Source organism: Streptomyces sp. NPDC048211 (assembly GCF_043202315.1).
Classification (GTDB): domain Bacteria; phylum Actinomycetota; class Actinomycetes; order Streptomycetales; family Streptomycetaceae; genus Streptomyces.
Window position 1 is genome coordinate 55586 of the sequence record NZ_JBIDAD010000013.1, and the last position, 55304, is coordinate 110889.

Below are 55304 nucleotides of genomic sequence, written 5' to 3' on the forward strand. Positions count from 1 at the left end.
TACGAGCCGACGTCGTCGGTGTAGCCGCCGCCACCGCTGAGCAGCCACATCATGGTCTCGGCCTGGGACTCCTCCTGGCCCAGCGGCAGCGCGAACGGGTACGTCACCCCGCGCTGCTTCAGCGCCGCCGCATCGGCGGCTATGTCGTCCCAGGTGCGCGGGGCCTTGAGGCCCGCCTGGCGGAAGAGGCCCTTGTTGTAGAAGAGCAGCCGGGTGCTGGCCACGAACGGCAGCCCGTACTGGACGCGGCTGTACCGGCCGGCCTCCGCGAGCTTCGGCAGGAAGTTGGCCTGGGTGGGGATGCTGAGCATCTGGTCGGCGGAGTAGAGCTTGCCGGCCTTGGCGTAGTCCGCGTACGCGCCGATCTGCGCGATGTCGGGGGCCTTCCCCTCCTTGACCATCTCGGCGACCTTGCGGTCGACGTCCGTCCACGGAAGGACGGTCACGTCGACCTTGATGCCGGGGTGCGACGCCTCGAAGCTCCGGGCGATCCCGTCCCAGTACGTGGCGGACTTGTTGGCCTCACCCGTGCCGTAGTCGGCCGCGACCAGTTTCAGCGTGACATCGTCCGAGCCGTTGCCGCCGCAGCCCGAGAGCGTGGCCGTCATCCCCAGTGCGGCGACAGCCGCCGTCAGTCCCCAAAAACGCCGCTGCACAGCCCAGTCCGTCCTCGTAGATTGCACACCCGCGGATCCCACGTCGGCGTGGGCCCCTCCGGATGAGCTGCGATTTTGCACCACGCCGGGCAGGAGGTCTACACCACCGACGTACCGCTTCCGCAGCACAGCAGCATTGCACGGGGCGCGGAGCGACTGCTAAGGAGGTCTCGGCCCGGCACGTCAGGACCCTTCCTGATGGGTCCGGACCGCCATGTTCACGGCGTCCGCCCCGTCGGACACCCTCCGCCCGCATACGGTGCCACCGAGCCGCACCGGCCACCGCCCAGCCGCAAGGAGCCGTTCCGCATGTCCCGTACCGCATCAGAAATCGCCACTCAGCCCAGTTGCTGGCGTCGTGCCGCAGAGGCGGGCGCGGCCTTCGACGGGCTGCCGCGCCCGGGCGAGCGGGTCGCCGTGACCGGGTGCGGGACCTCCTGGTTCATGGCCATCGCCTACGCGGCGCTGCGGGAGGCGGCCGGACAGGGCGAGACGGACGCGTACGCCTCCTCGGAGTTCCCGGCCGGGCGGGCGTACGACCGGGTCGTGGCGATCACCCGCTCGGGTACGACGAGCGAGGTGCTGGCCCTGCTGGGCGAGCTGCGCGGCAAGGTCGCCACGGTCGCACTGACCGCCGACCCGAAGACGCCGGTCATGGAGGCTGCCGACACGGTGGCCGTGCTGGACTGGGCGGACGAGGAGTCGGTCGTCCAGACGCGCTTCGCCACCACCGCGCTCGCCTTCCTGCGGGCCGGGCTGGAGGCGGCGGGACCGCTCCCGGCCGGGGTGAAGACGGTCGCCGAGGCCGCCGTCGACGCGGAACTGGCGGTGACCGAGCCGCTGGACGAGGCGGTGGTCGCGGCCGAGCAGTGGACGTTCCTGGGGCGCGGCTGGACCTACGGGCTCGCGCAGGAGGCCGGGCTGAAGATGCGCGAGGCGGCGGGCGCCTGGACCGAGTCGTACCCCGCGATGGAGTACCGGCACGGTCCGATCGCGATCACCGGCCCGAACCGGGTGGCGTGGGTCTTCGGCGCGCTGCCCGAAGGGCTCGCCGGCGAGGTCGCGGCGGTCGGCGGGACGCTGGTCGCCCACCGGTCCGCCGACCCGATGGCCGACCTGATCCGGGCGCAGCGGCTCGCCGTGGTCCTCGCGGAGTCGAAGGGCTACGACCCGGACCACCCGCGCAACCTGTCGCGCAGCGTGATCCTGCCCGCGTAGCCGGCACGGGACACGACGGGGCGCGACGGGGCGCCGGGGCGTCGCGCCCCATGTCGGCGGGTTGCCGCCGGGTTGTGACCCCGATTTTGTATGGATGCGCAACAAACAGCGATAGTGGACTAGACCTTTTGGGGTCCGTCGGGCGAAACTGTTTCCCGTGAAACACGTCATCGCCCTCGATGTGGGCGGCACCGGAATGAAGGCCGCACTGGTCGGGGCCGATGGCGCCCTGCTCTACGAGGCGCGACGCGCGACCGGCAGAGAGCGCGGCGCCGACGCCGTCGTGGAGTCGGTCCTCGCCTTCGCGGCGGATCTGCGCGCGTACGGCGAGGAGCACTTCGGCGAGAGCGCCCTCGCGGCCGGCGTCGCGGTGCCCGGCATCGTCGACGCCGACAAGGGGGTCGCCGTCTACGCGGCGAACCTGGGCTGGCGCGACGTACCCATGCGCCGGCTGCTCGGCGAACGGCTCGGCGGCGTACCCGTGGCCCTCGGCCACGACGTCAGGACCGGCGGCCTCGCCGAGGGCCGGATCGGTGCGGGCAAGGGCGCCGACCGCTTCTTCTTCGTGCCGCTGGGCACCGGGATCGCCGGCGCCATCGGCATCGCGGGCACCATCGAGGCGGGCGCCCACGGCTACGCGGGCGAGATCGGCCACATCGTGGTCCGGCCGGACGGCCCGGACTGCCCCTGCGGCCAGCGCGGCTGCCTGGAGACGCTGGCCTCCGCGGCCGCCGTCAGCCGGGCCTGGGCCGCCGCCTCGGGCGACCCGGAGGCCGACGCAGCCGACTGCGCCAAGGCCGTCGAATCGGGCGACCCGAAGGCCGTCGAGGTATGGCTCGACGCCGTCGACGCGCTCTCCGCCGGACTGGTCACCGCGCTCACCCTGCTGGACCCCCGCACGATCATCATCGGTGGCGGTCTCGCCGAGGCGGGGGAAACCTTGTTCACACCACTCCGTGCGGCCGTCGAGGAACGCGTCACGTTCCAGAAGCTGCCCCACATCGTCCCGGCGGCCCTCGGGGACACCGCCGGATGCCTGGGCGCAGGGCTGCTCGCCTGGGATCTTCTCTCCACGGAGGTATCCGCCTGATGGCCGGACGCGCAGACAGCACTGTTCTCGCAGGTGCCCGGGTGGTGCTCCCCACCGGAACCGTCGAGAACGGCCGGGTGATCGTCGAGGGCACCCGCATCGCCGGCAGTTCGGCGGAGGACGCCCGGACCGTCGACCTGTCCGGCCACTGGATCGTTCCCGGCTTCGTGGACATGCACAACCACGGCGGCGGCGGCGGTTCCTTCACCTCCGGCACCGTGGAGGACGTCCTCACCGGCGTCCGCACCCACCGCGAGCACGGCACCACCACCCTGGTCGCCTCCACCGTCACCGGGGAGATGGACTTCCTCGCCGAGCGGGCCGGCATCCTCTCCGAACTGGTCGAACAGGGCGACCTGGCCGGCATCCACTTCGAGGGCCCCTTCATCTCCCCGTGCCGCAAGGGCGCGCACAGCGAGGCGCTGCTGCGCGACCCCGACCCGGCCGAGGTCCGCAAGCTGATGGACGCGGCACGCGGCACCGCGAAGATGTTCACGCTCGCCACGGAGCTGCCCGGCGGCATCGACTCCGTACGGCTGCTCGCCGAACACGGCGTCATCGCCGCGATCGGCCACACCGACGCCACGTACGAGCAGACCGTCGAGGCGATCGACGCCGGCGCCACCGTCGCGACGCACCTCTACAACGCGATGCCGGGCATCGGCCACCGCGCTCCCGGCCCCATCGCCGCCCTCCTGGAGGACGAGCGGATCACCGTCGAGCTCATCAACGACGGTACGCATCTGCACCCGGCCGCCCTGGAGCTCGCCTACCACCACGCGGGCGCCCACCGCGTCGCGCTGATCACCGACGCCATGGACGCGGCCGGCTTCGGCGACGGCCAGTACCAGCTCGGCCCGCTCGCCGTCGAGGTCAAGGACGGCGTCGCCCGGCTCGTCGAGGGCGGCTCCATCGCGGGCTCCACCCTCACCCTGGACACCGCTTTCCACCGGGCCGTCACCATCGACCGGATCCCGGTCGGCGACGTGGTGCAGTCCATCTCCGCCAACCCGGCCCGGCTCCTCGGGGTCTACGACCGGGTCGGCTCGCTGGAGCCCGGAAAGGACGCCGACCTCGTCGTGCTGGACGAGGACTTCCGGCTCAAGGGCGTCATGCGCAAGGGCGAGTGGATCATCCGGCCGCAGGCCGGCTGATCACCGCGCGGGCCGCGCCCGCCTACGTAACGAAGAGACAGCGGTTGGCCCGGGGATCTGGGCCGACCGCCCTCCTCTTTGACATGATCGCGTAGGAACCAGACAGGAAAGCGCGTTCCGGCAAGGGATCCGCGCTCCGCACCGATCGAGGGGGCGGCCGAAGTGATCCTCACGGTCACGCTGAACACGGCACTCGACCTGACCTACGGCGTACCGGCACTCGTACCGCACTCCAGCCACCGCGTCACCGACCTCTCCGAGCGCCCCGGCGGCAAGGGCATCAACGTCGCCCGCGTCCTCGCCGCCCTCGGCCATGAGAGCGTCGTCACAGGCTTCGCCGGAGGCACCACCGGAGCCGTGCTCCGCGAGCTGCTCGCCGCGCTTCCCGCCGGCCCCGCCGCCGTCACCGACGCGCTCGTGCCCGTGGCCGGCAACACCCGCCGCACGCTGGCCGTCGCCGACCGGACCACCGGGGACACCACCCAGTTCAACGAGGCCGGACCGCACGTCACCGCCGACGAGTGGACCGCCTTCCTCGGCGCGTACGGGGAACTGCTCGGCGCGGCCGACGCCGTCGCGCTGTGCGGCAGCCTGCCCCCCGGCATCCACGTCGGCGCCTACGCCGAACTGGTCCGCCTCGCCCGCAGCGCCGGCGTCCCCGTCCTCCTGGACACCAGTGGCGAACCGCTGCGCCGCGGCATCGCCGCCCGCCCCGACCTGATCAAGCCGAACGCCGACGAGCTCGCCCAGCTCACCGGCTCCCGCGAACCCCTGCGCGGCGCCCGCGACGCCCGCCGCCGGGGCGCGCACGGGGTGATCGCCTCACTGGGGCCCGACGGCATGCTCGCGGTCACCCCCGACGGCAACTGGCAGGCATCCCCGCCCGCCCCCGTGAAGGGCAATCCCACCGGCGCCGGCGACTCCGCGGTGGCCGGACTGCTGTCCGGACTCGTGGAGGGCCTGAAGTGGCCGGACCGGCTGCGCCGGGCGGTGGCACTGTCGACGGCGACCGTGCTCTCCCCCACGGCCGGTGACTTCGACCGCGCGGCGTACGAGGAGCTGCTGCCGCGCGTCGGCATCGAGGAACACGCACCGGCGGCCTGAACGCCCCACCGGTACCGAGGAACACGCACCGGCGGCCTCAGCGCCGCACCGGTGTCGAGGAACAACGCACCGGCGGCCTCAGCGCCGCGTCCCCACCGGGCCCCTCCCGCGGGCCCGGGGAAACAACAGAGGTCAGCATGCCGCTCGTCAGCACCGGTGAACTCGTCTCCGCCGCCCAGGCCCAGGGACGTGGAATCGCCGCCTTCAACGTCATCACGCTGGAGCACGCCGAGGCGATCGCCGCCGGTGCCGAGCGCGCCGGCGCCCCCGCCATCCTCCAGATCTCCGAGAACGCCGTGAAGTTCCACGGCGGCCGGCTCGCCCCCGTCGCCGCGGCCGCCGCGGCCGTCGCCCGCACCTCCGGCGCCCCGCTCGCCCTCCACCTCGACCACGTCGAGTCCGTGGAGCTGCTGCACCAGGCACACGACGAGGGCTTCGGCTCGGTGATGTTCGACGCCTCCAAGCTGGGATACGAGGAGAACGTACGGGCCACCGCCGCAGCGGTCGCCTGGGGCCACGCGCGCGGCATCTGGATCGAGGCCGAACTCGGCAAGGTCGGCGGCAAGGAGGGCGAGGCACCGCTCGACGCCCACGCCCCCGGGGTGCGCACCGACCCGGCCGAGGCGGCCGCGTACGTGAGCGCCACCGGCGTCGACGCCCTGGCCGTCGCCGTCGGCTCCTCGCACGCCATGACCGAGCGCACCGCCGCCCTGGACCACGAGCTGATCGGCCGGCTCCGCGACGCCGTCCCCGTCCCGCTGGTCCTGCACGGCTCCAGCGGCGTCCCCGACGAGGAGATCCGCCAGGCCGTCGCGGCCTCCGGCATGGTCAAGATCAACGTGGGCACGGCGCTGAACACCGCGTTCACCGGAGCCGTACGCGCCCACCTGGCCGAGCACACCACGGGCGTGGACCCGCGCAAGTACATCGCCCCTGGCCGCGAGGCGATGGCCGCGACGGTGGCCGGCTTCCTGGCGCTGATGGGCTGAGGGCCTTCGTCCCGCCGCGGGTCCGCGGCAGGAAACGGGCCGGCCCCCTCGCCGCGGGGCGAGGGGGCCGGAACACGTTCGGGCGGGACGGGGCTCAGCGCTTCTGGTGACCGGCCTTCAGCGAGAGCTGGTCCAGGTTGGCATCGCACTGGTCGCCCTCGTTGCACGAGATCATCAGGGTGTTCGGCCCCTTGGTGAGGTTGACGTAGGCGTACGTCGTCGTCCACCCCTTCTCCAGATCGCCCTCGGGGGCGTTGGCGAAGTTCGTCATGTTGATGGAGCGCGGGGCCTCGGCGTTCACCGTGAGGGACGTCTTGGCGTCCTTGCCCGGCACGCCGTACGTCACGAACAGCGTGTACTCGCCGGCCTCCGGCACCTCGACGGACCAGGTCGCGGACCGGCCGACCGCGTTGAGGTTGATGTACTGCCCGTTGCTGCTCTTGGCGCCCTTGACGGAGTTGTCGAGCCCCGCGTCGCCGCCGAGCTTCAACGACGCCGCGTCCTGCTTCGGGAGCTCGACGGGGGCCTCGGACGTCTGGGACTGCTGCGGGGTCGGCGACTGCTCGACCTCGCCGGCCGGACCGGCGGAGGACGTGGCCTCGTCCTTCTTCTTGTCCTTGCCGTCGTCGTCCGTCATGAGCGCGACACCGATGCCGATCAGCACGACGGCGACCACCGCGAGCGCCCCGATCAGCAGACCCTTGGTGTTCGGACCACCCCTGCCGGAACCGGAGCCACCGCCACTGCCGCGGCCGCCCTGGTGCGGCACCTGAGCGGTGGCGGTGCCACCGGGGTACGTCTCCGGGGCCGCGTACTGCGCGTTCGGCTGGCCGTACTGGGCGTTCTGCTGGCCGTACTGCCCGTTCTGCTGGCCGTAGGGCGCCTGGGTCTGCCCGTAGGCCTGCTGGGGCGGCACCTGCCCGTACTGGCGCTCGCCGACGGTCCGCACCTGGTTGTACGAGGTCCGCGGCACGCCCGGCTGCGCGGCGGGACCCGGGTAGCCGTAGCCGCCCTGTCCCGGCGGCTGCGCGCCGGCTGCCTGACCGTCCTCGTAGAGGTAGCCGAACGGATCGTCGTCCTCGGGTGTGCTCGCGCCGTTGTTCCCGGCCATCCCTGGGTCACTCCTCACCATGTCGCCAGCCGTCGCCGAATATCGCCAGCCGTCGCCGACCGGCCGAGCCTACCCCGAACGGCCCCCACCAAGAATTGCCGGAGGTGGGGCGGGAACCGGGGTGGGGTACACGGCGCACCCGCCGGACCACGGGCCCGCGAACGTCAGCCGGCGCGGCGGTGAACCTTCGAACGCGACCGCTTCTCGACGTACATCCGCTGGTCGGCGGAGCGCAGCACCTCTTCGGCCGTCATGCCGCACGCCGCCCATCCGATGCCGAAACTCGCCCCGACCCGCACCGCCCGGCCGTCGACCCGAATGGGCGGAATGATGGCGTTACGCAGGCGTACGGCCAGGTCCGCGGCGTCCGCGGCCCCCAGCCCGTCCGCGAGAACGACGAATTCGTCACCCCCGAGCCGGGCGACGGTGTCCCCGTCGCGGACGCACGTGGTGAGCCGGCGGGCGACCTCGATGAGAACCGCGTCACCCGTGTGATGACCGAAACGGTCGTTGATCGACTTGAAGCCGTCCAGGTCGCAGAAGAGGACCGCGAGCCCCTTCGCCCCGTCGTCCTTCGCCGTGTCCGGTGCGACGGAATGCACATGGTGGTCGTACGGGCCCACCCCGCGCCCGGCGTCGAACCCGTCGGCGGGGAAGCCGGGCGCCCGCGTCTCGTCGACGTCGCCGTACGCCGCGTCCAGCGCCTCCACGTCGGTGGACACCATCGCGTGCGGACGCTCGCACAGCCGGGCACTGAGCCGGGCCCGCAGCTCCGCGCTGTTGGGCAGCCCGGTCAGGGCGTCGTGCGAGGCGCGGTGCGCGAGGTTCAGCTCGTGGCGCTTGCGCTCCTCTATGTCCTCGACGTGCGTGAGGAGGAAGCGCGGCCCGTCCGCGGTGTCCGCGACGACGGAGTTGCGCAGCGAGACCCAGAGGTAGGTGCCGTCCCGGCGGCCCAGCCGCAGCTCGGCGCGGCCGCCCTCGGCGGAGGTGCGGAGCAGGGTGCCGATGTCCTCGGGGTGGACCAGGTCGGCGAAGGAGTAGCGGCGCAGTACCGAGGCGGGCCTGCCCAGGAGCCGGCACAGGGCGTCGTTGGTGCGCAGCAGCCTGCCGTGCTGGTCGCCACCCATCTCCGCGATGGCCATGCCGCTGGGGGCGTACTCGAAGGCCTGGCGGAAGGACTCCTCGCTGGCCCGCAGCGCCTGCTGCTCCCGCTCCAGGCGGACCAGGGCGCGCTGCATGTTTGCTCGGAGCCTGGCGTTACTGATCGCAATGGCCGACTGGGACGCGTACATCTGGAGCGCCTCGCGCCCCCAGGCGCCGGGCCGGCGGCCGTTGCGGGGGCGGTCGACGGATATGACGCCGAGGAGGTCCAGACCTCCACCGGAGGCGTACATCGGGGCGTAGAGCCGGTCCTGCGGGTGCCACTCGTCCTCGAAGCGCGGCTCGGGGCCCTCGGTGTGCCACTGGGGAACGTCGTCGTCGAGGAGCACCCAGCCGTCGGTATGGGGTATGAAGCGGAGTTCATCCCATATTTCACCCATGGCCAGCCGGCGTTCCCAGGAGGTACGGGAGCCGACGCGGCCGGTGATCAGAGCCTCGGCGGCGTTGTTGCCGGCGAAGGCGGCGACGACGAGGTCACCGTCGGGACGCACGAGGTTGACGCAGGCAAGCTCGTAACCGAGACCGGCGACGATTCCGTCGGCGACGGTCTGCAGAGTGTCGGCCAGGCTCCGCGCCGTATTGAGATCGGCCACGGCCTGGTGCAGCTGCCGCATCGTCGCAAGACGGACGTACGGCTCCGACTCGGCCTCCATCGCTCGCTCTCCCCGAGACCTCGACAGCACTCCAGATTTCATATCGACGCACTAGACGTACTTACTGCAGTGTCACGGCCACTGAATCACAGTGAGCTGTGCACCCGGTACACAGGGTCAACAAATATTGCGCTCTGTGACTCAAGTCACAACAGATGGTGAAGGGTCCCACGTGTCACCGTTCAGTGGTCCGTCCTCTTCTTGAACGCAAAACGCAAACCCCTCCGCCACGGACCCGCGACGGGCTGGTCCTAGGACCTGGCTGGTCCCCTGGCCCGATGCGGGGGCCCACCGTACGCGGCTAGCGTTCCCGGTGTGTTGCAGACGAAGCCTCCCGCCCCGCGTACCGAAGCCGTCCCCCATGCTGAGGGGGTGAGCAACGACGAGTTCCGCGGCGCCCTCGCCCGGCTGGCAGCCGGAGTGGTCCTGATCACCGCACAGGAGCCCCCGCTCGACGAGCACGGGCGCGGCGAGGACGTGGGCATGACCGCGACCGCCTTCATGTCCGTCTCACTCGATCCGCCGCTGGTCATGGTGAGCCTGCGCAACGACTCCCGGATGGACGACCTGCTGGCGGAACAGCCGCTGTGGGCCGTCTCCGTACTGTCGGAGAGCCAGCGGCACATCGCGGGGCGGTTCGCCATGAAGGGCCGGATCAGCGACCGGCTGCTCTTCGAGGACATCCCCTATGTACGGGGAGAGGTCACGAGCGCACCCCTGGTCGGGGGCGCACTCGCGACCCTGGAGTGCCGCACCGAGCAGCGGATCACCGCGGGGGACCACACGCTGGTGATCGGCCGGGTGCTCGGGGCGCAGCTGCCGAGCGGGGACGGCAGCCCGCTGACGTACTTCCGCGGGCGTTACCGGCAGCTGGGCTGACGGCAGTTCCGCAGGCGCTACCCGCAGCCGGGCCGACGCGGTTCCGCAGGCGCTACCCGCAGCCGGGCCGACGCGGTTCCGCAGGCGCTACCCGCAGCCGGGCCGACGCCGCCGTCCGGGAGTGGCCGGCGGCGGACGGGGGCCGCAGCCCGTCGGGCGTGGCTACCAGTCGCGGCCGGAGCGGCCGCGCTTGGTGTCGCCGCGCTGCTTCTTCTCGCGCAGCCTGCGTTCGTTGATCCCGCGCGGGATCTTGCGCTTCACGCGCGGCTTGGGCGGTGGCGCCGTGGCCTCGGCCAGCAGGGCGGTGAGCCGCACGGCGGCGGTCTCGCGGTTGCGCCACTGCGAACGGTGCTCCGAGGAGCGGACCGACACGACGCCGTTGACCAGCCTGCTCGCCAGCCGTTCCAGCGCGCGCTCCTTCCACACCTCGGGCAGCGACTCGGTGGCCGCGAGGTCGAAGCGCAGCTCCACCTGGGAGTCGCTGGTGTTGACGTGCTGCCCGCCGGGCCCGGAGGACCGCGAGAAACGCCACATGAGCTCGGCCTCCGGCAGGGAGACCGCACCGCGGATGACATAGGGCCCGGACATGACACCCATGTTCCCCGCCCCACAGGGGGTTCGTCACCTTCTTTTGCCGCCCGCCTTCCCCCGTCTGCCCGCACCCCGTCATCAGTTCGGTAAAGAAAGTAAAGGCGGAAGGAACCTCCCGGTCCCCTGCCTGCGTTATGACCTGTGACGGTAGCTTCGTGATGGCACGAAGCCCGCACACGACAGATGAAAGGGACTCCCCATGGCAGTAAGCCTGTCCAAGGGCGGCAACGTCTCCCTCACCAAGGAGGCCCCCGGCCTCACCGCCGTCACGGTCGGCCTCGGCTGGGACGTCCGTACCACCACCGGCACCGACTTCGACCTCGACGCCTCCGCGATCGCGGTCAACGCCGCGGGGAAGGTCTTCTCCGACGGGCACTTCGTCTTCTTCAACAACAAGGCGACGCCGGACCAGACCATCGTGCACACCGGTGACAACGTCACGGGTGAGGGCGAGGGCGACGACGAGCAGATCAACGTCAACCTGGCGGGCCTGCCGGCCGACATCGACAAGATCGTCTTCCCGGTGTCGATCTACGACGCCGAGACCCGCAGCCAGAACTTCGGCCAGGTGCGGAACGCCTACATCCGCATCCTCAACCAGGCCGGCGGCGCCGAGATCGCGCGCTACGACCTGAGCGAGGACGCCGCCACCGAGACCGCCATGGTCTTCGGCGAGCTGTACCGCAACGGCGCCGAGTGGAAGTTCCGCGCCGTCGGCCAGGGCTACGCCTCGGGCCTGCGCGGCATCGCGCAGGACTTCGGCGTCAACCTCTGACGCTCCGTACCTCCGCTTCACCGAAGCCCCCGGCCGAACGTCCTGCGGTCGGGGGCTTCGGCGTGCGCCCGTACCACTGACCGAACCCAACGGCGGGACCAACACGCGGTGTTGTCCAATCGAAGGAAGTCCGCCGGATAGCGGACACAGCCGCATCCCAGTCGGACAAGAACTGGTCAAAGAATTGTGAGGTAATTGTTGGTACACCGTCAAAGGTGGTCATTCGGTGGCACGCTCTCCGCTCGTAACCCCCCACGGAACGAGCAACGGAGAGCACATGACCCCCCACATGAACACCCGTCGCGCCGCAGCCCTGGCCGCCGTGGCCGCGATGGTCGTCGTCGGAGTGCAGACCGGTGCGGCGAGCGCCAACCCGAACACCCCCGGTGACGGTCCCTCCGCTTCTCCCCGCACCACCTCGCCCGCCTTCAGCAGCGCCTCCGCACGGACGTCCGCCATCAAGTCGGCCCAGACCGAAGCCTCTTCGGCCGCCGACACCCTGGGCCTCGGCAGCCAGGAGAAACTGATCGTCCGTGACGTGATCAAGGACGCCAACGGCACGGTCCACACCCGCTACGAGCGCACCTACGCCGGGCTGCCCGTCCTCGGCGGCGACCTCGTCACCCACACCGCGAGCAACGGCAAGCTCAAGAGCGTCACCAAGGCGACGAAGGCGAAGATATCCGTGCCGTCGACGACGGCGAAGATCAAGACCGTGGCGAGCGCCCGCAAGGTGATCTGGGCGGGCGGCTCCAAGCCCGTCCTCGCCCTCGAATCCGTGAGGACCGGCGTGCAGAAGGACGGCACCCCGAGCCGCAAGCGCGTCATCACCGACGCCACCACCGGCAAGGTGCTCCGGAGCTACGAGGAGATCGAGACCGCCGGCATCGGCAACAGCCAGTACAGCGGCAAGGTCGACCTGACCACCACCGCGTCCGGCTCCGGCTTCGAGCTGACCGACGGCGACCGCGGCGGCCACAAGACGTACGACCTGAACCAGGGCGAGAGCGGCACCGGTGACCTGGTCACCGACGACGACGACACGTGGGGCGACGGCACCGGCAACGACCGCCAGACCGCCGCGGTCGACGCCCACTACGGCGCCGCGCAGACCTGGGACTTCTACAAGTCGGCGCTCGGCCGCGACGGCATCGCCGGTGACGGCAAGGCCGCCTACTCCCGCGTCCACTACGGCGACGCGTACGTCAACGCGTTCTGGGACGACAGCTGCTTCTGCATGACGTACGGCGACGGCGCCGACAACAAGAGCGCCCTCACCGGCCTCGACGTCGCCGGCCACGAGATGAGCCACGGCCTGACCGCCTCCACGGCCAACCTCGACTACGCCGGCGAGTCCGGCGGTCTCAACGAGGCCACCAGCGACATCTTCGGCACCTCGGTGGAGTTCTTCGCCGACAACGCCACGGACGTCGGCGACTACCTCATCGGCGAGAAGATCGACATCAACGGCGACGGCACCCCGCTGCGCTACATGGACAAGCCCAGCAAGGACGGCGGCTCGGCCGACGCCTGGTCCAGCGGCGTCGGCGACCTCGACGTCCACTACTCCTCCGGTGTCGCCAACCACTTCTTCTACCTGCTGGCCGAGGGCAGCGGCGCGAAGACCATCAACGGCGTCGACTACGACTCCCCCACCTCCGACGGCTCCACCGTCACCGGCATCGGCCGGGACAAGGCCGTCCAGATCTGGTACAAGGCCCTCTCCGAGTACATGACCTCGACCACCGACTACGCGGCCGCCCGTGAGGCGACCGAGAAGGCGGCGACCGACCTGTACGGAGCGGACAGCGCCGAGCTCGCCTCGGTCAGCGCCGCCTGGGCCGGCGTCAACGTGGGCTAGTCCCCACCTCGTTGCCCCGGGAGCCGGTCAGCCGTCCGCGGCGGACCGGCTCCTGCCGTACGCCCCGTCGGCCGCCCGCGTCGACGTGACACCGTCCCCGGCGACTGACACGCCCCGTCAGCCGTCCGCGTCCGGGCGGTCCTTCCCGTACAGCCAGTCCTTCCACAGGTCCGACAGGTCCTTCCCCGTCTTCTTCTCCACGTACGCGGTGAAGTCCGCCGTCGAGGCGTTGCCGTGCCGGTGCGCCTTCGTCCAGCCGGCGAGCAGCGCGAAGAACTCCTCGTCGTCGGCGACCGCCTCGCGGATCTTGTGGATCACCATGGCCCCGCGCCCGTACACCGGCTGCGCCGAGATGTCCGCCGCGCTCGGCGGATCGGCCGGCGGGAACGCCCAGTTGTCCTCGTTCTCGTACGCCTCGTCGAACGACTCCTGGGCCGGGGTGTCCGCCTTCTCCTCCTCCCACAGCCACTCCGCGTACGTCGCCAGGCCCTCGTTCAGCCACATGTCGCGCCAGGTGGCGGGGGTGACCGAGTCGCCGAACCACTGGTGCGCCATCTCGTGGACGAGCAGCCCGATGCTCGGCGGGCCGGGGAAGAACGGCCGGTTCTGCGTCTCCAGCGCGTAACCCGCGTCCCCCTTGCGGTCCACGATCGCGCCGGTGGCGGAGAACGGGTACGGGCCGAAGTGCTCGGCCTCCCACTTCACGACCTCGGGCACCCGGGCCACCGTCGCCGCGCTCGCCTTCGCCGACTCCGGGTCCACGGCCGTGAACACCGTGATGCCGCCCGCCATCGTCGACGTCTTCGTCTCGAAGCGGCCGACGGCCAGGGTCGCCAGGTAACTCGCCATCGGTTCGGCGGTGTGCCAGCGGTACGTGGTGCGGTCACCGGCCGTCACCGGCCGGCCGGCCGGCACTCCGTTGGAGACCGCCGTCAGCCCCTTGGGGACGGTGACCTCCAGGTCGTACGAGGCCTTGTCGCCCGGGTGGTGGTTGCCCGGGTACCAGGCCATCGACCCGGTCGGCTCACCGAGGGCGAGCGAGCCGTCGTCGGTCGGCAGCCAGCCCTCCTCGGACTCGTCCGGATCGGTGATGGTCTTCGGGGAGCCCGAGTAGTGGACGACGGTACGGAACGTCTCGCCCTTGTGGAGCCGGTCCTCGACCTTCGCGTCCGTACGCAGCGTCAGCTCGTTGCCCGCCCGGTTGACGGCGGCCGGACGTCCCTCCACGGTCGCCGAGTCCACGGTCAGACCGGCGAGGTCGAGGTTGAACGAACTCAGGTCCTGGGTGGCCCGCGCGGTGATCACCGCGGTCCCGCGCAGCGTCTGCGCGTCCGGGTCGACGTCGAGCGTGAGGCCGTAGTGCGTCACGTCGTAGCCGCCGTTGCCGAGCTTCGGGAAGTACGGGTCGCGCACGCCGGACGCGCCCGGCTCGCCCTCCACCGTGCCCGTTCCGGCGGTGCAGGCGGGGGCGAGAACGGCGAGGGCGAGCAGCAGGGCGGCGGCGGGCCCGGCCGCCCTGCGGGGTGTGCGTGCCGTGCCGCTCGCCGCGCTGTCTGCTGTGCGTGCCGGGCCGCTTGCCGCGCTGTGTGCTGTGCCGCTTGCCGCGCGACGTGCCCGGGGTCGGTGATCCACACCGGTGATCCTATGCGTGGAATGTCGGGGTACGGGGGTCGACCGGACCGCCCCGGCCCGCCCCCGTAACTCTCCGCGGCCGTCAGAGCACCGCGATGCCCAGGGGCCGCTCACCCGCCGGCAGCCGGACCGGGGCAGCCCTCCCGGCGAGGTCCACGACCGTGATGCCGTTCCAGTAGCCGTCCCGCGTGAAGCCGCCGGTGACGTACGCCGTGCGGCCGTCCTGAGACACCGCCACATCCTCGTGCGGGCCGTCCAGTTCCACCACGCGCTCGCTGCCGTCCGGCTTGCGGACGGTCAGGGACGCGTCCTCGTCGTCCGCTGCGATCGGGCCGGTGCCGACGACGAGCAGCGTGCCGTCGGGCGTCATCGTCGCGCCGTGCTGGTGGGTGTCGGCCGTCATCCGCTCGACGGCCACCTTGCCGGTACGCGGATCGAGCACCGCCAGCCGCTCGCCCTCGAAGGGCAGCAGCAGCTTCCCGTCCCCGGGCCGGACGACCGCGTAGTGCGGCTTCAGCCAGGAGCCGAGACCGCCCTCCGTGCCGTACGGAGCCACCTCCATGCGCCGGGTGCGCAAGGTGTCCGTCCGGACGGACGTCACGTCGAAGGAGTCGTGGCCGGTGGCGTACACCTCGTCGCCGGCGGGCGAGACGTCCACGTCGAAGGGGCGGCGGCCGACCGGGGCGGTGCCCGTGACCTCGCGGGTCTCGGTGTCGATCACCTCAAGGGCCCCTTCGGCATCCGGGACGTTGACGCCGACGTAGACGTGCCGGCCGTCGGGGGCCAGCGCGATCCCCATGCCGCCGCCGCGGTACTCGCCGGTGGTGACGGGTCCGGTCTCCGTCTCGTACGGGATACGGGTCTGCCGGGTGCGGGACTTCGTGTCGACGACGGCGACGCCCTCGGCGGTCGCCACCCAGGCCCGGCCGTCCGCCCCGACCACCAGCCCGTACGGGGCGGTGCCGACCTCGACCCGGTCGAACGCCCCGCGTTCCGGGTCGACGAACGTCACGGTGTCGCCGCCGAAGTCGGCGACGAGGAGCGTGCCGTCGGGGGTCCTCCCGGCCGGGGCCCGCGCGGTCGGCGTGGATTGTGCGGTCGGCGTGCCCTGCGCGGCCGGTGCGTCCGGCGGGCTCGTGGCCTCCGTGGCGCAGCCCGCGAGCACGATCGCGGCCGCCGGCACAAGCACCGCGCGGCGGGCCCTCACCGGGCCTTCCCGTCACCGGCGTCCCGCAGGAGCGCCGCGATCTCCGCGAAGCCGCGGCGTTCCGCGTGCGCCAGGGCCGTGACGCCGTCACCGTCCGGCAGACCGGGCGTCGCACCGGCCGCCAGCAGCAGTTCGACGATCTCCTGGTGCGCCCGGCCGCCGTCGCCGAGGATCACGGCCTCCAGCAGGGCCGTCCAGCCCAGCCGGTTGACGTGGTCGACGTCGATGTCGGTGACCCGGAGCAGCTCCCGGACGTACGCGACGTGGCCCCGCTCGCTCGCCGGGATCAGCGCGATGCCGCCGAAGCGGTTGCGGAGCTTCAGGTCCGGCCCGGCCGGCAGCAGGACGTGCAGCATCGCGACGCTGCCCGTGACCCCGGTGGCCAGCCAGGGGCTCTCCTCCCGGCTGTCCTGCGCGTCGGGGTCCGCGCCGGCGTCGACGAGCAGCCGGGCGGCCTCCACATGGCCGCCGTGGACGGCCAGGAGCAGCGGGGTGCGCAGCTCCCCGTCGCGGACGTCCACCCGGGCTCCGCCCTCGACCGCGGTCCGCACGGAATCGGTGTCGCCGGTGCGTGCGGCGTCGAGCAGTTGCTGATCGAGGGCGTTCATATCCGTCTCCCGTGGGTGGTAACGACCGTGAATAGTGACGATCGTGCCTGGTGACGACCGTGCGTGGCGCATCTGTGCGCGTGACGACCGTGTGTGGGTGGTGCGGTCACGATCATGCGTGAGTGCGCCCGTGGGCGGTCACGACCGTGCGCAATTCCGCCCCTGCGCGGTCACGACTGTGCGTGGGTGCGTCCGCGCACGATCACGGCCGTGCGTGAGTCCGCCCATGCGCGGTCACGACCGTGCGTGAGTCCTCCCGTGCGCGGTCACGACCGTGCGTCAGTCCGCCTACTTGGCGAGGGCCGCGACGCCGGCCGCGGCGAACTTCTCGTCGAGGTCGCCGCTGGGTGCGCCGGCCACGCCGATGCCCGCCACCGGAGCACCCTTGACCTGCACCGGGGCGCCGCCCGCGAGGAAGAGGGTGCCGGGGATGTCCTTCAGGTTCGGAGCCTGGGCGAGGCGCTTGGCCAGCTCGGAGGTGGGGGCGTTCCAGGACACGGCGGTGTACGCCTTCTTCTCGGCCGACTCGTAGGCCTGCGGGCCGGCGCCGTCGCCGCGCAGGGTCAGGATCGTGTTGCCGTTGCGGTCGACGACGGCGACGGCGACGCGCTGGTTCTCCTTCTCGGCCGCGTCGAGGGCGGCCTGCGCGGCCTTCGACGCGGCGTCCACGGTCAGGTGCGTGGACTGCTGGAGGTTCCGGTTCGCGGTGTCGGCCTTGACGGTGGTGGCGGACGCGGCGGCCGGCGCGGAGGCGTTCGCGGACATCGCGCCGAAGGTGCCGGCTCCCAGAGCGGCGGCGGCGACGGCACCGGTCAGGACACGGGTGCGCAGCGAGATCTTCTTCATGGTGGGCTCCTCAGCGGGGTGGTGCGTGGCTTCTGCGTTCTGTGTTCCATCGTTGGGCCGGTTCCGGGCCCGTACGGTCGTCGTACCGGCTCGACGCCGCGCGCGGGACGGTGGACGGCCCCATCGGCCGATCGGTTGATGCGGGGGTGGCCTTTCGGGGTGACGATGAAATGTCCGCGCAGGTCAGCAGCGGGCCACGGACGGGAGCAGGGGGTGGGCAGGTGGAGCGGCGAAGCCCGTCGGTACGCGGCGCCCGCCAGGCCGCCGACCCCGGCACCCGCGCGCTGGCGCTGCTCATGCACGCCGCGTTCTTCCTGCTGCTGGGCGCCTCGCTGACCCGGTTCCTGCTGCGGCACCCCGGGGAGACCCGCACGCCGTGGATCATCGGCCTGTCCGTCGCCCTGGCCGTCCTCTACGTGCTCGGCCCGGTCCTCGGCTCGCGGCCGACACCGCGCAGCCTCGTCTGGCTCGGGGCGCTCGTCGCCGTGTGGATGGTGCTCGTCGTCCTCGCGCCGAGCTTCGCCTGGTGCGCGGTCCCGCTCTTCTACACCGGGCTGCGCATCCTGCCGCCGCGGGCCGCGCTCGCCCTGGTCGCGCTGCTGACGCTGTTCGTCGTCGCCGCGCAACTGCGGCTGGCCGAGGGCTTCGACCCCAACCTGATCCTCGCCCCGCCCGCCGTGGCCGCCGTCGCGACCGCCGTGTTCGTCCACATGCAGCGCCAGGCGGAACGCCAGGGCGAGCTCATCGACGACCTGCTCCGCACCCGCCGCGAGCTGGCCGCCACCGAACGGCGCGAGGGCACCCTCGCCGAACGCCAGCGGCTCTCCATGGAGATCCACGACACCCTGGCCCAGGGCCTGTCCAGCCAGCAGATGCTGCTCCAGGCCGCCGACCGCACCTGGGACGCCGACCCTGCGACGGCCCGCCGCCACGTCCGTACCGCCACCGGCATCGCGGAACGCAACCTCGCCGAGGCCCGCCGCTTCGTCCACGACCTGGCCCCCGCCGACCTCGCCGAGGGCGGCGGCCTGGAGGCGGCACTGCACGCCCTCGCCACCCGGGAGACCGCACAGGCCGAGGGCCGGCTCACCGTCCGCTGCCATGTCGAGGGCACACCGCACTCCGGCCTTCCCGACCGGGTGCAGTCCGCGCTGCTGCGGATCGCCCAGGGCGCCCTGGCCAACGTCACCGAGCACGCGGGCGCCACCGAGGCCGCCCTGACCCTCACCCACCTCGACGACCGGACCGTCCTCGACATCGCCGACAACGGCCACGGGTTCACCCCCGCCGCCGGAACCGGGCCGCCCGACGGAGTGCGCGGCCACGGACTGCCCGCGATGCGCGCCCGGCTCCGGCAGCTCGGCGGCACCCTGACCATCGAGTCCGCGCCCGGCGAGGGCACCGTGGTGACCGCCACCGTGCCCCTCGACGACGCGGCCGGCCGGCCCCTCACCCCACAGGACCCCGCATGACCGCCGCGCACCCGACCGTCCGCATCCTGCTCTGCGACGACCACGCCGTCGTACGCGCCGGACTCCTCGCGCTGCTGGGCAGCGAACCCGACATCGAGGTCGTCGGCGAAGCCGGCAGCGGCGAGGAGGCGGTCGCCCTCGCCGCCAAGCTCGCCCCCGACGTCGTCCTGATGGACCTCCAGCTGGGCGAGGGCATCGACGGCGTGGAGGCGACCCGCCGCATCGTGGCCGGCACCGACGGCGCCCACGTCCTCGTCCTCACCACGTACGACACCGACGCCGACATCACCCGTGCCATCGAGGCGGGTGCCACCGGCTACCTGCTGAAGGCCGAACGCCCCGAGGAACTCTTCGCCGCGATCCGCTCAGCCGCCGAGGGGCGCACCACCCTGTCCCCGCCCGTCGCCAGCCGCGTCATGGCCCGGATGCGCACACCGCGGCCCACCCTCACCGACCGGGAACGCGACATCCTGGGCCAGCTCTCCCAGGGCCTGGGCAACCGCGACATCGCCCGCGCCCTGTTCATCAGCGAGGCCACCGTCAAGACCCACCTGGGCCGCATCTACGACAAACTCGGCGTCGACACCCGCGCCGGGGCGGTCGCCGTGGCCAAGGAACAGCGGCTCCTGCCCTGAACAGCGCCCCGCACCGGTGCCCCCGCATCCGCTGATGCGGGACCGACACGCCGGGCATGACACCATCGAACCGTGCTCGACATCGGCTACTCCCTCTCCCGACGCTTCCCCGATCCCCCGCAGACCGACTACCGCCGAGCGGACGTCCACGCCCTGCGCCACGATCTGTTCTCCGGGGACGTCTACCTCGCGGACACCAAGGAGGACCGCGAAGTATCCACAGCCTGGGGATGGGTGCCGGTGCTCGACTTCGCCTGGGCGCTCTGCGACATCGTCGAACAGATCGACCAGGACCCCCGCGGCAACCGCTCCCACCGCCGCCAGTTCGCCGAACTCGACTTCACCGAGTCCTCCGACCGCATGCTCTTCGAGCGCCGCTTCGGCTGGGTCGACGTCGAGGCCGACTGGATGCCCGCCGAGGAAGCACCGCTCACCTTCAGCCACTCCGTGCTGCGCCGCGAGGCCCGCGACTTCCTGCACGATCTGATCGCCGACCTCGCCGACATGCACGAAGGCCTCGCCGACAACCCCACGGTCTGGGACCTCCAGGCCCGCTTCCCCCGCCTCTGACCCGGCGCCGTCCCCTGCGCACCCCGGCCCCGCGCCACCCCCGTCACACCTCCACCCGCACCCCGATCTGTGCCGCGAACGCCGGAGCCAGCTCCATCAGCTGCGCCGGGCTGATCACCGCACCGGCCAGCCGCTCCACGCCCCGCGCGATGTCCAGCTCCGCGACCGTCCGCAGATCCACCGACTCCATCCGCACCGCACTGAAATCGGCCCGCTTCAGCACACACTCCCGGAACTCCACCCGGGTCAGCTGCGCACCGCCGAAATCCGGCTCCGACAGCACGCACCCCTCGAACACCACGTCCTTCAGACGGGCCTTCCGCAGATTCAGGTAGTCGATCTTCCCGCCCTTGATCAGGACCCGCTCCAGCACGGCCCCGTGCATCTGCACCCCGCCCAGCCGCGCGTCCACGATCTCCACGTCGCGCAGCGACACCTCCGCGAGATCGGTGCCCACCCCCCGTACCCCCGTCAGCACCGAATCGATGAACCGGGCCCTGACCAGCTCCGTACGGTCCAGGGCGCAGCCGTCGAGAGCGCAGTCCATGAACCGCGCACCCGGACCCGACTCGTCCGCCAGGTCGACGGAGTCGAACCGCACGCCGTCGTAGTCCCCGTCCGGCTCCAGCCCGCCGCCCTCGTACGCCACCAGAGACGGCAGCCGCACCTCGGGCCGCCGCGCCTCGGCGACACCGCCCTTGCCGGCCCTGCCCGTACCGCCACCCCTACCGCTGCTGCGCACCATGCCCCCATCGTGACGCACCCCACTGACAACGCCCGCCGACGCCGCTCGCCGGCCCCCGCCACCGAGTGCCGCGGCGCGTCCACCCCTCCCCTTGACCTCAAGCGCACTTGAGGAAGGAGGGTGGCGGAGTCACCGAGACCCACCCCGGGGAGCCCGCCATGCACGCCGTCCGCCTCCACACCTTCGGCCCCGCCGAGAACCTCACCTACGAACACACCGACGACCCCGTGCCCGGCCCCGGCCAGGTCCGCATCGCCGTACGCGCCGCCGGCGTCCACCTCCTCGACACCGCCCTGCGCGAAGGCATGACCGGGCCCTACCCCGCACCCACCCCGCTGCCCACCGTCCCCGGCCGTGAAGTCGCCGGCCTCGTCGAGTCACTCGGCGAGGGCACCGACCCCGACTGGCTCAGACGGCGCGTCGTCGCCCACATCGGCAACGTCCCCGGCGGCTACGCCGAACTCACCGTCACCGAGGCCGACAAGCTCCACCCCGTCCCCGACGGCCTCGACGACGCCGAAGCCGTCGCCATGATCGGCACCGGCCGCACCACCCTCGGCATCCTCGGATTCACCGCACTCGGCCCGGACTCCGTCGTCCTCGTCACCGCGGCCGCAGGCGGCATCGGCACCCTGCTCGTGCAGTACGCCAAGAACGCCGGAGCCACCGTCATCGGACTCGCCGGAGGACCCGCCAAAACCGCCCTCGTCCGGGCCAACGGCGCCGACCTCGCCGTCGACTACACCCTCCCCGACTGGCCGCGCCACGTCCGCACCCACCTCGACGGCACCGGCCGGAGCGCCACCGTCGTGTACGACTCCGTCGGATCCACCACCGCCCGCGCCGCCGTCGGCCTCCTCGGCAAGGGCGGACAGCACGTCGTCTACGGCTGGTCCGGCAGCGGACTCCACGACGGCCGCCCGCTCACCTTCACCGCCGAGGAACTCGCCGCACGCGCCATCACCTCCGAGAGCGTCCTCGGGCCCGCCATGATCCGGCGGGGCGGCGGCCTGCGCGCCCTCGAAACCCGCGCACTCGCCGAAGCCGCCGCCGGACGGCTGCGCCCCGCCGTCCAGCGCTACCCGCTCGCCGAAGCAGCCGCCGCCCACCGCGCCCTGGAGACCCGCGGCACCACCGGCAAGGTCGTCCTCATCCCCTGACCCCGCAGGTCAGCCCCCGAGCTCCGCCAACGCCCCGTCCGTCAGCCGGTACACCGTCCACTCGTCCTGCGGCCGCGCACCCAGCGACTCGTAGAACGCGATGGACGGGGCGTTCCAGTTCAGCACCGACCACTCCAGGCGCTCGTAACCCCGCTCCACACAGATCCGCGCCAGCTCCGTCAGCAGCGCCTTCCCGTGCCCGCCGCCGCGCCGCTCGGGACGCACGTACAGATCCTCCAGATAGATGCCGTGCACCCCACGCCACGTCGAGAAGTTCAGGAACCACAGGGCGAAGCCGACGATCGAGCCGTCCTCGTCGGACACGGCGATGTGCGCGTACGCGGCAGGACGCTCACCGAACAGCGCCTCGTGCAACTGCTCCTCGGTGGCCCTCGCCTCGTGCAGCGCCTTCTCGTAATCGGCCAGTTCACGGACCATCGCGTGGATGGCGGGGACGTCGGCAGCGGTAGCGGTACGAATCATGGGGGCAGCGTAAACAGCACCGGACCGGCCCCTACACCCGCCCCAGCAGCCGCCGCGCGACCTCAGCCTGCTCCGGCACCAGCCGCCGCTCACCGCTCTCGGCGCCCCAGCACGCGTTCTGCAGCACCCGCCCCAGCGTCCACGCCCGCGCCCGCCCCCGGTCCAGCCCCAGCACCCCCGTCAGCAGATCGAACCGCCCCGGCACGTCCGCCGCGTCGAACCGGTCGACCAGCGCCGGAAACAGCTCGAACCCCGCATCACCCGCCAACGGCTTCGGATCGATCGCCACCCACTGCCCGCCCCGCCCGGCCAGCACGTTCCCGAAGTGCAGATCCCAGTGCAGCAACCGGTCCCCCGGCTCCCCCGCCACCTCCCGCACCGCCGCCGCACAGTCCGCCACCAACCGCCGCTCCCCCTCGTCCACCAGCAGCTCCACCACCGCCGGCGCCGTGCCCACCAGCCGCGCCGCCACGTCACCCAGCCCCCGCAGGCCCGCCCCCGCCGGAACACGCACCGCCGTCAGCCCCGCCAGCAGCTCCGCGACCACCCGCACCGCCTCCCGCGCATCCGCCACCCCCGACAGCGCACGGTCCCCCTCCAACCGCTCCAGCAACATCGTCCCCGTCGCCGCGTCGTGCTCCAGCAGCTCCACCGCACCCGCCGACGCCTCGCCCCACAACCGCAGCGCGACCGGCTCCCCCGCCGTCTCCTCGTCCACCGGCTGCAGCTTCAACGCCGCCCGGCGCCCGTCCGCCACCCGCACCACCGGAAGAACCAGCGCACACACCCCGTACGACGAACCGCCGTCCGGCCGCAGCCCCCAACGCTCCAGGAAATCCGCCGCCATCCCCGGCAACGCGGCGACGAACGCCCGCCCCGCCTCACCGTTGTACGTGGACTGTGTGGCGATCAGCGCATCCGGAATGTCAATCACGGCCCCGATCCTAGGAGCGTGCGTCAATCGGCTATGACCCCGAGCCACCCCGCCCCGCCCACACGGCCCCGCCCCGCGCCCGCCACGTGGATCCGCGGCGCCGGCTCATGGATCCGCAGCGCCCCCGGCACCTACGTCTGGCTGACCGTCCTGTTCGTCACCACCGTCATCGTCCACCAGATGTCACCCGCCTTCGAGGAGGACTTCCTCCGCCAGCGGTCCACCAACATCCACGAACTCTCCCGGAACCCCGTCCGCGTCCTCATCAGCAGCGCCTTCTGGATCGACAGCGGCCGCTGGCTCCCCTACGCCGTCCTCTACACCGTCTTCCACGCCCCCGCCGAACGCCGCCTCGGCACCCTGCGCTGGCTCACCGTCGCCGCCACCGCGCACGTCCTCGCCACCCTCGTCAGCGAAGGCGTCCTCGCCTGGGCCATCCGGCACGGCCACGCCCCCGCAACCGCCGTCAACACCCTCGACGTCGGCGTCAGTTACGCGCTCGCCGGCGTCGTCGCCGTCCTCACCTACTACGTCGCACGCCCCTGGCGGTACGTCTACCTCTTCGCCGTCCTCGTCATCTACGGCGTCCCCCTCGTCACCGGCGCCACCTTCACCGACGTCGGCCACTTCACCGCCGCCCTGATCGGCCTCGCCTGCTACCCACTGACCCGCACCCGCCACGAGACGAAACCCACCCCCGCCCAGTAACGTCCCGCCACAACAGCCACGCAGCCACCCGGCCACACGGACAAGCAGGGGCAACATGAGCACCGTCAGCACCGTCAACGGCGGCATATCCTTCTGGTACGCGAACCGGGGCACCCCCACCCCCCGCGAACCCCTGCCCGGCGACAGCAACGCCGACGTCTGCATCGTCGGCGGCGGATACACCGGACTCTGGACCGCCTACTACCTGAAGAAGGCCGTCCCCTTCCTCAACATCACGGTCCTGGAAGCCAAGTTCTGCGGTTACGGCGCCTCCGGCCGCAACGGCGGCTGGCTCTACAACGGCATCGCCGGCCGCGACCGCTACGCGAAACTCCACGGCCACGACGCCGCCGTCCGCCTCCAACAGGCCATGAACGACACCGTCGACGAGGTCATCCGCGTCGCCGCCGAAGAGAAGATCGACGCGGACATCCACAAGGGCGGCGTCCTCGAAGTCGCCTACACCCCCGCCCAGCTCGCCCGCCTCAAGGACTTCCGCGCCGTCGAGATCGCCTTCGGCGAGACCGACCGCACCCTGCACGGCGCCCGCGAAACCGCGAAACGTATCCGCGTCACCGGCGCCGTCGGCTCCAGCTGGACCCCCCACGGCGCCCGCCTCCACCCCGCCAAACTCGTCACCGGACTCGCCGACGCCGTCGAGGCACTCGGCGTCACGATCCACGAATCGACCCCCGTCACCGAGATCAAGCCCAAGCACGCCGTCACGCCCTACGGCACCGTCCGCGCCCCCTACGTCCTGCGCTGCACCGAAGGCTTCACCGCCGGCCTCAAGGGCCAGAAGCGCACCTGGCTCCCGATGAACTCCTCCATGATCGTCACCGATCCCCTCCCCGCCTCCGTCTGGGAGACCATCGGCTGGGACGGCCGCGAGACCCTCGGCGACATGGCCCACGCCTACATGTACGCCCAGCGCACCGCCGACGACCGCATCGCCCTCGGCGGCCGCGGCGTCCCGTACCGCTACGGCTCCGCCACCGACAACGACGGACGCACCCAGCCCGCCACCATCGAGGCCCTGCGCGAACTCCTGATCCGCCTCTTCCCCACCACCGCCGGCACCCCCATCGCCCACGCCTGGTCCGGCGTCCTCGGCGTCCCCCGCGACTGGTGCGCCACCGCCACCCTCGACCGCTCCACCGGCCTCGGCTGGGCGGGAGGCTACGTCGGCTCCGGCGTCGCCACCACCAACCTCGCCGCCCGCACCCTGCGCGACCTCATCCAGCAGGACTCGGGCCAGTCCGGCCCCACCGAACTGACCGCCCTCCCCTGGGTCAACCACCGCGTCCGCCGCTGGGAACCCGAACCCCTGCGCTGGCTCGGCGTCCACGGCATGTACGCCGCCTACCGCGCCGCCGACCGCCGCGAACTCACCTCACCACGCCCCGGCACGGACCCGATCGCGAAGTTCGCGGACCGGCTGTCGGGGAGGGGGTGAGCGGGTCCGGCGCGGGAACCGGACGGGCCGGTCCGGCCCGTCCCGCGCCATACCCGGCCGCAGGCGCGGTACCGGCGCCGGTCACCGCTCGCGGACCCTCCGGCCGCCCGCCATGCTGAAAGAGGCAGCCCTTCCCGGCCCCTCCGGGCCCGAAGGGCAGGACCCGGGGAATCCGAGAGGAGAAACCCATGCGCGTGCGACGATTGGTGGGCCTCGGCCTCGCCACGGCAGCCCTCGCGGGCACGAGCGCCCTCGGCGCCGCCGCCACCGCTCAGGCGGCACCCGTGCCGCCTGTCACCGTTGAGGAGTGCGTGGCCCAGGGCGGAGTCGTCACGAATGTGGAGCCCAACCGTGCCTGTGAGTTTCCCGACGGCAGCGTGATCGGCATCGACTTCGTGATCTACGGAGACCTGCTGACGCCGTAGCCGGGCACGGGGCCGGCAGTCGCGGCACATCCGCCGGAAAACGAAGGAACCCGGCCCGGGAGATCTCCCCGAGCCGGGATCCATCCCGGCCGAGCCCCCTATCGGATTCGAACCGATGACCTACGCATTACAAGTGCGTTGCTCTGGCCAGCTGAGCTAAGGAGGCAACACGCACGCCGCAATCACGCGCGCGAGCCCTCACTCTACACAGCGCCCCACACACCGATCCACGATGTTTTCGCCCCTGCCGCAAGCCGCCGGGCGTCCGCGCGAGCGACGCCGGGCCGACGCATTCGTCCAGTGCGCGACGCAGGCTTCCCGGGGGAGCCGGGCTGTCCGCCCTGCCGCGCCCCGCCCCACGCCCACCAGGAGAATTCCTCCCCAGAGAACTACTGACAGATCCGAAATCGCCAGGTAGCGTCGCTGATGGTTCACCCAGGTGGACCAGACCACTCCCTTTACAACGGATCGTCCGGCACGTTCCTGCCGGTTGAGGAGAAGATTCAGCATGGCCAGTGTCACGTTCGACAAGGCGTCCCGCGTCTACCCCGGTTCCACGAAGCCGGCCGTCGACCAGCTCGAGATCGACATCGCGGACGGTGAGTTCCTCGTCCTCGTCGGTCCCTCCGGTTGTGGCAAGTCGACCTCCCTGCGCATGCTCGCGGGTCTCGAGGACGTCAACGGCGGCGCCATCCGCATCGGTGACCGCGACGTCACGCACCTGCCGCCGAAGGACCGGGACATCGCCATGGTGTTCCAGAACTACGCGCTCTACCCGCACATGTCCGTCGCGGACAACATGGGCTTCGCGCTGAAGATCGCCGGTATCAACAAGACCGAGATCCGCGCGAAGGTCGAAGAGGCCGCCAAGATGCTGGACCTCACCGACTACCTGGACCGCAAGCCGAAGGCGCTCTCCGGTGGTCAGCGTCAGCGTGTGGCGATGGGCCGCGCGATCGTGCGTGAGCCGCAGGTCTTCCTCATGGACGAGCCGCTGTCGAACCTCGACGCCAAGCTCCGTGTCTCCACCCGTACGCAGATCGCCTCGCTCCAGCGCCGCCTGGGCATCACGACCGTGTACGTCACCCACGACCAGGTCGAGGCCCTCACCATGGGTGACCGCGTCGCGGTCCTCAAGGACGGTCTGCTCCAGCAGGTCGACTCGCCGCGCAACATGTACGACCGCCCGGCGAACCTCTTCGTGGCCGGCTTCATCGGCTCCCCGGCCATGAACCTGGTCGAGGTCCCGATCACCGACGGTGGCGTGAAGTTCGGCAACAGCGTCGTCCCGGTCTCCCGCGAGGCGCTCACCGCCGCCGCGGACCGTGGTGACCGCACCGTCACGGTCGGCATCCGCCCCGAGCACTTCGACATCGTCGAGCACGGCGGCGCCGCCGCGAAGTCCCTCACCAAGGACTCCGCCGACGCCCCGGCCGGCCTGGCCGTCTCGGTCAACGTCGTCGAGGAGCTCGGCGCCGACGGCTTCGTCTACGGTGCTGCCGAGGTCGGTGGCGAGCACAAGGACCTGGTCGTCCGCGTCGGCGGCCGCGCCGTCCCGGAGAAGGGCACCAAGCTCCACGTCGTGCCGCGCCCGGACGAGCTGCACGTCTTCGCGACGTCGACGGGCGAGCGTCTCACCGACTGACGCGCATCAGCTGTACGGTGGCCCCGCACGTTCTCCGTGCGGGGCCACCGCGCGTTCGGGGGTTTGGACCGGCCGGGTCAAATTCCCCGGCACAACGGTCATTTCACTCCTGGCCGTCAACACGGGATTCGAAAAGCGCAGTCGAACCATCCCTCGCAAGGGTGACGTAATGTCGCCACGTCATCACCGCCCGCTACGCTCGCTGCGTGACCCACACCGCGCGCCGTATCGGCCGAACTCTCGCTTTCGTACTGCCTGTCGTCATGGTCCTGTCCGGGACCCTCGCGGTCACCGCCGTGCCGTGGGCAGCTCACAACTCCGAGTCGACGATGCTCACCGCGTCGGCCCAGACCGTCTCCAAGCGCGCCAAGGCGCGCACGCCGCAGGACATCCTGCGCGACAAGCTTCTGCTGGAGCTCCAGGAGAAGGACCCGGGTGTCGCGCTGACCGACCTCCAACGTGCCGTGGAGGGGCGTCCGTCGCTCGCCCGGCACTGCATGTCGATCGCCAAGGCGCTGGGCAAGGCCGCGGTCGCCCAGTACGGTCCGACGCGCGCGCACCGCTTCTCGCGCCCGGTCTGTGACACGTCGTTCGCCTCGGGTGTCGCACAGTTCAGCTGACCGCTCCCGGCCGGGCACCGCATATCGTGCCTGGCATGCATACGTTTCCGACGCAGGCCGTGATCCTGGCGGGTGGCCAGGGATCGCGGCTGCGCCCGTACACCGATGACCGCCCCAAGCCGATGGTCGAGATCCCGGGCACCGGGACGCCGATCATCGGCCATCAGCTTTCCTGGCTGGCCGCCGAGGGCGTGACCGATGCCGTGGTGTCGTGCGGGCACCTCGCCGAGGTGCTCCAGGAATGGCTGGACGCGGCGGTGCTGCCGCTGAACGTGACGACGGTGGTGGAGTCCGAGCCGCTGGGCCGCGGTGGCGGGCTGAAGTACGCGGCGGCCCGGCTGCCCGATCCGGAGCAGCCCTGGTACGCGACCAACGGCGATATCTGGACCCGTTTCTCGTTGCGTGAGATGGCCGCGTTCCATGCGGAGCGTGATGCGACCGCGACGCTGGCGCTGGCTCGTCCGCGCATTCCGTGGGGTGCGGTGGAGACGGATGCCTTCGGCCACATCACGGACTTCATCGAGTCCCCGCCCTCGCCGTATCTGATCAACGCGGGGGTGTACGTGTTCTCCCCCGCGTTCACGGGGATGCTGCCGGACCGGGGTGACCACGAGCGGACGACGTTCCCGAGGCTGGCGCGCGAGCGCAGGCTGGCCGGGTATCCGCTGCCGCACGGGGCGTACTGGCGGGCCATCGACACGGCGAAGGACCTGACGGAGGCGGCGAAGGAGCTGGACGGGCAGTAGGCCCCTCCCCCGTTCGTCGGCGCGACCGCAGCACGCGGAAGGGGCGGGCACCGGATTCGTTTCCGGTGCCCGCCCCTTCCGCGTGTCCGTGGCGGGTGTCAGTCCGCGTGTCAGTGGTGGGTGTGAGTCCTCGTGTCCGTGGTGGGTGTCAGCCGAGGAGGCCGCCGATGGGGTTGCGGCCGCCGCCACCGCCGTCTCCGCCACCGCCGGTGGTGGAGGTGCCGCCCGTGGAGCCGGTGCCGGGGTCCGTGCCGCCCGTGGTGGCGCCGCCGGTGGGGCCGGAGGAGCTGGGGCCGGAGGAGCCGGCGGGGGGCTGCTGGGGGGTGGTCTGCTGCGGGGTGGTCTGTCCGGTGCCCTGGGTCTGGCTGGGCTGTCCGGCGCCGGCGGCCTGGCCGGACTCGCGGACGCTGTCCGCGGCGGGCGTGGAGGCCCGGGCGGACGGGGTGGTGGGTGCGGTGCTGCGGGAGGGGGTGGGGCTCTGTCCGGTGGGGGTGTGGGATGCCTTGCCGCTGCGGGACCTGTCGGGGAGCGGGGAGCCGGGGAGCTGGTTCGTCGGGACGCCGTTCGGGCCGGGGACGGTGACGACCTCGGAGGAGCGGACGGCGCCGCCGAGCATGGAGCCGATGAGGAGGGTGAGGCCGACGACGACGGTGGCGACGACGGCGCCGCGGCGCAGGACGCGGCGGCGGAGGTCCCAGATCTCGGAGCGGGGGCCGAGCTTGCGCCAGGCTTCGCCGGCGAGGCGTCCGTCGACGGAGTAGACGGGGGCGCCCGCGATGACGAGGGGGCTCCAGGCGGCGAGGTAGATGATGTCGGGCGCGTCGTAGGCGGCGACGGTGCGCCAGCTGACGGTGACCAGGAGGGCGGCGGACAGGAGGGCGCCGATGGAGGCGGCGACGCGCTGCCAGAGGCCGAGGACGGTCAGGACGCCGACGACGACCTGGAGGAAGGCGATGGTGAGGCCGGCGCCGACCGGGTGGGAGAGCGCGAAGTCGCGCAGCGGCTCGGCGAGCGCCCAGGGGTGGAGCGAGGTCAGCCACTTGACCATGGAGCCGCGGTCGCCGCCGTCGAAGTAGACGGGGTCACAGAGCTTGCCCATGCCGGCGTAGATGGAGATGAAGCCGAGGAAGACGCGCATGGGGAGCAGCACGACGCCGAGGTTCATGCGGCGGCCCGGGTAGTAGGCGTGCCGGACGTCGTCGGTGGCGCCGCGTCGGTCGCGGGTGCCGGTGACGTCGTCGGCGTCGTCGTCTCCGTCCCGGTATCCGCCCCGGTCGGGTCCGTCCGCGTCGTACGGTCCGGGCTCGACGGAGTCGTAGGCGCCGACGGCCTGGCGCATGGGGGGCAGCAGGGGGCCGTCCGGGCGGCGGGGCCGGTGCGGTGCGGTGATGACGGGGTTGGGCTGGGTCTCTTCGAGGCGCGGGATGACCTGGGTGCCGGAGCCGCCGTGTCCGCTGTCGAACTCGTAGGCGGGATACGGCTCGTAGGGGTCGTAGGCGGTGTCGGGCCGGCCCGCGGTGGAGTTCCGTACGGCCTGGAGGAGTCCGCTGGCGCCGGGGTCGCCGGGGGCGGACTTGCCGCTCCACACGACGGGGGCGCGTCGGCCGCGTCCGGCTCCGCTCATGGCGGGGATCCGGGCTCCGGCCGGTGCCACGCCGCGGAGCCGTGCGCGCTGGCCGGGGGCGAGCTGCACCCGGAAGCTGGCGTGGTTGACGATGACCTGCGCAGGGTCGCAGTCCACCTTGGCCATGCTCAGGGCGGGTTGTTCGTCGAACCGAGGCGTTCTGGTGTCCACACTCATCTAACCGAGTGATGTGTGTTTAGGACACTGCCTTGACGGTGTCGAAGTGTCCGAGGCCCGTCAACAGGGGGTGGCGGGGTGCGCCGGGGCGTGCGAGTGCGCGGATGCGCCCCCGGTGTGACCCCCGTGGGCCCCGGTCGGCCGCCGCCCGGGCGGGTGGTCCTGCGGGACGGGCCGTGCGGCCCGTCCCGGCGGCGGATCAGGCGCGGCGGCGTGCGACCTCGTACATCACGATGCCGGCGGCGACACCGGCGTTGAGGGATTCGGCGCCGCCCGGCATGGAGATGCGGACGCGGTAGTCGCAGGTCTCGCCGACGAGGCGGCCGAGGCCCTTGCCCTCGCTGCCGATGACGATGACGACGGGGCCGCCGAGGGCTTCGAGGTCCTCGACGGTGTGCTCGCCGTCGGCGGCGAGGCCGACGATCGCGATGCCTTCCTTCTTGTACGCCTCCAGCGCGCGGGTCAGGTTGGTGACGCGGGAGACCGGGGTGCGTGCGGCGGTGCCGGCGGAGGACTTCCAGGCTCCGGCGGTCATGCCGGCGGCGCGGCGTTCGGGCACGACGACGCCGTGGCCGCCGAAGGCGGAGACGGAGCGGACGATGGCGCCGAGGTTGCGGGGGTCCGTGACGCCGTCGAGGGCGACGATGAGGGGGTCCTCGCCGTTGTCGTAGGCGGCGGCGGTGAGGTCCTGCGGGTCCGCGTACTCGTAGGGCGGGACCTGGAGGACGAGGCCCTGGTGGTTGAGGCCGTTCGTCATGCGGTCGAGCTCGGGGCGCGGGGCTTCCATCAGGTTGATGTTGCCGCGCTCGCCGGCGAGCTGGAGGGCCTCGCGGACGCGCTCGTCGTTGTCGATGTACTGCTGGACGTAGAGCGTGGTGGCGGGCACGCCGTCGCGCAGGGCCTCGAAGACCGGGTTGCGGCCGACGACCATCTCGGAGGTGCCCTTGACGCCGCCGCGCCGGGGGGCGGGGCGGCGGTTGGCGGCCTGCTTGGCCTTGGCGGTCGCGATGCGGTTCTTCTTGTGCTTCTTGCGGGCCTCGGCGGGCGGCGTCGGCCCCTTGCCTTCGAGAGCGCGGCGTCGGTTACCGCCGCTGCCGACCTGCATGCCCTTCTTGTTGGACGTGCGGCGGTTCCTGCGCTGGCTGTTCCCGGCCATGACCTACCTGTTTCGTTGCTTCAGACGTGCGTACGTGTACGTAAGTGAAAGTGTGCCGCCCGGCGGGCCGGGCGGCACTCGGGAGGACTACTGGCGCGGGCCGAGTGTCCACCGTGGTCCGGTGGGGCTGTCCTCGATGACGAGGCCGGACTGGTTGAGCTGGTCGCGGATGGCGTCGGCCGAGGCCCAGTCCTTGCGCTCGCGTGCCGACTGGCGCTGGTCGAGGACGAGGCGTACGAGGGTGTCGACGACGCCGTGGAGGTCGTCGCCCCGGTCGCTCTCGCCGGCCCAGTGGTCGTCGAGCGGGTCGAGGCCGAGGACTCCGAGCATGGCACGGACCTCGGCGAGGCGTGCGACGGCGGCTTCCTTGTCGTCGGCGGCGAGGGCGGAGTTGCCCTGGCGGACGGTGGTGTGGACGATCGCGAGGGCCTGCGGGACGCCCAGGTCGTCGTCCATCGCCTCGGCGAAGGCGGGCGGCACCTCGGCGGCGGGGGCGACGGTCTCGCCGGCCTTCTCGGTGACGCGCTGGACGAAGCCCTCGATGCGCGCGAACGCGGATTCGGCCTCGCGCAGGGCCTCCTCGCTGTACTCGATCATCGACCGGTAGTGCGGGGTGCCGAGGTAGTAGCGCAGCACGATGGGGCGCCAGGCCTTGACCATCTCACTGACCAGCACGGAGTTGCCCAGGGACTTCGACATCTTCTCGCCGGACATGGTGACCCAGCCGTTGTGCACCCAGTACTTCGCGAACTCGTCGCCGAAGGCCTTGGCCTGGGCGATCTCGTTCTCGTGGTGCGGGAAGATCAGGTCGATGCCGCCGCCGTGGATGTCGAAGGCGGTGCCGAGGTACTTGTGCGCCATGGCGGAGCATTCGAGGTGCCAGCCGGGGCGGCCGCGGCCCCAGGGGGTCTCCCAGCTGGGCTCGCCGGGCTTGGACGCCTTCCACATGGCGAAGTCGCGCTTGTCGCGCTTGCCGGTCTCGTTGTCGCCGGAGGGCTGGCGCAGGTCGTCGAGGTCCTGGTTGGAGAGCTCCAGGTAGCCGGGGAACGAGCGGACGTCGAAGTAGACGTTGCCGTCGGCCGCGTAGGCGTGTCCGCGCTCGATGAGGCCGCGCATCATCTCGATCATCTCGGTGATGTGGCCGGTGGCGCGGGGTTCGTAGGTGGGCGGCAGGCAGCCGAGCGCGGCGTAGCCGTCGTTGAACGCGCGCTCGTTCTCGTAGCCGATGGCCCACCACGGGCGGCCCTGTTCGGCGGACTTGTTGATGATCTTGTCGTCGATGTCGGTGACGTTCCGGACGAACGTCACGTCGTAGCCGCGGTAGGCGAACCAGCGGCGCATGATGTCGAAGTTCAGTCCGGACCTGATGTGCCCGATGTGCGGGGCGGCCTGGACAGTAGCGCCACAGAGGTAGATCGAGACACAGCCCGCTGTGAGCGGGACGAAGTCACGGATCTGCCGGGCGCTGGTGTCGTACAGGCGAATAGTCACGCCTCAAGGGTAGTGGGCGCGCACCAGTGCCCAGCGACCCCTTGGGCGATTGCGTGGACAGTTGTTACGGCTCCGGGCGGGCCGGAGCCGTAGCAGGTGATCGTCCGGAGCCGTTCAGAGGCGTCCGACGACCTTGCGGGGCGTGATCCGGACGACGACACGGGGGTCGTCGTCGCCGGAGGCGGGGTTGAAGTCGGCGTACTTCTTGCCGGTGTACTTGAGGGACAGCTCGTCGATGAGTTCCTGGCCGCCTTCGGTGGTGAGCGCGGCGGTGCCGCGGATCTCGGCGTAGGTGTACGGGGCGTCGAAGGGCTGGACCACGACGGAGACGCGGGGGTCGCGGGCGAGGTTCTGTTCCTTGCGGCGGCCGGTGGTGGTGGAGATGAGGACGTCGTCGCCGTCCCGCTTCACCCAGACCGGGGACACCTGGGGGCTGCCGTCGGGCTGGATGGTGGCCACGGTGACGAAGACCGGAGTGTCGAGCAGTGCCTTGAGTTCGGCGGAGAGTGCGGCGGTCATGGCGTACGTCCTCCTGAGCGGGTCGGTGATGCCTCTACCTCTACCCCCTGCCCGCTTTCCCGTCCCTCTTTCCCGTCCGCGCCCTCCGGAAGGGTCAGTGCCAGTGCGGCGCCGGTGAGGGGCACGGCGGCGAGCGCGGCCCAGCGGACGGGGGCGGGGGCGTCGAGCAGGGCGCCGGTGGCGGCGCTGCCGCCGAGCACGGCGAGGCCGGAGACGGAGGAGAGCGCTCCGGTGGCCAGGCCCAGGTGCCGGTCGTCGACGAGGTCGGGTACGAGGCCGCGGGCGGCGGGCACGAGGAGCATCTGGCCGAGGGTCAGCAGGACGACGAGTGCGGCCGGGGGCAGCAGTCCTGCGGGGCCGGCGGGGGTCAGGGGCACGGCGGCGAATCCGGCGGCGACGGTCACGAGCCCGGCGACGAGGGCGGTGCGCGGGGCGAGGCGGTGGGCGGACCAGCGGGTCAGGGGCAGCTGGGCGAGGACGACGAGCAGCGAGGAGAGGGCGAAGAACCAGCCGAGGGCGGCCTGCGATCCGGTGGCGCGCTGCACCTCGGCGGGCAGGGAGAGGTAGAGCTGGTTGTACGCGACGAGGTAGCTGCTGTACGCGAGGCAGAGCAGCAGGAACGGCCGGCTGGTGAACACGTGGCGCGCCGCGCCGCGGTGGGCGGGCGTCCGGGTGGCGGGCGCGCGGTGCGGCATGAGCCGGGCGTGCCCGGCGAGGACGGCGGCGAAGACGAGGACGCCGGCGAGACAGGCGGCCCGGAAGCCGGCGTCGAGCAGGAGCAGCAGTGAGCCGAGGAGGGGGCCGAGGAAGGCTCCGGCCTGTCCGGCGGCGGAGAACCGGGCGAGTACGTGGGCGCGGGGGGTGCCGGTGCGCTGTTCGTGCCGGACGGCTTCGCGGGCGGTCTCGGATTCGACGGCGGGTGAGAAGAGCGCGGCGGCGAATCCGGTGAGCAGGACGGCTCCGACGACCGTGGCGGTGGAGTCGGCGAAGGCCAGCCAGCCGAAGCCCGCGATGCGCAGGGCGCAGCCGGTGAGGACGACCGGCCGGGGGCCGTAGCGGTCGGTGAGGGTGCCGCCGACGACGAAGAGGCCCTGCTGGCTGAAGGTGCGCAGGCCGAGGACGAGGCCGACGAGCCAGCCGGTCATGCCGAGCCCGGTTCCGAGGTGGGTGGCGAGGTAGGGCAGCACGGCGTAGAAGCCGGTGTTGAACGCGAACTGGGTGGTGGTGAGGAGGCGGAGGTAGGGGGTGGTGACGGCGGTCATCCGGTGGCCCCGGCCCGGCTGTTCCCGGTGGTCCTCCGGGGGCGCCTGCCCCGTACCGCCGCTGCGGTGAGGACCGCGAGCGCGCCGAGGACGGCGAGGGCCGCGGCGGGGGCGAGGACGGACCAGGGGGCGCGTTCGGCGTAGGGGAGGTTCTCGGAGAGCATGCGCCCCCATTCGGGTGAGGGGGGTGCGGTGCCGAGGCCGAGGAAGCCGAGGGAGGCGAGGGCCAGGGCGATGGCGGGGACGCGCAGCACGGCGTGGCGGGCGACGGGGGGCAGGATGCCGGGCAGGAGGTGGCGGCGCAGCAGGTGGAGCCGTCCGGCGCCGAGTGCGCGGGCCGCGGCGAGGTGGGGGGCGGCGCGTTCCTGGGCGTACAGGGCGGCGGTGTGGGCGGCGAGGGGGGCCCAGGCGACGGCGGTGACGGCGGCCGCGGCACTCCAGGGGCCGGGGCCCGCGAGGCCGGCGACGACGAGACCGGTGAGGATCGCGGGCAGCGCGTTGGCGGTCTCGGTGAGGGCTCCGGCGCGTACGGCTCCGAGGGCGAGGCCGATGAGCAGGGTGGCGGCGGACACGGCGGCGGCGGTCAGGACGGTGCGGGCGGCTCCGTGGCCGAGGCGGGCGAGGATGTCGCGGCCGAGGGAGTCCGTGCCGAGGGGGTGGGCGGTGGAGGGGCCGGCGAGGCGGGCCGCGGCGTCGATGTGGAGCGGGTCGCGCAGGAGTCCGGCGACGGTGACGGCGGCGAAGAGCGCGGCGAGCAGGAGGGCGCAGGCGATCAGGGGCCGGTGCGCGCGGGCGGCGGGCGGGACGAGTGCGGGCAGGGCGCCGTCGTTCAGGGCGGGGCCGAGCAGGGTGCGGGAGGCGAGGCGGGCGGCGAGTCCGGCGGCGGTGCCGAGGAGCAGCAGGATCAGGACGCAGGCCTGGAGGACGGGGAGGTCCTGGGCGAGGGCGGCGGACAGGGCGGTGGAGCCGAGGCCGGGGATGGCGTAGAGGGTTTCGACGGCGACGGCTCCGCCGGTGAGTCCGACGACGACCATGCCGAGCTGGGGCAGCAGTCCGGGCAGGGTGCGGCGCAGGGCGTGGCGGGCGGTGCGGTGTCCGGGTATCCCGGCCGCGGTGGCGGTGCGGGCCCAGGGTTCGGCGAACGCGGCGGGCAGGGCGTCGTCCAGGAGCCGGCCGAGGAGGGCGCCGGCGGGGATGCCCATGGCGAGGGCGGGCAGCACGGTCTGTTCGGGGGCGCCCCAGCCGAGTGCGGGGAGCCAGTCCAGCCGGACGGCGACGACCGCGGCGAGGACGGCGGCGATCAGGAATTCGGGGAGGGCGGCGAGGACGGCGGCGCCGGTGCCCGCCCCGGCGGTGACGATCCGGCTGCGTGCCCCCCGCCGCAGGGTGCGGGCGGTGAGGGCGGCGGCTGTCAGGAGGGCGACGGCGAGGGAGACACCCATGAGGGACAGGGAGACCCCGAGGGCGGATAGCGCGTCGGGGGCGACGGGCTGCCCGGAGACCCAGGAGCTGCCGAGGTCGCCGTGGAGGAGTCCGCCGAGCCAGCCGCCGAGGACGTGGAGGGGGCCGCCGTCGAGGCCGGTCTCGGCGCGGATGGCGTCGAGGGTCTCGGGCGTGGGCGGCCGGTCGGCGTAGCGGGCGTGCAGGATCGTGAGGGCGGGGTCGGTGCGGGTGAGCCGGGGCAGCAGTCCGATGACGGCGACGACCGCGAGGAGTGCGGCGAGCCGGCCGGCCAGGGCCGCGGCGGGCAGCGTCCGCCCGTGCGGGAGCGGCGTGCGGCGCTTCCCCGGGCTCTCGGCGTGCCGGAGGGGGGTCCTCGTGGCGGACGTCCTCAAGCTTGTGTCCGGTGCGGCGGGCGGGGGCGGTGACGGGGTGGGCGTCGCCGGGCGTGGCGCTGGCTTCACCCGGTCACCCGACGTGGGTGTCTGCGGTGATGAGGGTGCGTTCCATCGGGTCGAGGGAGACGCCCCGGACGCGGCTGTCGTCGTAGCCCTGGACGAAGCGTTCGTGGAGGAGCGGTACGAGGGCGTCGGTGCCGAGGACGTCCGCCTCGGCGGCTGCGGCCGCGGTGTGGCGGGGGTCGGTCCCGGCGGTGGTGGCGGCCTTGCTCACCTCGGCGTCGACGCGCTTGTCGCAGAGCTGGGAGATGTTGAAGGTGCCGTCGCAGGTGAAGTCGGACGCGAGGTAGGAGACCGGGTCGGCGGTGTCCAGGAGGGTGTTGCGGGCCTGGATGAAGGCGTCGTACTTCCCGGCGAGTGCGTCGGCCTCCAGCTGGGCGTAGTCGCGGACGACCTGCTTGACGGTGAAGCCGCGCCTGCTGAGCTGCTGTTGGACGACGGTGGCGGCCTCGGGGAGTTCGGGCCGGTTGGTGTAGGTGGCGAGGACGATCTCCTTCGTCCGTGCGACCTGCGCCCCGGTCGCGGCCTCGGCCCGGTCCACGGGGGCGGTGCGGGCGGCGGCGGCCCAGGGCACGCCGGGGCCGAGGAGGCCCTGCGCGGTGTCGGCGTGGCCTTCGTAGACGGCCTTGACGAGGGCCTTGGAGTCGATGGCCTCGCGGGCCGCGGCGCGCATCGCCGGGTCGGCGAAGACGCCGCGCCGGGTGTTCAGGGAGAGGCCGTTGGTGCGGGCGGAGGGGAACTCGTGGACGAGCCCGTCGCCGAGGAGGGAGGTCTGGGAGACGGGTATGTACTCGGCGACGTCGACGGCTCCGGTGCGCAGGGCGTTGGCGCGGGCGGTGCCGTCGGCGACGAAGGTGACGTCGGCGCCGGGGGCCTTGGCCGCGGTGCCCCAGTAGCTGTCGTTGCGTTCCAGGGTGGCGCTGACGGCGCCCTTGACGGCGGCGAGGGTGAAGGGGCCGGTGGCGTGGCCGGCCGGGTTCACCTTGCCGCCGGTGTAGGCGGCGGCGGACAGGATCGTGAGCGAGGGGTTGGCGAGGCGCTGGGGCAGCAGGGGGTCGGCCTCGTCGGTGACGATCCGTACGGTGCCGGTGCCTTGGGCGGTGGCGGTGAGGCCGGTGTCGGACAGGACGCGGGGCTTCGGCGAGGCCTGCTCCGCGGCGGTCAGGGACCGTACGACGGCGGCCGCGTCGACCTTCGTGCCGTCCTGGAAGGACGCCTTGCGCAGGGTGAAGGTCCATTCCTTCGCGCTGTCGCGCTTCCAGGAGGTGGCGAGTGCGGGCCCGGCCGCGCCCTGGCGGTCGAGGGTGGTGAGGCCCTCGATGACCGCGAGACGGCTGAGCGTGACGGCGTCGTCGCCGTAGGGGGACATCGCCTGGGCGGGCGGGAAGGCCATGACGACCCGGAGGCGTCGCCCGCCGTCCGCGGCGTCGTCGGCCGCGCTGCCGGAGCAGGCGGTGGCGAGCGGGACGAGGAGGGCGGTCGCGGACAGGGCCAGCGGCAGCACGGAGCGACGGCGTCGGGGCGTGGACATGGAACGACCTTATATGGAAATGATTGTCATTTAGAAATGGGGGTCACGCGCTGAGGGACGGCGGCGGCGCCTTCGCGCGGACCGGACCCCGTCGGCACCATCGGCAGTGCGAAGTGGACGATGCCCTGGCCGCCGCCCGGCAGCGCGCGCTCGTCGCAGACCTCGTGCGCCAGCGACCGCCAGAACGGCTCGGCACCCGGGACGGCGGGGTCGGTGTGCAGATAGACCGCCTCGTAGCCACCGGCCCGCGCCACGAAGTCACGGAGTTCGCGCACCATCCGGCGTGCGAGCCCGCGCCTGCGGTGCCCGGGTGCGACGTAGATCCGGCAGAGCTGGGCGGTGGTGCCGGACGGGAAGCGGTCCGCGACCCACTGCGGGTTGGGCGGGGCCTGGGGCCCCCGGTCCCGCACGGCGCCCGTCGCGACGATCTCGCCGTCCCGCTCGGCCACCAGCAGGGTGCAGCGGGCGGGGCGCAGATAGGCGGCCTCGGGGTCGATGATGTCGGCGTGCCAGCGCGGTACGTAGCCGGAGCGCAGGTCGCGGTAGACGGTGTCCAGCATCACGGCCCGCGCCCCGCCGATGTCCGCGGTCCCGGCGGTGCGCAGGACGTACCCGTCGGCATCGGCCCGTACCGGAGCGATCGTCGTCGTGCTCATCCCGGAGCTTCACCGTCCCTTGTCCGCCACGTCATTGCCGTATCAGCGTACGTGCAAGTGATGTGCAACAAGGTCGCGGGCCCCGGAGACCGCCAGGTCAGACCCCCGGAGCGGTGTCCCCCATCGCGTCCGGGACGACGGAGGAACCGGTCGGCAACGCCGACCGTCCGGGTCCGGCCGGACGAGGGTCGGACCGTGCGCTCCGGCTCCGGGCGGCTCAGCCGGTGCGGTAGACCAGGGCCGTCGCGATGCCCGCGATGCCCTCACCCCGGCCGGTGAAGCCGAGCCCGTCGGAGGTGGCGGCGGAGAGCGAGACGGGTGCGCCCACGGCGGCGGAGAGGACCTTCTGCGCCTCGTCGCGCCGCTTGCCGATCTTCGGGCGTACGCCGACGACCTGGACGGCCACGTTGCCGATCTCGAAGCCCTCGGACCGGACGATCCTGGCCGCCTCGGTCAGCAGCGTGACGCCCGCGGCACCGGACCACTCGGGGCGCCCCGTGCCGAAGTGCTGCCCGAGGTCGCCGAGACCGGCGGCCGAGAAGAGCGCGTTGCACGCGGCGTGCGCCACGACGTCGGCGTCGGAGTGACCGGCGAGTCCGGGCCCCTCGCCCTCCCACAGCAGGCCCGCGCACCACAGCTCACGGCCCTCCTCGAAGGCGTGGATGTCGGTGCCGATCCCGACGAGCGGGATCACGGGCGCGCCGCGCCCGGGACCCTCGGATACCTCAGAAGCCATCGTTCGCCCTCCTGCGTGCGAGAACCGCCTCGGCCAGGACGAGGTCCAGCGGCCGGGTCACCTTGAACGCCTCTTCGTGCCCGGGTACGACCACGACGGGTGCCCCGAGCTGCTCGACCATGCCCGCGTCGTCCGTCGCACCCTCGCCGCTGACGGCGACCTCCTCGTGGGCGCGCACCAGCGTGTCGCGGTCGAAGCCCTGCGGGGTCTGCACCGCGCGCAGCCGGGCCCGTACCGGGGTGGAGAGAACCGGTTCGGGCTCCCCCGGCGCCCCGGGCTCGACCTCCTTGACGGTGTCGGCGAGCGGCAGAGCGGGGACGACCGCGGGCGCCCCGTCCCGTACGGCCTCGATCACCGCGTCCACCGTGTCGACGGGCACGAGCGGGCGGGCCGCGTCGTGGACGAGGACGGCGTGGACATCGGCGGGCAGCGCGTCGAGCCCGAGCTTCACCGACTGCTGCCGGGTCTCGCCGCCGGGCACGACGAGGAAGTCGGTGCGCTCGGGCAGGGCGTGCTCGTCGAGCAGGTTCCGCACCCCGGGCGCGCCGTCGGGCGGCGCGACGACCACGACCAGGGAGACATGGCGGGAGGCCGCCATGGCCCGTACGGCGTGGATGAGCATGGGCGTCCCGCCCAGCGCACGGAGCGCCTTGGGGGCGCCCGGGCCGAGCCGTACGCCGCGGCCGGCCGCGGGAATCACGGCGGCGGTGCGGTAAGGACGCGATTGATCAGACATCGGTTGCACTCCGAAGCATCGGCATGTTTGTCTCCACGGCGGACGTGGGTATGGCCACAAGCGAGCCGGGCGCTACGCCATGACTCGACCGGGACCCTTTCCGTGACCCCGGGCGAGACGGGACCGCCCCGGCCGCTCGGGATCGGCCTCACACGTCGACTTCACAAGATCGCGAGCAAAGTACCGGGGGATCGTCGATGAGGCCAACGCATCGGCGCATCGGGGAGAACATCCGGGTTCGGCGGGCCGCGCAGCCCCTCGGCGTCCGCGAACCGGGGCCGTGTCCGGATTCCGCGTACCGGCGTGCGGCCCTCGCGCACTCCCCGACGGGATGCGCAGCAGCGGACCGGCTCACCCCCGGACATGTCACCGGGCATGTCTCAGCCGGATCCGCACCGGCCGGACAGCCGTCAGCCGTGTGCGTCACGGCCGCGCAGGCCGTCGGCGCGCAGGTCACTGCCGGACCGACGGAAGCCGGACATGCCGCAGCGCCCGACGACACACCGTGTGAACGGCTGGTCAGCGGGCACCGCGGCACATTATTGAGGACCGGTGCGATCCGGTTCAGGACGCGAGGACCTCGTCGAGGAGAGCCTCGGCCTTGTCCTCGTTCGTGTTCTCCGCGAGAGCGAGCTCACTCACCAGGATCTGGCGCGCCTTGGCGAGCATGCGCTTCTCACCTGCGGAGAGTCCGCGCTCACGCTCGCGACGCCACAGGTCACGGACGACTTCCGCGACCTTGATGACATCACCGGATGCGAGCTTCTCGAGATTTGCCTTGTAGCGTCGGGACCAGTTCGTCGGCTCCTCGGCATACGGTGCGCGCAGCACCTCGAAGACCCGGTCCAGCCCTTCCTGCCCGACCACGTCACGCACGCCTACGAACTCCGCATTGTCCGCCGGCACACGCACCGTCAAGTCGCCCTGAGCGACCTTGAGCACCAAGTAGGTCTTGTCCACGCCTTTGATCTGGCGAGTTTCGATAGCCTCGATCAGCGCGGCCCCGTGATGGGGATAGACCACGGTGTCGCCAACCTTGAACGTCATGTGACAGGTACCCCTTCCGTGGCTATCAAGAGTAACACGAGAACAGCTTCTCCTGAATGGCGTTTTCGCAGGTCAGGGCATATCTCGGGGCTTGACAACTACAACAGGGACGTGCTGCGGAAGGCTTCCGGAGGACGGTATTCGCAGGTCGGAGCGGCTGCGCGGGCGAGGAGAAACGCGGACGTTACACCCGCCGGAAGCCGCTCGGAAGTGACGAGACGTCCCGTTTTGCCGGGTTCCGGATGATGAACATTCCGTACTCCGTTCGGAGATCGATCACCCGTACGGCGGTAAGTGCCGGTGGCCAATGAAATTGATCAACGCCGGGCACCATGAGGATTATGTGCAATGAATGCGCCACGGCCGCTTGAACAGCGGCGCGAAGCGCAGGGGGGAACGCAGGGCGAACGCACGGCGGAATTGATCAAGCGTGTTATGTGAACCGGACACGAAACATCTCGCGCACGACGGCCCGCGATCCCCGGGGCCGCCAGGGGCGGGTCGGGTGAGGGGCGGGGACGGCGGCTCGGTAACCTGGCCGCTGACACACCCTTAGGACGGCTTTACACCACGCCGCCCGACCCCGTCCGTACGTCCGCTCGTTCAAGGAGTTGCCGCCGCCGTGAGCCGCAGCCTTCGACACGGCGTCCTCGCCGCCACTGCCATCGCGTTCTCGATCGCCGCGCTCTCCGCATGCGGAGCCGGCAAGAACGCGCAGACGCTCGAAGTCAGGCCTGACAACGCCGCCACGTCGTCCGGCGACATCAAGATCCAGAACGCGAACGTCGTCACCCAGCCGGTGCGCGGCGCCAACGGCCCGGCCGTGGTCACCGCCACGCTGTTCAACAACGGCTCCACGGCGGAGACCCTCGACGCCATCACCCTGACGGGCAGCGGCGGCTCCGTGCAGCTGCACGCCGCCAAGGGCGCGGGACCGGTCGTCGTACCGGCCGGCGGCCAGGTGATCCTCGGCGGCGCGGGCAACGCCTCCGCCGTGATCGAGAACGGCAACGAGGCCACGCAGAACGGCAACGTGCAGTCGCTGGTCTTCAAGCTCAGCCGGACCGGCGACATCGCGCTGGGCGCGTCCGTCGTGCCCTCCGACAGCTACTTCAAGGGCTTCGGCCCCAGCTCGCTGCCGAAGCTCCCGAAGCCGCAGGAGGAGTCGCCGGAGGCGACGCCGTCCGGTTCCGCGTCCGAGACCCCCGGCGCGTCCGGCACCCCGTCCGCTCCGGCCTCGGAGGGCGACACCACCACCCCGAGCGACGCGGCGTCCGACTCGCAGCAGCCGGGCTGACCGCAGGCACGCAGCACGGCAGCAGGTGTGGCTGAGGGCGCCTCCCGAGTCCGGGAGGCGCCCTCAGCCACACCTGCTGCCGTATCGCCCCGGACCGGGGCGGCGGGCCGGTTTACGGCTCGAACTTGTACCCGAGACCCCGCACCGTCACGAGGAACCGCGGGGCGCCCGGGTCCGGCTCGATCTTGGCGCGCAGCCGCTTCACGTGGACGTCGAGCGTCTTGGTGTCGCCCACGTAGTCCGCGCCCCAGACCCGGTCGATCAGCTGCATCCGGGTCAGCACCCGGCCGGCGTTGCGCAGCAGCATCTCCAGCAGGTCGAACTCCTTCAGCGGCAGGTCGACCTTGCCGCCGGAGACCGTCACGACGTGACGGTCCACGTCCATCCGCACCGGGCCCGCCTCCAGGGCGGCCGGGCTGACCTCCTCCGGCTCCCCGCGGCGGCGCAGCACCGCGCGGATGCGGGCGACGAGCTCGCGCGAGGAGAAGGGCTTGGTCACGTAGTCGTCGGCTCCTATTTCCAGGCCGACGACCTTGTCGATCTCGCTGTCCTTGGCGGTGACCATGATCACCGGGACGTTGGACTTGCTGCGCAGCTGCCGGCAGACCTCCGTGCCGGGCAGGCCGGGCAGCATCAGGTCGAGGAGCACGAGGTCGGCGCCGTTGCGCTCGAACTCGTCCAGGCCGTCGGGTCCGGTGGCCGCGATGGCGACCTCGAAGCCTTCCTTGCGGAGCATGTAGGACAGGACGTCGCTGAAGGATTCCTCATCCTCGACGACAAGCACTCGGGTCACGGAAGAGCCTCCGGGGCAGGGAACGAATCAAAAGTGTCGGGTGCGGCGTCCGGGCAGGACGCCTCGTCGCCGTTGACGATGAGCGGGCCGCCCGATGAGCGGTCCCGGTCCCGTACGGAGCCCGCTTCGGGCAGCCGCAGGGTGAAGGTGGAGCCCTGTCCCTCCGAGCTCCAGACGGTGACCTCCCCGCCGTGCGAGGCGGCCACGTGCTTGACGATGGCGAGGCCGAGGCCGGTGCCACCGGTGGCGCGCGAGCGGGCCGGGTCGACGCGGTAGAAGCGTTCGAAGACCCGTTCCCGGTCCTTCTCCGAGATGCCGAAGCCCTGGTCGGTCACGGCGATCTCGATCTCGTCCCCGCCGGGTACGACCACCCGGCGCACGGCGATGCCGACGCGGGTACGGGCAGGGCTGTAGTTGACGGCGTTCTCGACGAGATTGCCGAGTGCCGCGGCAAGCTGGCCGCGGTTGCCCCATATGCGGAGCTCGGCGGTACCGCCCGCGGCCATGGTGATCTGCTTGGAGCCGGCCTGCTGCCGGCAGCGGTCGATGGCCTCGGCGACCAGTTCGTCGACGCGGACCGGCTCGGCGTCCTCCAGCGGGTCGTCGTTCTGCACCCGGGAGAGGTCGATGAGCTCCTGCACGAGGTTGGTGAGACGGGTCGCCTCGATCTGCATCCGGCCGGCGAACCGCTCCACCGCCTCCGGATCGTCGGAGGCGTCCATCACGGCCTCCGAGAGCAGGGACAGCGCACCGGTCGGGGTCTTGAGTTCATGGCTGACGTTGGCGACGAAGTCACGCCGGACCGCCTCGATGCGGCGGGCCTCCGTGAGGTCCTCGACCAGCAGCAGAACCAGCCGGGAGCCGAGCGGGGCGACCCGGGCGGAGACCGCGAGGGCCTCGCCCCGGCCCGTACCGCGCCGGGGAAGGTCCAGTTCGACCTGGCGTATCTCCCCGTCACGGCGGGTGTCCCTGGCCATGTTCAGCATCGGCTCGACGGCCAGGCGCCCTCCCCTGACCAGTCCCAGCGCGTACGCGGCGGAGCTGGCCTTGACGACGCTGTCGCTCTCGTCGAGCACGACCGCGGAGGAGCTGAGCACGGACAGGACCGTGTCGACCCCGGGAGGCAGGGGGGCGCCGCTGTCGGGCCGCAGAGACGTGCGCGTGGGTTTCTTCTGGTCGCGCTCGCTCCAGCGGAACGCCAGCATGGCGATCACACCGGTACACACCCCGGCGATCGCTGCAGCTGCGGCGACCGCCGCGTTCACGTCCATGCCTCCAGGTTATGCGGCCCCGCCTGCACTCTCCCAGCCGTCCGAGTGCCTATCCGAACACTCGTCGCCCAGAGTTCACCGAGGGGCAAGCGTTGGTTCACTTGGCAGGTCGGAACCCGACGCGTACGCCCGTCACGGTGGCAGCGTGGGGTTCAGGGACGGCCCCGGACTCGGTTCAGGACTGGAGAGGGACATCCATGCGTGACGCGTACCACGAGGAACTCGACTCGATCGGCGAGGGACTGGTCGAGATGGCCCGGCTCGTCGGATCGGCGATCGGCCGGGCGACGACCTCCATGCTCGACGCCGATCTCAAGCTCGCGGAGACCGTGATCGCCGCGGACCAGAAGGTTGACGACCTCCAGCACGACCTGGAGGCCAGGGCCATCGCGCTGCTGGCCCGCCAGCAGCCGGTGGCGACCGATCTGCGGATCGTGGTCACCTCGCTGCGGATGAGCGCGGACCTGGAGCGCTCGGGCGACCTCGCCCAGCACGTGGCCAAGCTGGCCCGGCTGCGCTTCCCGCAGTCGGCGGTCCCGCACGACCTGCACGCCACCATCCTGGAGATGGGGCAGCTCGCCCAGCGCCTGATGGCCAAGGCGGCCGAGGTGATCATCACCAAGGACGTCGATCTGGCCCTCCAGCTGGAGCAGGACGACGACGAGATGGACCTGCTGCACCGCACGCTGTTCCAGCACCTGATGGACGACCGCTGGAAGCACGGCATCGAGACGGCCGTCGACGTGACGCTGCTCGGCCGCTACTACGAGCGGTTCGCGGACCACGCCGTCTCGGTGGCCAAGCGCGTCGTCTACCTGGTGACGGGCGAGCACGCGGACGAGCTCCAGCAGCCGACCCCGGTGGACGGCGCTTAGGGCCTTCCCGGACCCCGCGAGCCCGGCATGATCCGGACAACAGGCCCCAGGGGCCGCACGGGACGCGACGGGGATGCGCACATGCGTTCCTGCGCGTGTGCGCCGTTGATGCGCCCGCCGGGCTGGGCATGCAATGGGGTGGGGCGGCACGACTTGTCCGTACGCCCCGGCCGTGGGCCCCGCGCGGGCGTACGGCCCTGTCGTACACCTTGAGGAGGAACCATGGCCGATTCCCCCACGACCGAACCCCAGCAGGAGACACTCGCCGACCTGGCGCACCGCGGCGTCGTCGGCGCCTGCGGATGCGGATCGGGCTGCGGGTGCGGCTGCCAGTCCGGGGCGCCGTGCCAGTGCGGCGGCTGCTCCGGCTGACGGGCGCGCCACGGCAGAGGGCGCCCCACGCGGAACGGTCCGCGCGGGGCGCCCTCGCCCCCGGTCAGCCCGTCCGCTCCACGACGGGCCCGGGGCCGTCCGCGACGCGGGCCGGTCCGCTCTCCACCACGGTGGCGGGGACCGTCACGGCGCCGTGCTGCGGCAGGCTCCGCATGAGGAGCCAGTACCCGAACGCCGCCGCCGTGCCCAGGACCGCGCACGTCCCCCACAGCCAGCCGGCCCCGAAGTGGTCGATCACCACACCGGACATCAGGGGGGCGACGAGCGCCGCCGCCGACCAGGACAGGGTGTACATGCCCTGGTAGCGGCCCCGGCCGTGGGCCGGTGAGAGCTGGACGACCAGACCGTTCTGCACGGGCGCGTTGACGATCTCGGCGACGGTCCAGACGCAGATGGTCAGCGCGTAGACCGCGACCGATCCGGCGAAGGCCGTCAGCCCGAAGCCGTATCCGGCGAGCAGCGACGACACGATGAGCAGCCGGCGCGGGTCGCGGCTCTGGATGAACCGGGTGACCGGGATCTGGAGCACCACGATGAGGACGCCGTTGACGGCGACCGCCGTACCGAAGTCGGAGCTGCTGAACCCGTCCGCCCCCATGGCCACCGGCAGCCCCACGTACCCCTGCTGGAAGATCAGGGCGATCACGAACGACAGGCCCACCACGCCCATGAACCGCCCGTCGCGCAGCACGGTGCCGAGCCGTACGTCGTCGGCCGCGGCGGCGTCCGGCACCGCGGACACGGCCCTCTCCGGCCGGGACTCCGGCACCTTCATGAAGACGACGACCGCGCAGAACAGGGTCATCACCGCCTCGCCCACGAAGCCCGCGAGATAGCTGTACTCGGCGATGAACCCGGCCCCGGCGGACGAGACCGCGAACCCGAGGTTGATCGCCCAGTAGTTGAGCGAGAACGCCCGTACCCGGTCCTCGGCGGGGACGATGTCGGCGATCATCGCCTGGACCGCGGGCCGGGAGGCGTTGCTGGCCATGCCGACGACGAAGGCGACGGCGGCGATCGCCACCGGATGGACCATGAAGCCGAGCACCGCCACCGACACGGCGGTGGAGAGCTGCGCGACGAGCATCGTGGGCCGTCGGCCGAAACGGTCCGTCATCACCCCCGCCCCGAGCGAGGAGACGACCCCTCCGAGCCCGTGCAGGGCGGCGACCAGTCCGGCGTACGAGGCGGAGTAGCCCCGGTCCAGCGTCAGGTACAGGGCCATGAAGGTGGCGACGAACGCCCCGAGGCGGTTGACCAGGGTGCTGGTCCACAGCCACCAGAACTCCCTGGGGAGACCGGAGACCGTTTCACGGGCGGCCCGTCTGAGACCGGCGACAGGCATGTGGGTTCCCCCCGGGGACGTACGGATCGGAGACCGGCAGTAAGAGGCCCGCCAGCCGTCCGAACATTACAAATCCGGGATTCCGCCCTGCCACTCATTTGACGGCAGCCGTCAAATGGCACCGCCCCCTCCCCACCTGTCCGCCCTGTGGCCGGGCGCGCGCGGCCCGTACGGGTTCGATTACGCTCGGACCCATGGCCGACGCACCGTACAAGCTGATCCTCCTCCGCCACGGCGAGAGCGAATGGAACGCGAAGAACCTGTTCACCGGATGGGTGGACGTCAACCTCACCGAGAAGGGCGAGAAGGAGGCGGTCCGCGGCGGTGAGCTGCTCAAGGACGCCGGCCTGCTCCCCGATGTGCTGCACACCTCGCTCCAGAAGCGCGCGATCCGCACCGCCCAGCTCGCGCTGGAGTCCGCGGACCGCCACTGGATCCCCGTCCACCGCTCCTGGCGGCTGAACGAGCGCCACTACGGCGCCCTGCAGGGCAAGGACAAGGCGCAGACGCTCGCCGAGTTCGGCGAGGAGCAGTTCATGCTCTGGCGCCGCTCGTACGACACCCCGCCGCCCGCCCTGGAGGACGGCACCGAGTTCTCCCAGAGCGACGACCCGCGCTACGCGACGATCCCGCCGGAGCTGCGCCCGCGCACGGAGTGCCTGAAGGACGTCGTCGACCGCATGCTGCCGTACTGGTACGACGGCATCGTCCCGGACCTCCTTGCCGGAAAGACCGTCCTCATCGCCGCCCACGGCAACAGCCTCCGGGCCCTGGTCAAGCACCTCGACGGCGTCTCCGACGCCGACATCGCGGGCCTGAACATCCCGACGGGCATCCCGCTCGCGTACGAACTGGACGAGAACTTCCGCCCGTTGAAGCCGGGCGGCACCTACCTCGACCCGGACGCGGCGAAGGCCGCCATCGAGGCAGTGAAGAACCAGGGCAAGAAGAAGTAAGCAGGGCTGACGAAGCCCCCCACCTGCGGGTTTACCGCGTGGTGGGGGGCTTTTTGGTGGGCTGGGCCGTCTGTGGGCCGTCACGTGCTCAACGGGCCGTCAGACGCGTCGGCTCCAGCGGCGGATGCGGATGTCGAGGACGATCAGCAGTGCCACGGGGACAGCGATCTCTGCGGGGGCGTCAGCCCAGAGGGCGAGTGCGCCGCCAGCAGTGCCGATGAGCGCGAGCGGCAAGTCACGAGGACAGATGTCGACGGTGACACCTGTGCGTGGGACCATGAGGCCTCCATCTGTGGTCGGTTTCTGGCTAGGGATTCCGAGTGCGGAAATGGAAACGAATGCCGCCCATGCACGGGCGGCATTCGCATGTGTTGAGACTTTCGCACAGCTCGGCTTCACAGACAAACGTGCAGCTAGAAGCGGACTGTTACCGCGACAGTAGAAGAGTCGCTGGTTTGCTGCACGTCGACGCTGATTCATTTCACTGGATGAACGCCTTGTTGTACAGCTTGGACAGCTCGAACAACCCTCCCCAGGGAGAGCAACATCCCTGTTCAGGGAGGATTTTCGAGCGGTTCACCGCCTCCCAAGCTTCCTTTTCGATAAACGTCAAGCTTCCATCCATGGATGGAACTAAACCATCCATGGATGGACGGCGAGTTACCAAGCATAGATTCAAGCCGCGTGCTCATTTAGTGAGCTTCACTGGACTTCAGAGCTCAGTTTCTAGGCTCTGATCTTTCGTATGCGTGCTCGATTGCCTTGCGCGTGCGCGCCTGGCTCGACGGCATCAGGTGCGCGTATACCCGCAGCGTCAGGCCGGGGTCCGAGTGCCCGAGATACTCGGCGAGCGCCTTGATGTTCTCCCCAGCGTCCAGCAGCACGGACGCGTAGAAGTGCCGCATCGCGTGCATGCCGTTCTCGCGTGACTCGGCGTGCGCAGCGCCGGCCGCCGGGGCCGGGATGACTCCGGCCGAGGCAAGTGCTGGTTTCCACGCTTCCTCGTTCAGGGAGGTGCGCCAGACATGACCACCGCGTGGACCCATGAAGATGAGCCGCTTGGTCACCAGCGGTCCGCCCGCGACCTTCCACGGCAACGTGATCTCGGCCGGTGGGAACTGTTTCATGTGTGCCCGCAGTGCGTCGGCGACAGGGCCGGGGAGCGGTACGTCCCGCAGCTTGCCGCCCTTGGGTGGAGCGAAGACAGGTTTGCTGCGGCTCAGCTTGAGCTGCTGGACGACGTGCAGCGTGTCCGAGCGGAAGTCGATCGCGTCCACCGCGACGCCCAGTATCTCGCCTTGCCGGAGGCCGCAGCCGCCGCCCAGGTCGACCATCGCTTGATACCGCTCCGGCATGCCCGCACGCACAGCGAAAAGCCGTTCCGTCGTCCAAGGCGTCACGCGCTTCGTGTCCACGGTCGGCGGCCGCACCGAGCGGGCAGCGCAAGGGTTCCGAGGAAGGTGCCCGTCGTCCACGGCCGCGCTGAGAGCCGCCCTCACGTTGGAGTAGATCGTCCGGGCGTACGAGCCACGCACACCGTTCGCCTGGAGTTGCTGCACCCAATCGCGGATGTGCGCCGGCTGGAACGAACCGAGCGGACGCGTGCCGAGGTACGGGAACGCGTGCAGCCGGAGCTGCGACTCCATCGAGGCTTGGGTGTTGGGGTCCGCCCCTTGGGTGGACACCCAGTCCTCCGCGTACTGCTGGAAGGTGGTCCGGGCCGCGCGGGGATCGATGTACTGTCCCCGCGCCATGTCCGCTTCGGTATGGGCCAGCCACTGATCAGCGAGCCGCTTCTGTCGGTCCGGAAAGCTCTTCGACTTCTCCGTGCCGTCCGGCCCGACGTAGCGCGCGCGGTAGCGGGACCCCACTCCGTAGCGATCCGACTTCACCTTGCGGGGCTTACCGTCAGGACCGGTCACGGTCACGAACCAGCGGTCCTGAATGTGTCCGGCCATCAGGCAGCCGCCTCGCTCCGGCGGGAGTCGACCCAAGCCCGTACGTCGTCGGGGTCGAAGCGGAGGTGCCGGCCGACACGGAAGCCGCGGGGTCCGGTCCGCTTCCGGCGCCACTGGTAGACCGTCTCGACGCTGGGCAGCTCGAACATCTCGACCAGGTCGTCCGGCGTCAGATAGCGACTCGGCAGAGGAAGCGCCATGGTCACCACTCCCCCTCGTCGACCAGCTCCGCCATGGCTTCACGGGCGGTTTCGCGGTTGAGCTGGAGACCACGGGCGATGGTCGCGGCGAGGACGGATTCGCCGGGCGAGTGACCGTGGCCGGCGTACTGCCAGTCGGCCAGGACGAGCACGGTGTCCGGGACGCGGTCCTCCAGGCCGAGGGACTGCCGTTCCTGAGCAGCGCGGAAGTCGGCGCGGGCCTGGCGGAGCTCACCGAGGGTGGTCGAGTAGCGGCGAGACTTCGAGGAGAAGTGCCCGCGGAACCCGAGCATGTGCGCCCAGGCGCGCAGCCGACGTTCGGGGTAGAGCGGATCGAGGAGGTGACATGCAGCGATGAGACGGCGGGCGTGGTCGGGAACACCGTGGCGATCGAGCTCGGAGAGTTCACCAATGCGGCGGTCCAGAGTGCCGGTGTTCTCCGCCGCTTTGGTGGCGTACTTCGCGACGTAGGACGCCACAGCCTGCTCGGTGACATCGGAGCCGTCGCCGAAGGCAACGACCGGGCGGACGTCGAGTTGTGTGCCCCAGCGGAAGGTACGAGCGGGCTGATCATCGGCGGCGGGAGCGGACACCGAGGTGTAGTTGTGTCGAGCGGCTGCGCGTATTGAGTCGGTAAGCAGGTCGACGGTGGCCCAGGACGGAGGCGGGGTGCCGGGCCCGTCCGGCCCGTCGATCCGCATCACGGCGTGGAAGTGAATCGCGCCGCGCTTCTGGAACTCGGCAACCTTGCCGTACGAGAGCCGAACCGATTCCTTCAGCTCCACCTGCGTGAGTCCGGCGCGGGCGGCAATCTCCCGTCGGAGGCGAGTGGTGAACCGCATCCAGAGGTCACCGGCGTGGTTGTTGAACAGGACCGATCCGGCGTAGTCGTACGTCTCGGGGTCCAGGGCGGTACCGAGCTCGGGTGCGTCTGCCGAGTGCCGGCTACCGCAACGGCAAGCGCCACGTTCGGGACGGTTATGGACCGGGCCGAAGGACGGGGCGGTAAGGGTGGCGAAGACCCGGGGGTGATCCCGCACGCTGGCGGGGATATCGCGGCGGTCGTCTCCGGCCAGGCCCACGCGGATCAGGTGGTAGGTGTCTCCGGCGTACGTCCAGGCGCAAGAGGGGCAGCGGGAAGCGCGGCGGTTGCCGCAGGCGAGGCGGAGACGTCCGCCGGGCTCGGTCTCGGTCGAGTAGTGGTGAAGGGTCTCGCCGGTGGTCTTGTCCTTGGTGAGGGTCCAACCGGTCAGGTGGATCGGGTCGGAGCAGCCACCGGTGCGGCGGATCTGGTCCTCCCAGCGGTGGAACTCGGGGGCGGAGGCCACCCTCAGCAGGTCGCCGAGGGTGAGCCGGTCGAGCTGCGATTCAGGCATGTGCACTCCCCCGGCGGCGGGCGGTGCGGTCAGTCATGATGGTGCTTCCTTCCGGATCTGTGGTTCGGGCAGGAGCACGGCTTCCGGGCGGCGGATGCTTGGCGGTATCGAGGCCGCCCGGAAGCCGGTCAGCGGTGGTTCTGCGACGCCACGAGCGAGCGGATGACCAGGGCGCTGATGGCGAGCGACGCGGCGGTGACGGCGACCGCGAGGAGCATGGAGACCAGGACCGCGCCGACGACCAGCACCACGGCCGTGCCGCCACCGATGACGGCGACGACGGCACCGGGCGTGAGCTGAACCGTGGGACGTGCGGGAGCCGTAGGGGCCGGGGTCTGGTGGGGCATGGCGGGAACGTCGTTCCGGGCGGTGCCCGTGACGATTCCGGTCGGCAACGGGTTGGTGGGGATCCTCGGGCGGAGCATGGCGGTTCTCCCTTCGGTCGGGGCTACTTGACGGCGGTGTCGATCACGGGGGTCAGGAGGCTGTCGGCGAGGAGGTAGCCGCCGAGCAGCAGTACGAGCACGAGCCACCAGGGCGGGCGGATCAGCTTCACGCCGAGCCAGCCGACGGCGATCAGGGCGAGCCAGAGCGGTACGTCCATGGCGGGTCTCCTTCAGCGGACCTTGCAGCGGTGGGTTCGGGCGGCGAGCTGGGCGGCGGACCGGCTGCTGAAGTCGGACGACCAGCCGCAGCGATCGGCGGTGCACACGGCGGCGTGCTGGGTGCGGCCGTGCCGGTCGCGGTGGGCACCGATCTGCACCGGTCCGATCCGCATCACGGAGTGGAAGTGGTCGCGGGCGGGCATGGTGGATCTCCTCTCGGGTCAGGCGAGCTGAACGGCGATCGCGACGGCAAGTTGGGGCGGAACTCCGAGGCGGGCGCGGAGCGTGTCGGTGTCGATCGGTGAACCGGTACGCGCGCGGTGGTCGTCGGCGACCTTCCGGGCGTGGTCGACGAGCGCAGCCGGCACGGGCGGAGACGCGCCGGCGGGAGGCAGGACCGGAGACTCCTCGGCGGCAGGAATCGGCGCTGGTTCCAGCTCCGCGGTCTGTTCCTCGGTGACGAGCTCCGGCGCTGAGGAATCAGCCGTAGGCACCGCCGGAACGGGCGTGCGCTCCTCGACCGGGGTCTCTGTGTGGGCGAGGAGCGTCCCGCCGAGGAAGGCAAGCGCGGGCCATCCAGCGATGCCGAAGCGCAACCAGGCCGGAGGGTGCGCGAGATCGAGAAATCCGGCGGTGGCGACGTTGGCACCGAGCGAAGCGACGAGCGCGATCAGGAACCAGCTCCAGGCGAGCCGGGACGGGCCGTCCTTTCGTAGCCGCCGCCAGGCAGCGACCAGGAGCAGATCAACGCTGATCGGGTAGGCCCATGCCTTCCAGCCGTCCTGGCCCGCGGCGGCGGCGAGGTCGTGGAGGTGGGCGAAGGAGAGCGCGCCAGCGATCACGGCTTGGATCAGTACGGCGTCCACGCGCATGGAGGGACGGACCATCGGACTTCTCCTTTTCGGCATGGGACGGGTAGGGACTTGGCGCGGGAATGGTCACGCCGACCGGTGAGCGGAAGGTCAGGCGGTGGTGGGCGCGGCTTTGGTGAGCGGCGCGGTGGCCGAGGCCAGGGGTGCGATGGCAGGCCGGAAGGCCGCGAGGGCGGGCACATCCGGAGTGCGGTCGGCGTGCCGGTTGCAGATGTTCACGGCTTGGCGCAGTGAGGTGTGTGGTGCCCGGATGCGGGTCCATCCACCAGTCGAGTCACCCGAGACCGCGATGCCGGGGACGTCGGTGGGAATCTGGATCGCGGCAAGAACGGCGTCCGGAGCAATGTCTCCGAAGGCCATGTTGGCGCTGGACTCGTCGTTGACGCGGTGGGCGGTCCGACCGGTGAGTTGGGCGCGGAGCATCGTGATGCCCTTGCCGAGTTCGGATCCGAAGCGCTGGCCACAGATCTCCAGGTAGATCCCCGCGGCACGGCCGAGCTGGGCGAGGCGGACCAGAGCAGTGACGATCCTGTCGCGGCGCTTCTCCTCGTCCTTGGTGGCGAACAGCGCCAGCTCGGCAACCTCGTCGACCAGGACCACGACCGGAGTCGGGCGTATGTCGGCCGGCAGGTCCCAGATGTCGGCAGCTATGTCGGCATCCGGAACGTCGACGGTGATGCGCTGAGCGGAGCGGATGAGTTGGTAGACGTCCTCCATGTGCTGCACGAGCGCTTCGAGGAGTTCGAGGGCGGTGTCCGGGTTGTCGGCGAGGGCGGAGAAGCGCCGGGCGAGCGGAAAGAGCTCAACGCCCTGTTTGCAGTCGATCCCGACGAGCGCGACGTCGTGCGCCGCGAGGCCGGCGACCAGGTTGCGTTGGTAGACGGACTTCCCCGACTCGGTCGCACCGAGCGTCAGCCCGTGGGGCACAGCCCGGTAGTCGCGGTAGTGGACGGATCCGTCCTCGCCCAGTGCGACGGGGATACGCATTGGTGCGGGGCCGGTTTCGGCGGGCATCTGCACCCGCCGGAGGACGTCGTATCCCGTCATCCGTAACTCCACGATTCCCGAGCGAAGTTCGCGGGAGGTGACTCCGTACATCCCGAAGGAGTGCCGGAGGCGGTCGGTGGCCGAGGCAACATCGAAGGCATCCTGACCGGGACGGAGCTTGATCCGCAGGACCAGCCCGGTACGAGTAGGCCGGAGCCGAAGAATGCGCGGGGCCCTCGACTCAGGAACGGGGCGGTTTGTCATCCGGGCGAGGGAGAGACGCCAACGCGCGGGCGGAACGGTGAGCCCGCAGGCGTCCATGACCGAGGCGTATCGGACCGCTACCCGCAGCGCGGCAAGGGTGACTCCGAAGGTCATCCAGTACCAGGCGGGACGCCGCCACCGCAGG

The 55304-nt window shown here is 71.6% G+C and carries 56 protein-coding genes and 1 tRNA gene (2 of these 57 running past the window's edge); 22 read left to right on the forward strand and 35 right to left on the reverse strand.

Going from position 1 to position 55304, the window contains the following annotated elements; translation table 11 throughout:
• Positions 1 to 608 carry the 5' portion of an extracellular solute-binding protein gene (locus tag ACGFZA_RS34975; protein WP_393684726.1) on the reverse strand. Its footprint begins 607 nt before the window's first position, so the window shows 608 of its 1215 coding nt (coding positions 1-608); the start codon lies at positions 606 to 608; its stop codon lies off the left edge, out of view.
• Between the two features lie 357 nt (positions 609 to 965).
• On the opposite strand from ACGFZA_RS34975, the gene ACGFZA_RS34980 reads away from it, so the two are divergent.
• The 5 genes from ACGFZA_RS34980 (at position 966) to ACGFZA_RS35000 (ending at position 6211) form a co-directional block, all read left to right on the forward strand.
• Positions 966 to 1874, forward strand: a complete 909-nt coding sequence (locus ACGFZA_RS34980; protein ID WP_385283509.1) for an SIS domain-containing protein — start codon at positions 966 to 968, stop codon at positions 1872 to 1874.
• Between the two features lie 157 nt (positions 1875 to 2031).
• A complete protein-coding gene (locus ACGFZA_RS34985) occupies positions 2032 to 2964 on the forward strand; it encodes an ROK family protein (RefSeq protein ID WP_393684495.1) in 933 nt (310 codons plus the stop codon).
• Complete coding sequence (gene nagA, locus ACGFZA_RS34990; protein WP_385283515.1) at positions 2964 to 4118, forward strand: N-acetylglucosamine-6-phosphate deacetylase; 1155 nt, start codon at positions 2964 to 2966, stop codon at positions 4116 to 4118. The genes ACGFZA_RS34985 and nagA overlap by 1 nt, the downstream gene beginning before the upstream one ends.
• A 162-nt stretch (positions 4119 to 4280) precedes the next feature.
• A complete protein-coding gene (locus ACGFZA_RS34995; protein WP_393684497.1) occupies positions 4281 to 5222 on the forward strand; it encodes a 1-phosphofructokinase family hexose kinase in 942 nt (313 codons plus the stop codon).
• A 137-nt stretch (positions 5223 to 5359) separates the two neighbouring features.
• Positions 5360 to 6211: a ketose-bisphosphate aldolase gene (locus tag ACGFZA_RS35000; protein WP_393684499.1), complete on the forward strand. Its 852-nt coding sequence runs from the start codon at positions 5360 to 5362 to the stop codon at positions 6209 to 6211.
• Between the two features lie 94 nt (positions 6212 to 6305).
• Here the strand turns inward: ACGFZA_RS35000 and ACGFZA_RS35005 are convergent, their stop codons facing one another.
• A complete protein-coding gene (locus ACGFZA_RS35005; protein WP_385283524.1) occupies positions 6306 to 7322 on the reverse strand; it encodes a carbohydrate-binding protein in 1017 nt (338 codons plus the stop codon).
• A gap of 164 nt (positions 7323 to 7486) precedes the next feature.
• Positions 7487 to 9136, reverse strand: a complete 1650-nt coding sequence (gene cdgB / locus ACGFZA_RS35010; RefSeq protein WP_385283527.1) for a diguanylate cyclase CdgB — start codon at positions 9134 to 9136, stop codon at positions 7487 to 7489.
• A gap of 372 nt (positions 9137 to 9508) precedes the next feature.
• Here cdgB and ACGFZA_RS35015 point away from each other — a divergent pair, with 372 nt between their 5' ends.
• Positions 9509 to 10015, forward strand: coding sequence for a flavin reductase family protein (locus ACGFZA_RS35015; protein WP_385283530.1), 507 nt, complete (start codon positions 9509 to 9511; stop codon positions 10013 to 10015).
• Positions 10016 to 10177: 162 nt separating this feature from the next.
• Here ACGFZA_RS35015 and arfB read toward each other — a convergent pair whose 3' ends face one another.
• Positions 10178 to 10603: an alternative ribosome rescue aminoacyl-tRNA hydrolase ArfB gene (gene arfB / locus ACGFZA_RS35020; RefSeq protein WP_326737765.1), complete on the reverse strand. Its 426-nt coding sequence runs from the start codon at positions 10601 to 10603 to the stop codon at positions 10178 to 10180.
• Between the two features lie 202 nt (positions 10604 to 10805).
• Between arfB and ACGFZA_RS35025 the strand changes: the two genes are divergently transcribed.
• Together ACGFZA_RS35025 and ACGFZA_RS35030 are read left to right on the forward strand one after the other, a co-directional pair.
• Positions 10806 to 11381 carry a TerD family protein gene (locus ACGFZA_RS35025; RefSeq protein WP_328895462.1) on the forward strand — a complete coding sequence of 192 codons (576 nt, stop codon included), beginning with the start codon at positions 10806 to 10808 and terminating at the stop codon, positions 11379 to 11381.
• Positions 11382 to 11658: 277 nt separating this feature from the next.
• Complete coding sequence (locus ACGFZA_RS35030) at positions 11659 to 13242, forward strand: M4 family metallopeptidase (RefSeq protein ID WP_393684503.1); 1584 nt, start codon at positions 11659 to 11661, stop codon at positions 13240 to 13242.
• A 117-nt stretch (positions 13243 to 13359) separates the two neighbouring features.
• On the opposite strand, the gene ACGFZA_RS35035 is transcribed toward ACGFZA_RS35030, so the two are convergent.
• The 4 genes from ACGFZA_RS35035 to ACGFZA_RS35050 form a co-directional block, all read right to left on the reverse strand.
• Positions 13360 to 14733, reverse strand: a complete 1374-nt coding sequence (locus ACGFZA_RS35035) for a M1 family metallopeptidase (protein WP_393684728.1) — start codon at positions 14731 to 14733, stop codon at positions 13360 to 13362.
• A 223-nt stretch (positions 14734 to 14956) separates the two neighbouring features.
• Positions 14957 to 16081: a YncE family protein gene (locus ACGFZA_RS35040; RefSeq protein WP_385283541.1), complete on the reverse strand. Its 1125-nt coding sequence runs from the start codon at positions 16079 to 16081 to the stop codon at positions 14957 to 14959.
• A complete protein-coding gene (locus tag ACGFZA_RS35045) occupies positions 16078 to 16689 on the reverse strand; it encodes an ankyrin repeat domain-containing protein (protein ID WP_385283544.1) in 612 nt (203 codons plus the stop codon). The genes ACGFZA_RS35040 and ACGFZA_RS35045 overlap by 4 nt, the downstream gene beginning before the upstream one ends.
• Positions 16690 to 16977: 288 nt before the next feature.
• Complete coding sequence (locus tag ACGFZA_RS35050) at positions 16978 to 17535, reverse strand: heme-binding protein (RefSeq protein WP_393684506.1); 558 nt, start codon at positions 17533 to 17535, stop codon at positions 16978 to 16980.
• Between the two features lie 170 nt (positions 17536 to 17705).
• Here ACGFZA_RS35050 and ACGFZA_RS35055 point away from each other — a divergent pair, with 170 nt between their 5' ends.
• From ACGFZA_RS35055 to ACGFZA_RS35065, 3 genes are all read left to right on the forward strand, one after another.
• Positions 17706 to 19007 (forward strand): sensor histidine kinase, encoded by a 1302-nt coding sequence (locus tag ACGFZA_RS35055; RefSeq protein WP_385283549.1) that lies wholly within the window; start codon positions 17706 to 17708, stop codon positions 19005 to 19007.
• Complete coding sequence (locus ACGFZA_RS35060; protein ID WP_385283551.1) at positions 19004 to 19642, forward strand: response regulator; 639 nt, start codon at positions 19004 to 19006, stop codon at positions 19640 to 19642. The genes ACGFZA_RS35055 and ACGFZA_RS35060 overlap by 4 nt, the downstream gene beginning before the upstream one ends.
• Before the next feature lie 72 nt (positions 19643 to 19714).
• Entirely contained in the window at positions 19715 to 20212 is a 498-nt protein-coding gene (locus tag ACGFZA_RS35065; protein ID WP_393684509.1) for a hypothetical protein, read from the forward strand.
• Positions 20213 to 20255: 43 nt separating this feature from the next.
• On the opposite strand, the gene ACGFZA_RS35070 is transcribed toward ACGFZA_RS35065, so the two are convergent.
• The gene (locus tag ACGFZA_RS35070; RefSeq protein ID WP_385283556.1) at positions 20256 to 20957 is read right to left on the reverse strand and encodes a pentapeptide repeat-containing protein; all 702 of its coding nucleotides are present in this window, start codon (positions 20955 to 20957) and stop codon (positions 20256 to 20258) included.
• Positions 20958 to 21115: 158 nt separating this feature from the next.
• On the opposite strand from ACGFZA_RS35070, the gene ACGFZA_RS35075 reads away from it, so the two are divergent.
• Positions 21116 to 22117, forward strand: coding sequence for a zinc-binding dehydrogenase (locus ACGFZA_RS35075; protein ID WP_393684511.1), 1002 nt, complete (start codon positions 21116 to 21118; stop codon positions 22115 to 22117).
• A 9-nt stretch (positions 22118 to 22126) separates the two neighbouring features.
• Here ACGFZA_RS35075 and ACGFZA_RS35080 read toward each other — a convergent pair whose 3' ends face one another.
• Together ACGFZA_RS35080 and ACGFZA_RS35085 are read right to left on the reverse strand one after the other, a co-directional pair.
• The gene (locus ACGFZA_RS35080) at positions 22127 to 22600 is read right to left on the reverse strand and encodes a GNAT family N-acetyltransferase (protein ID WP_385283562.1); all 474 of its coding nucleotides are present in this window, start codon (positions 22598 to 22600) and stop codon (positions 22127 to 22129) included.
• Between the two features lie 31 nt (positions 22601 to 22631).
• Positions 22632 to 23534, reverse strand: coding sequence for an aminoglycoside phosphotransferase family protein (locus ACGFZA_RS35085; RefSeq protein WP_385283565.1), 903 nt, complete (start codon positions 23532 to 23534; stop codon positions 22632 to 22634).
• 33 nt (positions 23535 to 23567) lie between these two features.
• Between ACGFZA_RS35085 and ACGFZA_RS35090 the strand changes: the two genes are divergently transcribed.
• The 3 genes from ACGFZA_RS35090 (at position 23568) to ACGFZA_RS35100 (ending at position 26123) form a co-directional block, all read left to right on the forward strand.
• Positions 23568 to 24242 carry a rhomboid-like protein gene (locus tag ACGFZA_RS35090; protein WP_385283613.1) on the forward strand — a complete coding sequence of 225 codons (675 nt, stop codon included), beginning with the start codon at positions 23568 to 23570 and terminating at the stop codon, positions 24240 to 24242.
• Between the two features lie 55 nt (positions 24243 to 24297).
• Positions 24298 to 25698, forward strand: a complete 1401-nt coding sequence (locus tag ACGFZA_RS35095) for an NAD(P)/FAD-dependent oxidoreductase (RefSeq protein ID WP_393684513.1) — start codon at positions 24298 to 24300, stop codon at positions 25696 to 25698.
• A gap of 188 nt (positions 25699 to 25886) precedes the next feature.
• Entirely contained in the window at positions 25887 to 26123 is a 237-nt protein-coding gene (locus tag ACGFZA_RS35100) for a hypothetical protein (protein WP_385283571.1), read from the forward strand.
• Positions 26124 to 26215: 92 nt separating this feature from the next.
• Here ACGFZA_RS35100 and ACGFZA_RS35105 read toward each other — a convergent pair.
• Positions 26216 to 26289 (reverse strand) — tRNA-Thr (locus ACGFZA_RS35105).
• Positions 26290 to 26631: 342 nt separating this feature from the next.
• On the opposite strand from ACGFZA_RS35105, the gene ACGFZA_RS35110 reads away from it, so the two are divergent.
• The 3 genes from ACGFZA_RS35110 to ACGFZA_RS35120 all read left to right on the forward strand — a co-directional run bounded on the left by ACGFZA_RS35110 (position 26632) and on the right by ACGFZA_RS35120 (position 29134).
• Positions 26632 to 27768 carry an ABC transporter ATP-binding protein gene (locus ACGFZA_RS35110; protein ID WP_385283579.1) on the forward strand — a complete coding sequence of 379 codons (1137 nt, stop codon included), beginning with the start codon at positions 26632 to 26634 and terminating at the stop codon, positions 27766 to 27768.
• A gap of 206 nt (positions 27769 to 27974) precedes the next feature.
• Complete coding sequence (locus ACGFZA_RS35115) at positions 27975 to 28388, forward strand: hypothetical protein (RefSeq protein ID WP_385283581.1); 414 nt, start codon at positions 27975 to 27977, stop codon at positions 28386 to 28388.
• Positions 28389 to 28423: 35 nt separating this feature from the next.
• The gene (locus ACGFZA_RS35120) at positions 28424 to 29134 is read left to right on the forward strand and encodes an NDP-sugar synthase (RefSeq protein WP_385283582.1); all 711 of its coding nucleotides are present in this window, start codon (positions 28424 to 28426) and stop codon (positions 29132 to 29134) included.
• Positions 29135 to 29282: 148 nt separating this feature from the next.
• Here ACGFZA_RS35120 and ACGFZA_RS35125 read toward each other — a convergent pair whose 3' ends face one another.
• From ACGFZA_RS35125 to ACGFZA_RS35175, 11 genes are all read right to left on the reverse strand, one after another.
• Positions 29283 to 30935, reverse strand: coding sequence for a DoxX family membrane protein (locus tag ACGFZA_RS35125; RefSeq protein WP_393684517.1), 1653 nt, complete (start codon positions 30933 to 30935; stop codon positions 29283 to 29285).
• A 199-nt stretch (positions 30936 to 31134) separates the two neighbouring features.
• Positions 31135 to 32091, reverse strand: a complete 957-nt coding sequence (gene rlmB / locus ACGFZA_RS35130; protein ID WP_385283587.1) for a 23S rRNA (guanosine(2251)-2'-O)-methyltransferase RlmB — start codon at positions 32089 to 32091, stop codon at positions 31135 to 31137.
• 87 nt (positions 32092 to 32178) lie between these two features.
• Positions 32179 to 33582 (reverse strand): cysteine--tRNA ligase, encoded by a 1404-nt coding sequence (gene cysS / locus ACGFZA_RS35135; protein WP_326737745.1) that lies wholly within the window; start codon positions 33580 to 33582, stop codon positions 32179 to 32181.
• Between the two features lie 114 nt (positions 33583 to 33696).
• Complete coding sequence (locus ACGFZA_RS35140) at positions 33697 to 34101, reverse strand: PPOX class F420-dependent oxidoreductase (RefSeq protein ID WP_385283590.1); 405 nt, start codon at positions 34099 to 34101, stop codon at positions 33697 to 33699.
• Positions 34098 to 35363 carry an MDR family MFS transporter gene (locus ACGFZA_RS35145; RefSeq protein WP_393684520.1) on the reverse strand — a complete coding sequence of 422 codons (1266 nt, stop codon included), beginning with the start codon at positions 35361 to 35363 and terminating at the stop codon, positions 34098 to 34100. Before ACGFZA_RS35145 ends, ACGFZA_RS35140 begins: the two co-directional genes overlap by 4 nt.
• Positions 35360 to 37114, reverse strand: coding sequence for an ABC transporter permease subunit (locus tag ACGFZA_RS35150; protein ID WP_393684730.1), 1755 nt, complete (start codon positions 37112 to 37114; stop codon positions 35360 to 35362). Before ACGFZA_RS35150 ends, ACGFZA_RS35145 begins: the two co-directional genes overlap by 4 nt.
• A gap of 157 nt (positions 37115 to 37271) precedes the next feature.
• Positions 37272 to 38792: an ABC transporter substrate-binding protein gene (locus tag ACGFZA_RS35155; protein ID WP_393684522.1), complete on the reverse strand. Its 1521-nt coding sequence runs from the start codon at positions 38790 to 38792 to the stop codon at positions 37272 to 37274.
• A 26-nt stretch (positions 38793 to 38818) separates the two neighbouring features.
• Positions 38819 to 39448, reverse strand: coding sequence for a GNAT family N-acetyltransferase (locus ACGFZA_RS35160; protein ID WP_393684524.1), 630 nt, complete (start codon positions 39446 to 39448; stop codon positions 38819 to 38821).
• Positions 39449 to 39665: 217 nt separating this feature from the next.
• Positions 39666 to 40184 (reverse strand): 2-C-methyl-D-erythritol 2,4-cyclodiphosphate synthase, encoded by a 519-nt coding sequence (gene ispF, locus ACGFZA_RS35165; protein WP_385283600.1) that lies wholly within the window; start codon positions 40182 to 40184, stop codon positions 39666 to 39668.
• Entirely contained in the window at positions 40174 to 40920 is a 747-nt protein-coding gene (gene ispD, locus ACGFZA_RS35170) for a 2-C-methyl-D-erythritol 4-phosphate cytidylyltransferase (protein ID WP_385283603.1), read from the reverse strand. Before ispD ends, ispF begins: the two co-directional genes overlap by 11 nt.
• 564 nt (positions 40921 to 41484) lie before the next feature.
• The gene (locus ACGFZA_RS35175) at positions 41485 to 41967 is read right to left on the reverse strand and encodes a CarD family transcriptional regulator (RefSeq protein ID WP_006380568.1); all 483 of its coding nucleotides are present in this window, start codon (positions 41965 to 41967) and stop codon (positions 41485 to 41487) included.
• A gap of 622 nt (positions 41968 to 42589) precedes the next feature.
• Between ACGFZA_RS35175 and ACGFZA_RS35180 the strand changes: the two genes are divergently transcribed.
• A complete protein-coding gene (locus ACGFZA_RS35180) occupies positions 42590 to 43264 on the forward strand; it encodes a DUF461 domain-containing protein (protein ID WP_393684527.1) in 675 nt (224 codons plus the stop codon).
• A 112-nt stretch (positions 43265 to 43376) separates the two neighbouring features.
• On the opposite strand, the gene ACGFZA_RS35185 is transcribed toward ACGFZA_RS35180, so the two are convergent.
• Positions 43377 to 44057, reverse strand: a complete 681-nt coding sequence (locus tag ACGFZA_RS35185; protein ID WP_024489696.1) for a response regulator transcription factor — start codon at positions 44055 to 44057, stop codon at positions 43377 to 43379.
• Positions 44054 to 45328 carry a sensor histidine kinase gene (locus ACGFZA_RS35190; protein ID WP_385289052.1) on the reverse strand — a complete coding sequence of 425 codons (1275 nt, stop codon included), beginning with the start codon at positions 45326 to 45328 and terminating at the stop codon, positions 44054 to 44056. Before ACGFZA_RS35190 ends, ACGFZA_RS35185 begins: the two co-directional genes overlap by 4 nt.
• Positions 45329 to 45525: 197 nt before the next feature.
• Here ACGFZA_RS35190 and phoU point away from each other — a divergent pair, with 197 nt between their 5' ends.
• Positions 45526 to 46203 (forward strand): phosphate signaling complex protein PhoU, encoded by a 678-nt coding sequence (phoU, locus tag ACGFZA_RS35195; RefSeq protein WP_385289055.1) that lies wholly within the window; start codon positions 45526 to 45528, stop codon positions 46201 to 46203.
• A 222-nt stretch (positions 46204 to 46425) separates the two neighbouring features.
• Entirely contained in the window at positions 46426 to 46575 is a 150-nt protein-coding gene (locus ACGFZA_RS35200; protein ID WP_393684531.1) for a hypothetical protein, read from the forward strand.
• A 64-nt stretch (positions 46576 to 46639) separates the two neighbouring features.
• Here the strand turns inward: ACGFZA_RS35200 and ACGFZA_RS35205 are convergent, their stop codons facing one another.
• On the reverse strand, positions 46640 to 47941 hold the full coding sequence (locus ACGFZA_RS35205) for an MDR family MFS transporter (protein WP_385289060.1): 1302 nt from the start codon (positions 47939 to 47941) through the stop codon (positions 46640 to 46642).
• Between the two features lie 194 nt (positions 47942 to 48135).
• On the opposite strand from ACGFZA_RS35205, the gene ACGFZA_RS35210 reads away from it, so the two are divergent.
• Positions 48136 to 48897, forward strand: coding sequence for a phosphoglyceromutase (locus tag ACGFZA_RS35210; protein WP_385289063.1), 762 nt, complete (start codon positions 48136 to 48138; stop codon positions 48895 to 48897).
• Positions 48898 to 48996: 99 nt separating this feature from the next.
• Here ACGFZA_RS35210 and ACGFZA_RS35215 read toward each other — a convergent pair whose 3' ends face one another.
• From ACGFZA_RS35215 to ACGFZA_RS35255, 9 genes are all read right to left on the reverse strand, one after another.
• Positions 48997 to 49176: a hypothetical protein gene (locus tag ACGFZA_RS35215; RefSeq protein WP_393684533.1), complete on the reverse strand. Its 180-nt coding sequence runs from the start codon at positions 49174 to 49176 to the stop codon at positions 48997 to 48999.
• Between the two features lie 440 nt (positions 49177 to 49616).
• Positions 49617 to 50855, reverse strand: coding sequence for a tyrosine-type recombinase/integrase (locus ACGFZA_RS35220; RefSeq protein ID WP_393684535.1), 1239 nt, complete (start codon positions 50853 to 50855; stop codon positions 49617 to 49619).
• On the reverse strand, positions 50855 to 51055 hold the full coding sequence (locus ACGFZA_RS35225; protein WP_030636111.1) for an AlpA family transcriptional regulator: 201 nt from the start codon (positions 51053 to 51055) through the stop codon (positions 50855 to 50857). The genes ACGFZA_RS35220 and ACGFZA_RS35225 overlap by 1 nt, the downstream gene beginning before the upstream one ends.
• 2 nt (positions 51056 to 51057) lie before the next feature.
• Positions 51058 to 52431: a replication initiator protein RepSA gene (gene repSA / locus ACGFZA_RS35230; RefSeq protein WP_393684538.1), complete on the reverse strand. Its 1374-nt coding sequence runs from the start codon at positions 52429 to 52431 to the stop codon at positions 51058 to 51060.
• 128 nt (positions 52432 to 52559) lie between these two features.
• Positions 52560 to 52856 (reverse strand): SpdD-like protein, encoded by a 297-nt coding sequence (locus ACGFZA_RS35235; RefSeq protein ID WP_393684540.1) that lies wholly within the window; start codon positions 52854 to 52856, stop codon positions 52560 to 52562.
• A gap of 23 nt (positions 52857 to 52879) precedes the next feature.
• A complete protein-coding gene (locus tag ACGFZA_RS35240) occupies positions 52880 to 53035 on the reverse strand; it encodes a hypothetical protein (protein ID WP_014047489.1) in 156 nt (51 codons plus the stop codon).
• 12 nt (positions 53036 to 53047) lie between these two features.
• Positions 53048 to 53239, reverse strand: coding sequence for a mobile element transfer protein (locus ACGFZA_RS35245; protein WP_393684543.1), 192 nt, complete (start codon positions 53237 to 53239; stop codon positions 53048 to 53050).
• 18 nt (positions 53240 to 53257) lie between these two features.
• Positions 53258 to 53923, reverse strand: a complete 666-nt coding sequence (locus ACGFZA_RS35250; RefSeq protein ID WP_393684545.1) for a DUF2637 domain-containing protein — start codon at positions 53921 to 53923, stop codon at positions 53258 to 53260.
• Between the two features lie 75 nt (positions 53924 to 53998).
• Positions 53999 to 55304: the 3' portion of an FtsK/SpoIIIE domain-containing protein gene (locus tag ACGFZA_RS35255; RefSeq protein WP_393684547.1), read on the reverse strand. It continues 50 nt past the right edge of the window; only the last 1306 of its 1356 coding nucleotides appear in the window; the start codon falls outside the window, past its right edge; the stop codon is at positions 53999 to 54001.

Bases quoted from the DNA above. Each gene is read 5' to 3' on its own strand.
- ACGFZA_RS34980 (WP_385283509.1), top strand. From the start codon at position 966: ATGTCCCGTACCGCATCAGAAATCGCCACTCAGCCCAGTTGCTGGCGT.
- nagA (WP_385283515.1), top strand. From the start codon at position 2,964: ATGGCCGGACGCGCAGACAGCACTGTTCTCGCAGGTGCCCGGGTGGTG.
- ACGFZA_RS35000 (WP_393684499.1), top strand. From the start codon at position 5,360: ATGCCGCTCGTCAGCACCGGTGAACTCGTCTCCGCCGCCCAGGCCCAG.
- ACGFZA_RS35005 (WP_385283524.1), bottom strand. From the start codon at position 7,322: ATGGCCGGGAACAACGGCGCGAGCACACCCGAGGACGACGATCCGTTC.
- cdgB (WP_385283527.1), bottom strand. From the start codon at position 9,136: ATGGAGGCCGAGTCGGAGCCGTACGTCCGTCTTGCGACGATGCGGCAG.
- arfB (WP_326737765.1), bottom strand. From the start codon at position 10,603: ATGTCCGGGCCCTATGTCATCCGCGGTGCGGTCTCCCTGCCGGAGGCC.
- ACGFZA_RS35025 (WP_328895462.1), top strand. From the start codon at position 10,806: ATGGCAGTAAGCCTGTCCAAGGGCGGCAACGTCTCCCTCACCAAGGAG.
- ACGFZA_RS35030 (WP_393684503.1), top strand. From the start codon at position 11,659: ATGACCCCCCACATGAACACCCGTCGCGCCGCAGCCCTGGCCGCCGTG.
- ACGFZA_RS35045 (WP_385283544.1), bottom strand. From the start codon at position 16,689: ATGAACGCCCTCGATCAGCAACTGCTCGACGCCGCACGCACCGGCGAC.
- ACGFZA_RS35050 (WP_393684506.1), bottom strand. From the start codon at position 17,535: ATGAAGAAGATCTCGCTGCGCACCCGTGTCCTGACCGGTGCCGTCGCC.
- ACGFZA_RS35055 (WP_385283549.1), top strand. From the start codon at position 17,706: ATGTCCGCGCAGGTCAGCAGCGGGCCACGGACGGGAGCAGGGGGTGGG.
- ACGFZA_RS35060 (WP_385283551.1), top strand. From the start codon at position 19,004: ATGACCGCCGCGCACCCGACCGTCCGCATCCTGCTCTGCGACGACCAC.
- ACGFZA_RS35070 (WP_385283556.1), bottom strand. From the start codon at position 20,957: ATGGTGCGCAGCAGCGGTAGGGGTGGCGGTACGGGCAGGGCCGGCAAG.
- ACGFZA_RS35075 (WP_393684511.1), top strand. From the start codon at position 21,116: ATGCACGCCGTCCGCCTCCACACCTTCGGCCCCGCCGAGAACCTCACC.
- ACGFZA_RS35080 (WP_385283562.1), bottom strand. From the start codon at position 22,600: ATGATTCGTACCGCTACCGCTGCCGACGTCCCCGCCATCCACGCGATG.
- ACGFZA_RS35090 (WP_385283613.1), top strand. From the start codon at position 23,568: ATGACCCCGAGCCACCCCGCCCCGCCCACACGGCCCCGCCCCGCGCCC.
- ACGFZA_RS35095 (WP_393684513.1), top strand. From the start codon at position 24,298: ATGAGCACCGTCAGCACCGTCAACGGCGGCATATCCTTCTGGTACGCG.
- ACGFZA_RS35100 (WP_385283571.1), top strand. From the start codon at position 25,887: ATGCGCGTGCGACGATTGGTGGGCCTCGGCCTCGCCACGGCAGCCCTC.
- ACGFZA_RS35110 (WP_385283579.1), top strand. From the start codon at position 26,632: ATGGCCAGTGTCACGTTCGACAAGGCGTCCCGCGTCTACCCCGGTTCC.
- ACGFZA_RS35120 (WP_385283582.1), top strand. From the start codon at position 28,424: ATGCATACGTTTCCGACGCAGGCCGTGATCCTGGCGGGTGGCCAGGGA.
- ACGFZA_RS35125 (WP_393684517.1), bottom strand. From the start codon at position 30,935: ATGAGTGTGGACACCAGAACGCCTCGGTTCGACGAACAACCCGCCCTG.
- rlmB (WP_385283587.1), bottom strand. From the start codon at position 32,091: ATGGCCGGGAACAGCCAGCGCAGGAACCGCCGCACGTCCAACAAGAAG.
- ACGFZA_RS35140 (WP_385283590.1), bottom strand. From the start codon at position 34,101: ATGACCGCCGCACTCTCCGCCGAACTCAAGGCACTGCTCGACACTCCG.
- ACGFZA_RS35145 (WP_393684520.1), bottom strand. From the start codon at position 35,363: ATGACCGCCGTCACCACCCCCTACCTCCGCCTCCTCACCACCACCCAG.
- ACGFZA_RS35155 (WP_393684522.1), bottom strand. From the start codon at position 38,792: ATGTCCACGCCCCGACGCCGTCGCTCCGTGCTGCCGCTGGCCCTGTCC.
- ACGFZA_RS35160 (WP_393684524.1), bottom strand. From the start codon at position 39,448: ATGAGCACGACGACGATCGCTCCGGTACGGGCCGATGCCGACGGGTAC.
- ispF (WP_385283600.1), bottom strand. From the start codon at position 40,184: ATGGCTTCTGAGGTATCCGAGGGTCCCGGGCGCGGCGCGCCCGTGATC.
- ispD (WP_385283603.1), bottom strand. From the start codon at position 40,920: ATGTCTGATCAATCGCGTCCTTACCGCACCGCCGCCGTGATTCCCGCG.
- ACGFZA_RS35175 (WP_006380568.1), bottom strand. From the start codon at position 41,967: ATGACGTTCAAGGTTGGCGACACCGTGGTCTATCCCCATCACGGGGCC.
- ACGFZA_RS35190 (WP_385289052.1), bottom strand. From the start codon at position 45,328: ATGGACGTGAACGCGGCGGTCGCCGCAGCTGCAGCGATCGCCGGGGTG.
- phoU (WP_385289055.1), top strand. From the start codon at position 45,526: ATGCGTGACGCGTACCACGAGGAACTCGACTCGATCGGCGAGGGACTG.
- ACGFZA_RS35200 (WP_393684531.1), top strand. From the start codon at position 46,426: ATGGCCGATTCCCCCACGACCGAACCCCAGCAGGAGACACTCGCCGAC.
- ACGFZA_RS35205 (WP_385289060.1), bottom strand. From the start codon at position 47,941: ATGCCTGTCGCCGGTCTCAGACGGGCCGCCCGTGAAACGGTCTCCGGT.
- ACGFZA_RS35210 (WP_385289063.1), top strand. From the start codon at position 48,136: ATGGCCGACGCACCGTACAAGCTGATCCTCCTCCGCCACGGCGAGAGC.
- ACGFZA_RS35215 (WP_393684533.1), bottom strand. From the start codon at position 49,176: ATGGTCCCACGCACAGGTGTCACCGTCGACATCTGTCCTCGTGACTTG.
- ACGFZA_RS35220 (WP_393684535.1), bottom strand. From the start codon at position 50,855: ATGGCCGGACACATTCAGGACCGCTGGTTCGTGACCGTGACCGGTCCT.
- ACGFZA_RS35225 (WP_030636111.1), bottom strand. From the start codon at position 51,055: ATGGCGCTTCCTCTGCCGAGTCGCTATCTGACGCCGGACGACCTGGTC.
- repSA (WP_393684538.1), bottom strand. From the start codon at position 52,431: ATGCCTGAATCGCAGCTCGACCGGCTCACCCTCGGCGACCTGCTGAGG.
- ACGFZA_RS35235 (WP_393684540.1), bottom strand. From the start codon at position 52,856: ATGCTCCGCCCGAGGATCCCCACCAACCCGTTGCCGACCGGAATCGTC.
- ACGFZA_RS35240 (WP_014047489.1), bottom strand. From the start codon at position 53,035: ATGGACGTACCGCTCTGGCTCGCCCTGATCGCCGTCGGCTGGCTCGGC.
- ACGFZA_RS35245 (WP_393684543.1), bottom strand. From the start codon at position 53,239: ATGCCCGCCCGCGACCACTTCCACTCCGTGATGCGGATCGGACCGGTG.
- ACGFZA_RS35250 (WP_393684545.1), bottom strand. From the start codon at position 53,923: ATGGTCCGTCCCTCCATGCGCGTGGACGCCGTACTGATCCAAGCCGTG.